50 protein-coding genes and 2 tRNA genes (2 of these 52 only partly in view) are annotated in these 56,745 nt (G+C 66.9%); 31 read left to right on the plus strand and 21 right to left on the minus strand.

What is annotated here, in order from left to right; all coding sequences use genetic code 11:
• Positions 1-686, plus strand: the 3' portion of a protein-coding gene (locus GGR03_RS15255; protein WP_183209548.1) for a TIGR00282 family metallophosphoesterase. Its footprint begins 136 nt before the window's first position; 686 of the gene's 822 nt are visible here — the last part of the coding sequence; the start codon falls outside the window, past its left edge; the stop codon is at positions 684-686.
• Between the two features lie 46 nt (positions 687-732).
• Here GGR03_RS15255 and GGR03_RS15260 read toward each other — a convergent pair whose 3' ends face one another.
• The 4 genes from GGR03_RS15260 to GGR03_RS15275 form a co-directional block, all read right to left on the minus strand.
• Positions 733-1,176: a PIN domain-containing protein gene (locus GGR03_RS15260; RefSeq protein WP_183209550.1), complete on the minus strand. Its 444-nt coding sequence runs from the start codon at positions 1,174-1,176 to the stop codon at positions 733-735.
• Positions 1,173-1,412: a type II toxin-antitoxin system Phd/YefM family antitoxin gene (locus tag GGR03_RS15265; RefSeq protein ID WP_183209551.1), complete on the minus strand. Its 240-nt coding sequence runs from the start codon at positions 1,410-1,412 to the stop codon at positions 1,173-1,175. The genes GGR03_RS15260 and GGR03_RS15265 overlap by 4 nt, the downstream gene beginning before the upstream one ends.
• Before the next feature lie 295 nt (positions 1,413-1,707).
• Complete coding sequence (locus GGR03_RS15270) at positions 1,708-2,508, minus strand: MBL fold metallo-hydrolase (protein WP_183209553.1); 801 nt, start codon at positions 2,506-2,508, stop codon at positions 1,708-1,710.
• A 142-nt stretch (positions 2,509-2,650) separates the two neighbouring features.
• The gene (locus GGR03_RS15275; RefSeq protein ID WP_183209555.1) at positions 2,651-3,169 is read right to left on the minus strand and encodes a GFA family protein; all 519 of its coding nucleotides are present in this window, start codon (positions 3,167-3,169) and stop codon (positions 2,651-2,653) included.
• Between the two features lie 90 nt (positions 3,170-3,259).
• Here GGR03_RS15275 and GGR03_RS15280 point away from each other — a divergent pair, with 90 nt between their 5' ends.
• On the plus strand, positions 3,260-4,009 hold the full coding sequence (locus tag GGR03_RS15280) for a YebC/PmpR family DNA-binding transcriptional regulator (protein ID WP_183209557.1): 750 nt from the start codon (positions 3,260-3,262) through the stop codon (positions 4,007-4,009).
• Between the two features lie 10 nt (positions 4,010-4,019).
• Here the strand turns inward: GGR03_RS15280 and GGR03_RS15285 are convergent, their stop codons facing one another.
• The gene (locus GGR03_RS15285; RefSeq protein ID WP_183209559.1) at positions 4,020-5,054 is read right to left on the minus strand and encodes a serine hydrolase domain-containing protein; all 1,035 of its coding nucleotides are present in this window, start codon (positions 5,052-5,054) and stop codon (positions 4,020-4,022) included.
• A gap of 183 nt (positions 5,055-5,237) precedes the next feature.
• On the opposite strand from GGR03_RS15285, the gene ruvC reads away from it, so the two are divergent.
• The 3 genes from ruvC to ruvB all read left to right on the plus strand — a co-directional run bounded on the left by ruvC (position 5,238) and on the right by ruvB (position 7,608).
• Positions 5,238-5,765 carry a crossover junction endodeoxyribonuclease RuvC gene (gene ruvC / locus GGR03_RS15290; protein WP_183209561.1) on the plus strand — a complete coding sequence of 176 codons (528 nt, stop codon included), beginning with the start codon at positions 5,238-5,240 and terminating at the stop codon, positions 5,763-5,765.
• A gap of 129 nt (positions 5,766-5,894) precedes the next feature.
• Positions 5,895-6,515, plus strand: coding sequence for a Holliday junction branch migration protein RuvA (ruvA, locus tag GGR03_RS15295; protein ID WP_183209563.1), 621 nt, complete (start codon positions 5,895-5,897; stop codon positions 6,513-6,515).
• Between the two features lie 46 nt (positions 6,516-6,561).
• The gene (gene ruvB, locus GGR03_RS15300; RefSeq protein WP_183209565.1) at positions 6,562-7,608 is read left to right on the plus strand and encodes a Holliday junction branch migration DNA helicase RuvB; all 1,047 of its coding nucleotides are present in this window, start codon (positions 6,562-6,564) and stop codon (positions 7,606-7,608) included.
• Between the two features lie 16 nt (positions 7,609-7,624).
• Here the strand turns inward: ruvB and GGR03_RS15305 are convergent, their stop codons facing one another.
• Positions 7,625-9,058, minus strand: a complete 1,434-nt coding sequence (locus GGR03_RS15305) for a DUF2254 domain-containing protein (protein WP_183209567.1) — start codon at positions 9,056-9,058, stop codon at positions 7,625-7,627.
• Between the two features lie 330 nt (positions 9,059-9,388).
• Between GGR03_RS15305 and GGR03_RS15310 the strand changes: the two genes are divergently transcribed.
• Positions 9,389-11,044 (plus strand): hypothetical protein, encoded by a 1,656-nt coding sequence (locus GGR03_RS15310; protein ID WP_183209569.1) that lies wholly within the window; start codon positions 9,389-9,391, stop codon positions 11,042-11,044.
• Positions 11,045-11,129: 85 nt separating this feature from the next.
• Here the strand turns inward: GGR03_RS15310 and GGR03_RS15315 are convergent, their stop codons facing one another.
• Positions 11,130-13,289 carry an esterase-like activity of phytase family protein gene (locus GGR03_RS15315; protein WP_183210054.1) on the minus strand — a complete coding sequence of 720 codons (2,160 nt, stop codon included), beginning with the start codon at positions 13,287-13,289 and terminating at the stop codon, positions 11,130-11,132.
• Positions 13,290-13,451: 162 nt separating this feature from the next.
• Between GGR03_RS15315 and GGR03_RS15320 the strand changes: the two genes are divergently transcribed.
• The 14 genes from GGR03_RS15320 (at position 13,452) to serA (ending at position 30,136) form a co-directional block, all read left to right on the plus strand.
• The gene (locus tag GGR03_RS15320; RefSeq protein WP_183209571.1) at positions 13,452-13,922 is read left to right on the plus strand and encodes a YbgC/FadM family acyl-CoA thioesterase; all 471 of its coding nucleotides are present in this window, start codon (positions 13,452-13,454) and stop codon (positions 13,920-13,922) included.
• A gap of 204 nt (positions 13,923-14,126) precedes the next feature.
• A complete protein-coding gene (gene tolQ, locus GGR03_RS15325) occupies positions 14,127-14,840 on the plus strand; it encodes a protein TolQ (protein ID WP_183209573.1) in 714 nt (237 codons plus the stop codon).
• Between the two features lie 38 nt (positions 14,841-14,878).
• Entirely contained in the window at positions 14,879-15,331 is a 453-nt protein-coding gene (gene tolR / locus GGR03_RS15330; protein WP_183209575.1) for a protein TolR, read from the plus strand.
• Between the two features lie 10 nt (positions 15,332-15,341).
• Positions 15,342-16,409 carry a hypothetical protein gene (locus tag GGR03_RS15335; protein WP_183209577.1) on the plus strand — a complete coding sequence of 356 codons (1,068 nt, stop codon included), beginning with the start codon at positions 15,342-15,344 and terminating at the stop codon, positions 16,407-16,409.
• Between the two features lie 250 nt (positions 16,410-16,659).
• Positions 16,660-17,970 carry a Tol-Pal system beta propeller repeat protein TolB gene (gene tolB, locus GGR03_RS15340; protein WP_183209579.1) on the plus strand — a complete coding sequence of 437 codons (1,311 nt, stop codon included), beginning with the start codon at positions 16,660-16,662 and terminating at the stop codon, positions 17,968-17,970.
• Between the two features lie 234 nt (positions 17,971-18,204).
• Positions 18,205-18,744, plus strand: a complete 540-nt coding sequence (pal, locus tag GGR03_RS15345) for a peptidoglycan-associated lipoprotein Pal (protein WP_183209581.1) — start codon at positions 18,205-18,207, stop codon at positions 18,742-18,744.
• A gap of 196 nt (positions 18,745-18,940) precedes the next feature.
• Entirely contained in the window at positions 18,941-19,867 is a 927-nt protein-coding gene (ybgF, locus tag GGR03_RS15350) for a tol-pal system protein YbgF (RefSeq protein ID WP_183209583.1), read from the plus strand.
• Positions 19,867-21,318: a tRNA lysidine(34) synthetase TilS gene (gene tilS / locus GGR03_RS15355; protein ID WP_246368064.1), complete on the plus strand. Its 1,452-nt coding sequence runs from the start codon at positions 19,867-19,869 to the stop codon at positions 21,316-21,318. The genes ybgF and tilS overlap by 1 nt, the downstream gene beginning before the upstream one ends.
• Before the next feature lie 31 nt (positions 21,319-21,349).
• A complete protein-coding gene (gene ftsH / locus GGR03_RS15360) occupies positions 21,350-23,287 on the plus strand; it encodes an ATP-dependent zinc metalloprotease FtsH (RefSeq protein ID WP_183209587.1) in 1,938 nt (645 codons plus the stop codon).
• Between the two features lie 171 nt (positions 23,288-23,458).
• Complete coding sequence (glmM, locus tag GGR03_RS15365) at positions 23,459-24,805, plus strand: phosphoglucosamine mutase (protein ID WP_183209589.1); 1,347 nt, start codon at positions 23,459-23,461, stop codon at positions 24,803-24,805.
• A 205-nt stretch (positions 24,806-25,010) separates the two neighbouring features.
• Positions 25,011-25,922, plus strand: a complete 912-nt coding sequence (locus tag GGR03_RS15370) for an outer membrane protein (protein ID WP_246368066.1) — start codon at positions 25,011-25,013, stop codon at positions 25,920-25,922.
• Positions 25,923-26,139: 217 nt separating this feature from the next.
• Positions 26,140-26,880 (plus strand): outer membrane protein, encoded by a 741-nt coding sequence (locus GGR03_RS15375; RefSeq protein WP_246368068.1) that lies wholly within the window; start codon positions 26,140-26,142, stop codon positions 26,878-26,880.
• A 189-nt stretch (positions 26,881-27,069) separates the two neighbouring features.
• Positions 27,070-28,245, plus strand: a complete 1,176-nt coding sequence (locus tag GGR03_RS15380) for a phosphoserine transaminase (protein WP_183209593.1) — start codon at positions 27,070-27,072, stop codon at positions 28,243-28,245.
• Positions 28,246-28,531: 286 nt separating this feature from the next.
• Positions 28,532-30,136 (plus strand): phosphoglycerate dehydrogenase, encoded by a 1,605-nt coding sequence (serA, locus tag GGR03_RS15385; protein ID WP_183209595.1) that lies wholly within the window; start codon positions 28,532-28,534, stop codon positions 30,134-30,136.
• A 30-nt stretch (positions 30,137-30,166) separates the two neighbouring features.
• Here the strand turns inward: serA and GGR03_RS15390 are convergent, their stop codons facing one another.
• Positions 30,167-31,093 carry a DMT family transporter gene (locus GGR03_RS15390; protein ID WP_183209597.1) on the minus strand — a complete coding sequence of 309 codons (927 nt, stop codon included), beginning with the start codon at positions 31,091-31,093 and terminating at the stop codon, positions 30,167-30,169.
• Between the two features lie 258 nt (positions 31,094-31,351).
• Here GGR03_RS15390 and GGR03_RS15395 point away from each other — a divergent pair, with 258 nt between their 5' ends.
• Positions 31,352-32,647, plus strand: coding sequence for an adenylosuccinate synthase (locus GGR03_RS15395; RefSeq protein ID WP_183209599.1), 1,296 nt, complete (start codon positions 31,352-31,354; stop codon positions 32,645-32,647).
• 50 nt (positions 32,648-32,697) lie between these two features.
• Positions 32,698-34,533, plus strand: coding sequence for a hypothetical protein (locus tag GGR03_RS15400; protein WP_183209601.1), 1,836 nt, complete (start codon positions 32,698-32,700; stop codon positions 34,531-34,533).
• A gap of 132 nt (positions 34,534-34,665) precedes the next feature.
• On the opposite strand, the gene rpoH is transcribed toward GGR03_RS15400, so the two are convergent.
• Both rpoH and GGR03_RS15410 read right to left on the minus strand, forming a co-directional pair.
• On the minus strand, positions 34,666-35,574 hold the full coding sequence (rpoH, locus tag GGR03_RS15405) for an RNA polymerase sigma factor RpoH (RefSeq protein ID WP_183209604.1): 909 nt from the start codon (positions 35,572-35,574) through the stop codon (positions 34,666-34,668).
• A 187-nt stretch (positions 35,575-35,761) separates the two neighbouring features.
• Complete coding sequence (locus GGR03_RS15410; protein ID WP_183209606.1) at positions 35,762-36,766, minus strand: RluA family pseudouridine synthase; 1,005 nt, start codon at positions 36,764-36,766, stop codon at positions 35,762-35,764.
• Positions 36,767-36,819: 53 nt separating this feature from the next.
• Here GGR03_RS15410 and GGR03_RS15415 point away from each other — a divergent pair, with 53 nt between their 5' ends.
• The 3 genes from GGR03_RS15415 (at position 36,820) to GGR03_RS15425 (ending at position 38,258) form a co-directional block, all read left to right on the plus strand.
• Entirely contained in the window at positions 36,820-37,170 is a 351-nt protein-coding gene (locus tag GGR03_RS15415; protein WP_183209608.1) for a fimbrial protein, read from the plus strand.
• A 183-nt stretch (positions 37,171-37,353) separates the two neighbouring features.
• A tRNA-Glu gene (locus GGR03_RS15420) sits at positions 37,354-37,428 on the plus strand.
• A gap of 23 nt (positions 37,429-37,451) precedes the next feature.
• On the plus strand, positions 37,452-38,258 hold the full coding sequence (locus tag GGR03_RS15425) for a TrmH family RNA methyltransferase (protein ID WP_183209609.1): 807 nt from the start codon (positions 37,452-37,454) through the stop codon (positions 38,256-38,258).
• On the opposite strand, the gene GGR03_RS15430 is transcribed toward GGR03_RS15425, so the two are convergent.
• Entirely contained in the window at positions 38,243-39,394 is a 1,152-nt protein-coding gene (locus GGR03_RS15430; RefSeq protein WP_183209611.1) for a coiled-coil domain-containing protein, read from the minus strand. The two genes, GGR03_RS15425 and GGR03_RS15430, sit on opposite strands and share 16 nt — an antisense overlap.
• 125 nt (positions 39,395-39,519) lie before the next feature.
• Positions 39,520-40,098, minus strand: coding sequence for a DUF1134 domain-containing protein (locus GGR03_RS15435; protein WP_183209613.1), 579 nt, complete (start codon positions 40,096-40,098; stop codon positions 39,520-39,522).
• Positions 40,099-40,359: 261 nt separating this feature from the next.
• On the opposite strand from GGR03_RS15435, the gene chpT reads away from it, so the two are divergent.
• A complete protein-coding gene (chpT, locus tag GGR03_RS15440) occupies positions 40,360-40,986 on the plus strand; it encodes a histidine phosphotransferase ChpT (protein WP_183209615.1) in 627 nt (208 codons plus the stop codon).
• 121 nt (positions 40,987-41,107) lie between these two features.
• Positions 41,108-41,533, plus strand: coding sequence for a response regulator (locus GGR03_RS15445; protein WP_183209617.1), 426 nt, complete (start codon positions 41,108-41,110; stop codon positions 41,531-41,533).
• Positions 41,534-41,626: 93 nt separating this feature from the next.
• Here the strand turns inward: GGR03_RS15445 and ctrA are convergent, their stop codons facing one another.
• On the minus strand, positions 41,627-42,319 hold the full coding sequence (ctrA, locus tag GGR03_RS15450; protein WP_183209619.1) for a response regulator transcription factor CtrA: 693 nt from the start codon (positions 42,317-42,319) through the stop codon (positions 41,627-41,629).
• 358 nt (positions 42,320-42,677) lie between these two features.
• On the opposite strand from ctrA, the gene GGR03_RS15455 reads away from it, so the two are divergent.
• Positions 42,678-43,046, plus strand: a complete 369-nt coding sequence (locus GGR03_RS15455) for a flagellar export protein FliJ (protein WP_183209621.1) — start codon at positions 42,678-42,680, stop codon at positions 43,044-43,046.
• A 189-nt stretch (positions 43,047-43,235) separates the two neighbouring features.
• Here the strand turns inward: GGR03_RS15455 and sciP are convergent, their stop codons facing one another.
• Positions 43,236-43,526 (minus strand): CtrA inhibitor SciP, encoded by a 291-nt coding sequence (gene sciP, locus GGR03_RS15460; protein WP_183209623.1) that lies wholly within the window; start codon positions 43,524-43,526, stop codon positions 43,236-43,238.
• A 238-nt stretch (positions 43,527-43,764) separates the two neighbouring features.
• Here sciP and mnmA point away from each other — a divergent pair, with 238 nt between their 5' ends.
• The 3 genes from mnmA to GGR03_RS15475 all read left to right on the plus strand — a co-directional run bounded on the left by mnmA (position 43,765) and on the right by GGR03_RS15475 (position 47,959).
• Positions 43,765-44,937: a tRNA 2-thiouridine(34) synthase MnmA gene (gene mnmA, locus GGR03_RS15465; protein ID WP_183210056.1), complete on the plus strand. Its 1,173-nt coding sequence runs from the start codon at positions 43,765-43,767 to the stop codon at positions 44,935-44,937.
• Positions 44,938-45,188: 251 nt separating this feature from the next.
• Positions 45,189-45,265, plus strand: a tRNA-Met gene (locus tag GGR03_RS15470).
• 411 nt (positions 45,266-45,676) lie between these two features.
• A complete protein-coding gene (locus tag GGR03_RS15475) occupies positions 45,677-47,959 on the plus strand; it encodes a putative bifunctional diguanylate cyclase/phosphodiesterase (RefSeq protein ID WP_183209625.1) in 2,283 nt (760 codons plus the stop codon).
• 25 nt (positions 47,960-47,984) lie between these two features.
• On the opposite strand, the gene GGR03_RS15480 is transcribed toward GGR03_RS15475, so the two are convergent.
• The 7 genes from GGR03_RS15480 to GGR03_RS15510 form a co-directional block, all read right to left on the minus strand.
• Positions 47,985-49,826, minus strand: a complete 1,842-nt coding sequence (locus tag GGR03_RS15480; protein ID WP_183209627.1) for an acyl-CoA thioesterase — start codon at positions 49,824-49,826, stop codon at positions 47,985-47,987.
• A gap of 347 nt (positions 49,827-50,173) precedes the next feature.
• Positions 50,174-50,734 (minus strand): DMT family transporter, encoded by a 561-nt coding sequence (locus tag GGR03_RS15485; protein WP_183210098.1) that lies wholly within the window; start codon positions 50,732-50,734, stop codon positions 50,174-50,176.
• Between the two features lie 348 nt (positions 50,735-51,082).
• Positions 51,083-51,847 (minus strand): ABC transporter ATP-binding protein, encoded by a 765-nt coding sequence (locus GGR03_RS15490; RefSeq protein ID WP_183209630.1) that lies wholly within the window; start codon positions 51,845-51,847, stop codon positions 51,083-51,085.
• Positions 51,844-52,839, minus strand: coding sequence for a FecCD family ABC transporter permease (locus GGR03_RS15495; protein WP_210292177.1), 996 nt, complete (start codon positions 52,837-52,839; stop codon positions 51,844-51,846). Before GGR03_RS15495 ends, GGR03_RS15490 begins: the two co-directional genes overlap by 4 nt.
• Positions 52,840-52,880: 41 nt before the next feature.
• Positions 52,881-53,891, minus strand: a complete 1,011-nt coding sequence (locus tag GGR03_RS15500) for an ABC transporter substrate-binding protein (protein ID WP_246368070.1) — start codon at positions 53,889-53,891, stop codon at positions 52,881-52,883.
• 407 nt (positions 53,892-54,298) lie between these two features.
• On the minus strand, positions 54,299-55,345 hold the full coding sequence (locus GGR03_RS15505) for an SMP-30/gluconolactonase/LRE family protein (RefSeq protein WP_183209636.1): 1,047 nt from the start codon (positions 55,343-55,345) through the stop codon (positions 54,299-54,301).
• Between the two features lie 315 nt (positions 55,346-55,660).
• A protein-coding gene (locus GGR03_RS15510; protein WP_183209639.1) for an MHYT domain-containing protein crosses the window boundary here: on the minus strand, positions 55,661-56,745 show its 3' portion. The gene runs 460 nt beyond the window's last position; 1,085 of the gene's 1,545 nt are visible here — the last part of the coding sequence; its start codon lies beyond the right edge, outside the window; it ends in the stop codon at positions 55,661-55,663.

A 56,745-nucleotide genomic window follows, 5' to 3' on the forward strand; every position in this document is an offset into this window, starting at 1 on the left:
GCATCACCGAGGACATCTTCAACGCCACGCTCGCCGCGGGCGCCGACGTCGTCACCACCGGCAACCATGTCTGGGACCAGCGCGAGGCGCTGAGCTTCGCGCCGCGCGAGCCGCGTTTCCTGCGCCCGGTGAACTATCCCAGGGGTGCGCCCGGCAGCGGCTCCGGCCTGTTCGAGGCGAAGAACGGGGCGCGGGTCCTCGTCGCCAACATCATGGGCCGGGTGTTCATGTCGCCCGATCTCGACGATCCCTTCGCCGCCGCCGAACATCTCGTCTCGACCTGTCCGCTGGGCGAGCAGGCGGATGCGATCGTCTTCGATTTCCACGCCGAGGCGACCAGCGAGAAGCAGTGCTTCGCGCATTTCCTCGATGGCAGGGTCTCCGTCGTCGTCGGCACCCACACCCACGTGCCGACGGCCGATCACCAGATCCTCGTCGGCGGCACCGCCTACCAGTCGGATGCCGGCATGTGCGGCGACTACGATTCTTCGCTCGGCATGGAGAAGGAGGAGCCGATCAACCGCTTCGTCACCAAGCTGCCGCGCGGCCGGTACGAGGCGGCGCAGGGGCCGGCGACGCTCTGCGGCCTGGCCGTCGAGATCTCCGACCGGACCGGGCTGGCGGAGAAGGTGTCGCCGGTCCGCGTCGGACCGCGGCTCGCGGGTGTCGTGCCGGATTTCTGGTAGAGTTGCCAATCCGGCTTATTCTGTAATCGAAGGCACCCTTCGTCGTTCAGGGCATCCCGGCGAGGTTGTAGACCGGCACCCCGAGGGGTTCGAAGTGCCGCACATTCTCGGTCAGGATGGCTAGATCGAAGGCCCGCGCCGTGCCTGCGATGGCCACGTCGGGGAAACCGGGGTGCCGGCCCATCGCGGTTGCGGCGTCGGAAATCTCTCCCGCGGCTTCGGCAGCCTCCACCCCGAACGGGAGCACTCGATCTCCGTAAGCGGTTCGGAAACCGAGCATCCATTCTTCGATCGCATCGGCTTTCGCCGTCGCGTGGTTGCGGCGCAACTTGCAGATGCCCTGTCGGATCTCGGCGAGCGCGATCGTCGAGAGATAAAGCTCGGATGCGTGGGCGCGGAGTTTGTCGGCCGCGCCTTCGGGCAGGTCTGGTCTTCGCCCCGGAGAGAGAAGCGAGAGCGTCGAGGTGTCGATCAGAAAGCCGCTGGTCACAGATCGATTGACCGCATGGGCGTCTGATCACGATCGAACTCGTCTCCCCCGGGGAAGGCCATCAGGAACTCCGCAAAGTCGGTTTTATCGGGGTAAATGCGCCGCGCGACATCGACCGGGACCATGACCGCGGCGGGTCGGCCGTGCTTGGTGATTGTCGTAGGCTCGCCTCTTTCAGCGGCCTCGACCAACGCCGAGAATTTCGCTTTCGCGTCTCTCACCTGGACGGTCTGCATCCCGTGTCCGCGGAGGGTAGGGGGCATGGGCGTGCCCTTGCGTCCGGTCACCTCCATTCCAACCTTGCCGCCCCGGGGGGCAACCATATCGTATGGGCCGCCGCCTGACTTTGGACCTTTCCCCGCTCGCACCGGTGCGCCCTGTCCCGGCCGCAAGGGGGATGCCTTTTTTGCCAAGGGTGAAACTCCTTATGACCACATGTAGTCATAATATATGGGGCTCTGTATTACCTGCAAGAAAAAGCGGCGGCCACCAGGGCCGCTCCTCTGTCACTTGCTATCTGGGGCCGGCTGACTACACGCCTCTCAACACGATCACCGTCGGCGTCCGCGGCAGCGTCCGCACCGACACGGTGAAGCCCGGCTCGTCTCGCATGTCCACCGCGAAGTCCGGCAGCTTGGCGAGGAAGCGCTCGATCGGGCCGCTGAAGCGGTGCATCGGCAGGACGATCGACGAGCGCAGCCGCTCGGTGATCTCGCCGATGCCTTCCTGGCTCATCGTCAGGCCGCCGTCGACCGGCACCATGACGATGTCGAGCCGCCCGATCTGGGCGAAGTCGGAATCGGTCAGCCGGTGGTGCAGGTGCCCGAGATGGCCGATGCAGAGGCCCGCGACCTCGAAGATGAAGATGGAATTGCCGTCGGGCTCCATGCCGTCGTAGCTGCGGATGTCCGTCGGCACGTTGCGCACATACATGTCGTCGACCGTGAGGGCGTGGCGCGCCGGACCACCTTCCGGGTTCCAGCCGCGCAGCACATGCGCGATGGCCGGGTCCGGGAAAGGCGTGTTGTGCGAGGAATGCGCCTTGTTCATCGTCACGATGTCCGGCGTCGGGCTGCCGCCCATGCCGGCGAAATCCGTCGCCGCGACCACCCCGCCGGGGCTCTCGATCCGGTAAGTGGCATGGGCGACGTAGGTGATCGTCACGTCCTCGCCGACCTGGGCAAGCCGCGTGGGTTTCGCCATCGACACGAAGGTGGCGCTCGGCACCGCCTCAGCGACGGCGTGGCAGGTGCTCGGCACCATCTGGGCCACCGCCGCGACGGGCAGCAGCGGCAAAGACCCCAGTATCGTGATCGCGAGGACTTTCAGCATGAGGGCGCTCCTTCTGTGCCGACGCCTGACAGGAGCCGCGCGGGAGAGATCCGCCGGCTTCTGCTGCGACGCAACGGAAGGCTACAGGCTGCTCCGGCAGACGAAAATCATAAACCCGTCATCGCTCGTCGCCGTGGCCGGTTCAGCGCGGCTGCCTGCCCGCCGTCACCATCGCCTGCCAGCGAGCGATAAGCGCGGCGAAGCGGTCTTCCGGAGCATGCGGATAGGCGAGCTCGTCCGCGCCGATCCGCATGAAGGCCTGCTTCGACGTCGTCCAGATGTGCCCGGCCGGGATCAGCCACGACGCGTCGTCCAGCGTGCCCGCCTTGATGTTCACCCGGCTGGGGTCGCCCTCGGAGCGGTGCTGGATGCGCACCCCGCATTCAGGACAGAAATCCCCGAGCCGGATCGTGCCGCTGTCCGACAGGCGCCGTGTGGTCGCCATCCTGCCGGTGATCGTCACCGCGGCGGGATCGACGCGCAGCGACTCGCCGAAGGCGCTGGAGGTCTGCGTCTGGCACTCGGTGCAGTGGCAGAGATAGAAGACGGAAGGCGCGGCATCGATCGTGTAGCGCAGGCCGCCGCACTGGCAGCCGCCGGTCAGTGGCAGCGCCGGCATCGTCACCGGTTCGATCGGGGCGTTCACTATTGGGTCGCTCATATCTGGTCGCTCATGCATCGGGCCGTTCTGGACGTTTCGCCTGTCCTTTACTATGACGGGCACCATCACGCTTAGACAGACGGGTTCGCCATGGCCGGCCATTCACAGTTCAAGAACATCATGCATCGCAAGGGCCGCCAGGACGCGGTCCGCTCGAAGCTGTTCTCCAAGCTCGCGCGCGAGATCACCGTGGCGGCGAAGTCCGGCCTGCCCGACCCCGACATGAACCCGCGTCTGCGGCTGGCGATCAACAACGCCAAGGCGCAGTCGATGCCCAAGGACAACATCGAGCGGGCGGTCAAGAAGGCCGCCGGCGGCGACGCCGAGACCTACGAGGAGATCCGCTACGAGGGCTACGGGCCGGGCGGCGTCGCAGTGATCGTCGAGGCGCTGACCGACAACCGCAACCGCACCGCTTCCAATGTCCGCTCCTATTTCACCAAGTCGGGCGGCGCGATGGGCGAGACCGGCTCGGTCGCCTTCATGTTCGACAAGGTGGGCGAGATCGTCTACCCGGCCTCCGCCGGCAGCGTCGACAAGGTGATGGAAGCCGCCATCGAGGCGGGGGCGGACGACGTCGTGTCCGACGAGAACGGCCACACGATCATCACCGCGTTCGAGGACCTGAACGACGTGTCCGGCGCGCTCGAGAAGCTGCTGGGCGAGGCCGAGAGCGTGCGCACCATCTGGCGGCCGCAGACCGGCACGCCGGTCGACGAGGACAAGGCGATCAGCGTGATGAAGCTTATCGCCAATCTCGACGACGACGACGACGTCCAGAACGTCTACGCCAATTTCGAGGTCGACGACGCGGTGATGGCCAAGCTCTCGGCCGCCTGAGTCGGAGAGCTTATCCCTCCGACCGTCGGGCTGCCGCGGCCGGCACGACCGTCTCGGTCACGAGACGGTGCAGCGCCTCGCGGTGGCCGCTCCGCCCCGACGGGTTGGTCTCGTCGGAGGTGATGACGACGGTCAGGTCGAGTTCCGGCAGGACGTAGACCATCTGGCCGCCATAGCCCCAGCCGTAGCGCACGTCGTAGCCGCCGAATTCCTCGATGAACCAGCCATAGCCGTAGCGCCCGGCATGGAAGCGCGACTGCGTCCGCGGCTCCCAGGATGCGGCGATCCAGCCCTGCGGGATCACGGCGCGCCCGTCCGGAGCCTTGCCGCCATTGCGGTAGAGTTCGCCGAAGGCCAGCAGCGAGCGCGGCGTCATCGCCATCTGGTTGCCGCCGAGATAGATGCCCTGCGGGTCGCGCTCCCAGGCGGTGATTGAAACGCCGGTATCGCCCAGCCAGTCGCGCGCCAGTTCCAGCGTCGAGCGGCCGGTCTCGCGGGTCAGGATCGCCGACAACAGATGCGTCGAGCCGGTGGAGTAGAGCATCGACCCGCCGGGATCGGTCTCGAAGGGCATTGCCAGCGCAGAGCGCACCCAGTCGCGGCTCGCGACCCAGCTGCCGTAATTCGCGCCGGAGGTGCGTCCGAGACCTGCCTGCATCGACAGGAGGTGGCCGATCGTCACGTCTTCCATGCGCGGATCAGGATTGGCCGGCAGCTTGTCGCGCAGGAGCGGCGCAATGGGCTGGTCGACGCCGTCGAGCACGCCCTTGTCGATGGCGATGCCGACCAGCGCCGAGATGATCGATTTCGACGCCGACTTGATGTTGGTGGATTGCGTCGTCGCGTGGCCGCGAAAACCCTCGTCGACCAGGATCTCGCCGCCCTGCGCGACCAGCAGCGTCTCGACGGGCTCGAGGCTGCGGGCGCGCTCGATCGCCGGCTGGAAGGAAGGGCGGACCGCTGCATCCTGCGCGGAAGCGCCGGCGGGGACGATAATCAGCGAGGCGAGGGCGGTGGCCAGAAGGCCGCGTCGGGAAATGATCATCGGCGCCACATGGGGCGGTTTCTGCCGCGCTGCACCCTCTTCACCGAAAGCTGATCCGGTCGCGCTGCGGGCGCTACGCCCGGGTTTTGCGACAGATCAAACCAGAACGCGCTTCGTTTTTGTTTTGTTCATGCTTCGTCTTCTCAATGCGCGGAGATTCGGGTAGGCGTAAAGGTTAAGACAATGTTGCAGGAGCGGGTCATTCGCATCATCGGCATCGATCCGGGACTAAGGAATACCGGCTGGGGGGTGGTCGAGATCATCGGCAACTCGCTGCGCTTCATCGCCAGCGGCACGGTGAGGTCGGACGCCAAGACCGATCTCGCCATCCGGCTGAAGACGCTGCATGACGGGCTGACGGCGGTGATCGTGGCGCATGCGCCGCACGAGGCGGCAGTGGAACAGACCTTCGTCAACAAGGACGCGGTGGCGACGCTGAAGCTCGGCCAGGCCCGCGGCATTGCCATGCTGGTGCCGGCGCTGGCCGGGCTGCCGGTGGCCGAATACGCGCCGAACGCCGTCAAGAAGACGGTGATCGGCGTCGGCCATGGCGACAAGAAGCAGATCCACATGATGGTGAAGGTGCTGATGCCCAAGGCGACGTTCGACTCGGACGACGCGGCGGACGCCATCGCCATCGCCATCTGCCACGGCCATCACCGACAGTCGGCCGCTGCCCGGGCGGCATTCGACGGCGCCGGGCGGTCCTGACTTGGCCCGGCAGGCGCGGAGTGCTAGCCGGAATGCGGCGCTGACGCGCAAGGCGCTGCCTTGCCTCGGTCCCGCGTGCTGCCGCGCCGGTCGTCGGCGCGGTGCCCGCAACAGCTTGGAGACGCATCCTTGATCGGCAAGCTGAAGGGCACGCTCGACGAAATCGCCGAGGACCACGTGGTCGTCGACGTACACGGTGTCGGCTACGTCGCGTATTGCGGCGCCCGCACGCTCGCTTCGCTCGGCGGCGTCGGCGAGGCCGTGGTGCTGTTCATCGAGACCTATGTGCGAGAGGACATGCTCCGGCTCTACGGCTTTGCCAGCGAGAACGAACGCGGCTGGTTCCGCCTGCTGCAGAACGTGCAAGGGGTCGGCGCCAAGGTTGCGCTCGCCGTGCTCGGCACGCTCTCGACCGGCGATCTCGCCAATGCCGTGGCCTTGCAGGACAAGGCGATGGTGGCGCGGGCGCCGGGCGTCGGGCCGAAGGTCGCCGCCCGCATCGTCGCCGAGTTGCGCGACAAGGCACCGGCGATGTCGGGCGCAGCCGATGCCGAATCCTTCGCCCTGAAGCGCGGCCTCGGCGACGGCGTCGCGCCCGGCCCGATCGCCGATGCCGTCTCGGCGCTGGTCAATCTCGGCTATCCGCGCGACCAGGCCGCCTCCACCGTGGCGATCGCGGTGAAGGAAGCCGGCGACGACGCCGCCTCGGCGACGCTGATCCGCCTCGCGCTGAAGGCGCTCAGTCGGTGACCGGCGCGATTGACTTCGCCGTCGCCCGGCGCGAAGCGCTTCGTCAATGAGCGAAACCCGCATCATCACGCCGGAAAAGCGCGGCGAGGACCTCGACACGACGCTGCGCCCGCAGCGCCTCGACGAGTTCGTCGGCCAGGCCGCGGCGCGCGCCAACCTCAAGGTGTTCATCGAGGCGGCGCGCAATCGCGCCGAGGCGCTGGATCATGTGCTGTTCGTCGGCCCGCCCGGCCTCGGCAAGACGACGCTCGCGCAGATCATGGCGAAGGAACTCGGCGTCAATTTCCGCGCCACCTCCGGCCCGGTCATCGCCAAGGCCGGCGACCTGGCGGCGTTGCTCACCAATCTCGAAGAGCGCGACGTCCTGTTCATCGACGAGATCCACCGGCTCAGCCCGGCGGTCGAGGAGATCCTCTATCCGGCGATGGAGGATTTCCAGCTCGACCTCATCATCGGCGAGGGACCGGCGGCGCGCTCGGTGAAGATCGACCTGTCGAAATTCACCCTCGTCGCCGCGACCACCCGGCTCGGCCTGTTGACGACGCCGCTGCGCGACCGCTTCGGCATCCCGGTGCGACTGAATTTCTACACGGTCGAGGAGCTCGAGCACATCGTCAAGCGCGGCGCCCGGCTGATGGGCCTCGCCATGGCGGAGGAGGGGGCGCGCGAGATCGCCCGCCGCGCCCGCGGCACGCCCCGCATCGCCGGCCGGCTGCTGCGCCGGGTGCGCGACTTCGCCGACGTCGCGGGCGTGCCGATCGTCGACCGGCGCATTGCCGACGAGGCGCTGTCGCGGCTCGAGGTCGACAGTCTCGGCCTCGACCAGCTCGACCGGCGCTATCTCGACCTCATCGCGCTGAATTTCGGCGGCGGCCCGGTCGGCATCGAGACCATCGCCGCCGCCCTGTCGGAGCCGCGCGACGCGATCGAGGACATCGTCGAGCCCTATCTGCTGCAGCAGGGCTTCCTGCAGCGCACGCCGCGCGGCCGGCTTCTGACCCAGCGCGCCTTCCAGCATATCGGCCTCGCCGTGCCGGCTACCTGGCAGGGCACGCAGGCCAGCCTCTTCGAGGATCCAGGCGACGCCAGCTGACCGCCGGTGCGCGGCCTCAGCCTTCGGCAGGCGCGTCCGCGACTGACGGAAAGGCCGGGCCGGGCGGCGGCAACCGGCCGCGCGGATGCCGTAGGCTGGCATCCAGCCATTCCCCGGCGCGGTCGATCGTTGCCAGTGCCGCGCCGCTATGCGCCGGCCTGGCGAGCGCCAGGAAGGCCTGCCGCTGGAAGGCGATGGCTGATCGCTGGGCCGCACTGCGGCAGCTGGGCACGAGTTCGGCCAGGCAGAGCAGGAACCGCTCCCCGGCGATCATGTCGCTGGCCGCATATTGCCGGACATGGCCGAAGGACATCTCGAGATAGTCGCCGAAGCTGTCACGGCGGTCGATAACCCGCAGCCTGCCGTCGCCATCGTCATGCAGCGGGTCGGGCCCGTCGCGGCCGGCGAGCGTCGCCATGGCCGCCATCAGCCAGTCGAGGCAGGTGATGGCGGTGAACGGATCGTTGACGCCCGGCGACAGCGCCCTTGCGGCGATCTCTACCAGCTCGTCGAACAGGAACATCAGATCGTCGCTCGGCGTGCGCTCGTTGCCGGTGGCGATCGAGGCCAGCAGCGCCTTGCGGGTCTCCTCTGACACGCGCTCGCTTGGCCAGGCATGGAACAGGATGCGGCCAGAGTGGACGAACTCGCCGGTCCGGCAATTCAGCCGGACGACGATGTCGGCGTCGCGGGCCGCGCCGATCAGCGTTTGCCTGTCGACGACCTGCAGATAGCCGGCGCGGTCGCACGCCACCTCGGCATAGGGAACGGTCGCGGCCATCTCGTCGACGCCGTCACGAAAGCAGGTCGGGATCTGCCAGAGCCGATCGCCCGTCTCCTCGGTTTCCCCGGGTCCGTCCACCGGCTCGCGGAAAGTTGCTTCGATCTGCTTCGTCAGCTTGCCGCCGATCCCCGCGATGACGTTGGAGATGTGGATGTTCGAGGGGACGTGGTGAATGAAGAAGATCAGGACGCCGATCGAGGCGATGGCGAGGATGATCGCCGCGAACACGGCGATGTTCGGCACGAACATGTCGCCGTAGGCATCCCTGTCCGCGCCGTCCTGGACGCTGCGCAGCACCAGCATGCAGTAGACGAAGGTGGCGACGAAGACGCCGAGCGTCACCTGGTTGCCGCGGTCGTTCATGAAGTTGGTGAGGAGCCGCGGGCCGAAGCTGCCCGATGCGAACACCACGGCGGCCATCGTGACCGAGAAAACCGTGCCGGCCACCCCGATCATCGACCCGCCGATGGCCGAGAGGATGGCGCGGGCCCCGTCGGGCTGGGTGGCGAAGAGGAAGGCGCCGTCGCCGAAGGTCTCGATCGGAACGCGGGCATCGATCTCGACGAGAACGACGGCCAGCACCGCCGCCGCGGTCGCCATCAGGGCCGGAATGAACCAGTAGCTCGCGATGATGCGCTGGTAGTATTGCTGCACGAACGCACGCATTGCGGCTCCTTGTGATCAGTCCGCAGCAGATACGGCCGGAGCGGCCGGTGCAAGCGCCCTTCGCGCGATCGGCTGGCCGGCTGCGGTTTGCGATGGCCGCCCTCGAGGTGCCACGGCTAGACGTCGCCCGGTCGCCGCGCAGGATGGCCAACACCGCGCCGTGCTGCTAGCCTTACGCAACGTAAAACTGCTTGTCGGCTACCCGCCGTCGAGGGGTCTCCGGCGCACTTCGTCTTCGGATTCCCACGACCGCACTCTTTCGGTGCCCGCCTTTTTCCGTCAGCCGGGCAGGCAAGCATTTGCGACAGCCAGAATTCGAGGGGAGGAACCATGTCCGACAGAACCATCGTCCGGTCGCTGCTCACCGCTGCTGCCATCCTGGCGGCGGGGCAGGCCGCGCAGGCGCAGGTCTCCGCTCCGAACCAGATCCAGAAGGCGATGTATTTCCTCGCCGACCGTCGCGACGGACCGGATTGCCGCCCCGGTTTTACCGACGGATCGCCGACCTGGCCAGAGGGCATCGGCAACCCCGCCATGTCCTGCCCGGACGCCTTCGGCTGGACCTCGTTCCTGTCGGCGATCGACCAGCAGTTCTGGACCTGGGGCACCGACCAGACGATCTGGGTGGCCGATCCGAAGCCGCTGTGCGGCCGCGAGGGCTCGCCCGAGGATTGCTGCGACCCCGCGGTGCTCGCCGAGACGCCGCCGCTCGGCGAGGCGCCGATGGCTGGTTGCCCGTATTACCCGCCCGACTGGTCCAACCCGCCGCCGGTGACATCGGCGCGGCCGGCATCGAGCCACTCGCACGATTTCCTTGACCGGCTCGATCCGGCGCGAGTGCTGCGGCAGGAGGAAGCGGAGATCGTCTACCGCAACAGGCCCTTCATCCGGTACAGCTTCGAGCAGAATCTCTACAACAAGGAAGGCCTCGGCGCCCGCTTCACCGCGATGCAGGACTGGATCTCGGCCAATGCGCCGTACCGGAACGATGCGCTGGCGGTCGACTATCCGCCCGACGCCGTCATGTTCAAGGTCGATTATCTCAGCCAGTCGGAGATGCTCCAGAAGGGTCTGATCCAGCGGACCGACGGCAGCGGCCAGACGCTCGATCCGCCCAACGATCCGACGGCGCCCTACGTCACGCTGCTGATCGAGGAGACGTTGGCGCCCGGCGACGAGGAACCCGAGCTGTATTACCTCGTCGGGATCACGGCCGCCTCGAAGGCGATCCCCAACTGGCACTGGTACGCCATCGAGCATGTCGGCAATCTCGGCCGCTGCGATTTCATCGGCTGCAACGACTCCTTCGGCTTCAGCGCCGCCGGCGTGACGGTGGACGGGCGCAGCTACGGCCAGAATTTCATCCCGCCGAAGACGGAGAATTCCGAAGATTCCACCGCCGACATCGTCTTCGATCCCGGCACCGCCTACACGGTCGAGCAGACGGGCGAAGTCATCACGCCCGAGCTCGATGCGCTGATGCAGGCAATGGGAATCGCGACGGGCAGCGGGCCGGCCGATCCGAACGTGCCCTCGGCTGCCGATCCGGCGTGGCGGAGCTACCGCCTGAAGGCCTCGCAGACCGAGTTCGTCACCGCCTCGGGCATGCCCACCCATAACGGCCAGTCGATCACCGAAGGCGGCTTCGTCGATTCCGCGTCGTGCATGACCTGCCATGCCCAGGCCGGGCCCGATGCGTTGGGCAATCCGGGGATACCCGGGATCGGAGCGCGCAGCGACCTGAACATCTTCGGCCTGAACCAGACGGTAAACGGCGCGCCGGAGCCAGAATGGTTCTTCGCCGGGGGCACCAACACGATGCGCTCGCTGCAGATGGACTTCGTCTGGGGAATGCTCAACGCTACCTGCATCGCCCCGGAGGGCATGACCGGCAACTGCCGGTCCTATGCCGGACCGCTCTTCGCGCCGCCGATGTCGCCGGTGCCCACTGCGGGCGGCGCGGCCGGCGCAGCGCCGGCGCAATGACACCTTCGACACGCGCCGCGCCAACGAGCGCTGAAACGAAAAAGGGCCGCCCTCGTGGCGGCCCTTCCTGGCTTGCGGCAGTCGGTTACATCTTGCCGATCGGGAAGAACAGCGTCTCGCCGGAAGAGTCGTCGACGCCGTCATTGTCGGTGACGGCGTAGCCGGTGCCGTCGGCGGCGACTGTGAAGCCCTCGATCTTGTCGACCACGTAGCCGCCGTTTGCCTGGAGATCCGGGATGAAGTCGTGGACTTCCTCCTTGGTCACCGTCGGCAGATCGCCGCCGATCGCTGCCGGGGCGAGATCGGCCTTGGCGACACGGTAAAGCTTCTTTAGCTTCGCCGCCGCCCCGATCTGGTTGTCACGCTCCAGCACGTAAAGATGATCGCCATGGGCGGTGATCTCCGACAGCCCGACCCAGCCGGTCTCGGCGCTCTCCAGCGGATAGCGCACCGCACTCCATTCCTTCGACGCGGTGTCATAGGCGAGCAGCTTCACCGACCCCTTCGGATCGTCCTTCCACTCGCGCTGGATCGCCACCCACAGCCTGTCGCCGTCCATCGTCACGCCTTCCGCGCCGAAGCGCGTGGCACCCTCGACAAGCGCCTCGGGGAAGGGGACTTCCTCGACGATTGCACCGTCCGCATCGACGCGCAGCAGCTGGTGCGGGATTTCCTTCTCCGCATCGCCCTCGTTGGCGAGCCAGAATCCGCCGTCCGCCGCGGGAGCGATGCCCTCGAGGTCGAGCTTCTCGGCCGGCTGGCCGTCACGGGTGATGACGGTCTTCGCCGTGATGCGGGCGGGCTTTGCCGACGCGTCGATCGTGAACATCGCCGGCTGGTTCTCGTAGAAGGAGTCGCTGACGGCGTAGAGCCGGCTCGCGTCCTCGGGATCGGCCGCAAGGCCCGACAGCGCGCCCCAGCCGACCGGGACGCCGTCCTGGTCCTCGGACACGATCGTCGGATAGGCCTGCTCGCCCTCGGCCCGCTCGAAGATCATGACGTGCGAGCGCGCCCCGCCGTCCTCGATCAGGTCCGCCTCGTTGGAGGTGACGAGGAGGTTGCGTGCGGGGATCGCGATGGCACCCTCCGGCGCGATGCCGGACGGCAGCAGCTGCAGGAACTCGGGGTCGCCCTCGCCGAGGCGGTAGACGCCGACCGCCGAGCCGCGCTCGGACAGGACGAAGGCGTAGCTGACATCGCCGAATGTCGCGACTTCAAGACCCTCGGGCTCGCCGCCCTTGGCGTCCGAGCGCTTGTCCGGATAGTGGCCGGCGCGGATCAGCTCGTATTCGAGCGCGGTACCGGACTCGTAGGCGACCGTGCCGTCCTTGTTCCAGACGGTGAAGGAGCGCGAGCCACCTTCGTAGTCGCCCTCGTTGGCGGAGATGAAGCGGTCGTCGTCGATCCACTGCACGGTGTCGGGCTCGCGCTTCGCGCCTTCCTGGCTGCCGGTGAAGTCGAGCTTGCCGTCGTCCTCGACGTCGATCCCCTCGAGGTCCACCGCCCCGGCCGAGAAGTCCGCCGTCACCTTCCCGGTGGCGGCGTCGATGATGACGAAATGGTTGTTCTCCTGCAGCGACACGACGATCTCGCCGGCATCGTTGAAGTCGACATATTCCGGCTCGGGATCGGTGGGGGCGATCTCGGCGAGGCCGGTGAGGTCGACCGTGACCATCGATGCGCAATCCGGCACGCCGTCGGTCAGCTTGAATATCACCACGTTGCCGGCGGGCATCTGCGGGATCTCGCCGTCATTGAGGTCCTCGTCGCGCTCGTTCTCGATGGCCACGGCGGCGTAAGCGCCGTCCTTGGCGACCGCGACCGAGTCCGGCTGGCCGCCGAGATTGCAGGACGCCGTCTCCGCCTTGGTGGCGAGATCGACCACCGCAAGGCGGCCGGATGGCGCGGTGAAGCTCTCCGACGTGTTGACGCCGACGAGGACGTCGGGACCGGCGACGGCGACCGAGGTCGGCTCGCCTTCCATCGCCACGAAGCCGGCGGGCTTGGGCGCGCGCGGGTCGGTGATGTCGATCATGCCGATGCCGCCGGCCGGGCTGTCGGAATAGATCAGCATGTTGCCGTCCTGACTCGCCGTGATGATCTCCGACGAGGTCTGGGTCTCGGCCGGCATGTCGGCCGGCAGGTTCGACGCGACCGGGAAGGAGGCGATACGGTTGAACACCGGATCGGCCAGCGCCGCGCCGGAACCGGCGAGGACGCTGGAGGCGAGAAGCGCGATGGCCATGGGCGAGGTAGCGAGGCGGGACACGGCGGAAACCTTTCCTTGAAGTCGGAAAGCTCCTATGGCCAACACCCTGTGACAGCCGCATGACAACATAGCCGCGACCCGGCCTGAAACACCGGTGACGCGGTTGCGCGTTCAGCTGGCGAAACGGGAAACCTGATGATGAGCGAAGAACTTGCGGGCCGACTGACCGATTTCGGCCACGCCCTCAGGGTCCGCGTCTATTTCGAGGACACCGACTTCTCCGGCGTCGTCTACCACGCCCGCTACCTGCATTTCCTCGAGCGCGGCCGCTCCGACTTCCTGCGCCTCAAGGGGATCGGACATCGCGAACTGCACGCCGGCGCCCTCGGCGAGAAGATGGCGTTTGCCTTGCGGCACATGGACATCGATTTCATCCGGCCGGGTCGGATCGACGACATCCTCACCGTCGAGACCAGGACCGTAAGACTCGGCGGTGCCCGCATCGTGCAGTCGCAGCGGATCGTCCGGGGAAGCGATCTTCTCGTCGCCGCCAAGGTCGAGATCGCCGTCATCTCGGCGGAGGGCAAGCCGATGCGCATGCCGCCAAGCGTGCTGACCGCACTCGCCCCAGCGGAAACCGTCACGGGCGCGTCGCTAACCTCGTCTTAACCTTACCGTCGGATGAATGTCCCCGGGGCAGTTCGAACGAACTGCGCCTTTCTTTCACCGGATTCGCTTGTGAAAGGCATCAAGGGGTTAGCGTTCGGACGAATGGGCAGGCGCGCTTGCGACGGTCCGGCATAGCGGCGGTCCGCCGGACGTCGCCGCGCATCAGGCGCGCGCCATCGGTTCTGAATTTCGAGGATATCTGGGATGGACGGAGAAGTCGTTCAGGGAACTTTGGCGGCCGCTGGTACGGTGTCGCTCTGGGATCTGTTCTTGCACGCGGGCTTCATCGTCAAGCTGGTGATGATCGGGCTTCTGGTCGCATCGGTCTGGACCTGGGCGATCATCATCGACAAGTCGATGCGCTACGCCGCCTTCCGTCGCCAGCTCAACAAGTTCGAGAGCAATTTCTGGTCGGGCCAGTCGCTCGAGGACCTCTATCACAGCCTGTCGGAGCGCAAGACCTCGGGCATGGGCGCGCTGTTCGTCGCGGCGATGCGCGAGTGGAAGAAGTCCTTCGAGAAGGGCGCCCGCTCGCCGATCGGCCTGCAGGCCCGCATCGAGAAGGCGATGGACGTGACCCTGGCGCGCGAGATGGACGACCTGGAATCGCGCCTCGGCTTCCTCGCCACGATCGGCTCGGCGGCGCCCTTCATCGGGCTGTTCGGCACGGTCATCGGCATCATGACGTCCTTCCAGGCGATCGCGGGCTCCCAGCAGACCAGTCTTGCCGTCGTGGCGCCGGGTATCGCCGAGGCGCTGCTGGCCACCGCGATCGGCCTCGTCGCCGCCATTCCCGCCGTCATCGCCTACAACAAGCTGACGGCCGATGCCGGCAAGCTCGGCATGCGGCTGGAGGCTTTCGCGGACGAATTCTCGTCGATCCTGTCGCGTCAGATCGACGAAAAGCTCGCGCGCTGACTGGGCGCGGTCTTCGACGACCGGGAAAGGGCTGAGCTATGGGAATGTCTACGGGATCAGGTGGCGGAAAGACTTCGCGGCGCGGCCGTCGCCGGCGCGCGCCGGTGAGCGAGATCAACGTCACGCCGATGGTCGACGTGATGCTGGTGCTCTTGATCATCTTCATGGTCGCAGCGCCGATGCTGACCGTCGGCGTACCGCTGGAGCTGCCGGAGGCGCAGGCCAACGCGCTCAATGCCGAGACGCAGCCGATCACCGTCTCGGTGCGCTCCAACGGCACCGTCTTCCTCAACGAGACCGAGGTCCCGATCGAGGACGTCGTTGCCCAGCTGCAGGCGATCGCCACCACCGGCTACGACGAGCGGATCTTCGTGCGGGGCGACCGGGCGGTGGACTATGGCGCCGTCATGCAGGTCATGGCGCGCATCTCGGCCGCCGGCTTCCGCAATATCGGGCTCGTCACCGACCCCGAATCCAGCACGCCGGCGTGACCAGCCAGCCATGAAATCCGGTCTCGTCCTCTCCACCGTGCTGCATACTGCAGTTCTGACCTGGGGGCTCTGGTCGCTCTCGGCGCCGGAGCCGCTGGAGGTTGCATCCGTGGAGTCGATGCCGGTCGATCTCGTGTCGATCGAGGAGTTCTCGGAGTCGGTTGCCGGTGCCCGCGACGCGCCGGTTGCCGAAACGCCTGCGCCGACCCCGACGGAGACACCCGAGACGTTGCCGATGCCCGCCGAGAGCGTCGGCGAGAACGAGGTCGACCTGGCGACGCCGCCGACCCCGGTGCAGCGCCCCCGTCCGGTGGAGCAGGCGGCCGCCGCGCAGCCGGCCCCGGCGCCGCCGGAGCCGACACCCGAACCTGAGCCGGCCCCCGAACCCGAAGTCGTCGAGACCCCGCCGCCGGTGGAGACGCCGCCGGCCGAGGTGCCCGCCGAAGCGCCGCCGCCGGAGCCGGTGGAGGCCGACCCGGTCGAGCAGGCGATCGCCGAGGCCGACGCGCCGCCGGAGGTCCCGCCCGCACCGCAAAATGTGCCCGTTCCCGCGGCCAAGCCCACCCCGCCACGCCCGGCCGTCGCCGAGACGCGCGAGCCGGAGCGGCCGCAGCCCGCCGAAACGACCGAGCGAGCCGAGATCGAGACGCCGGAAGAGAGCGATTTCGACGCCGACCAGATCGCTGCGCTCCTCAATCGGGAGCAGGCAGCCGGCGGCGGCGCGCGGCGTTCCGAGGAACAGGCCGCGCTCGGCACCCAGCGCACCACTGGCGCGACGCTGTCGCAGAGCGAACTCGACGCGCTGCGCGGTCAGATCCAGCGCTGCTGGTCGCCGCCGGCCGGCGTGTCGGAAGCCGGCTCGCTGCGGATCTCGATCCAGCTCCGCCTCGATCCGAGCGGCGCCCTCGAGACGGTGCCGCAGATCGTCGGCGGCGGTGGCTCATCGATGGTCGAGCGCATCGCCGGCGAGGCCGCCCTGCGGGCCGTCCGCCGCTGCGCGCCCTACAATCTGCCGGCCGAGAAATACGAGACCTGGGCCGACGTCATCGTCAATTTCGATCCCAGTCAGATGTTCTGATGCGGATGTTTCACCTTCGTTCGCCGGCGCCATCGGGCGCCAGGCTGCCGGCCGCGGCACCAGCCGCGGTACGGTGCGCCATAGAATTATCCGATTGCCCCCTTTCACCCCGGCTCGGGGAGAGGGAAGCAGATGCGGCGCTGCCGCGGGCCGGCGCCCCGGCGCGATGGCCGGCGACGGCGAAGACCCACCTCAGGCGCCTGGCTGCCTCCCGGCAGTGCGCCGGCCGTGATCAATGGAAGGACCGGACATGAACACGATCTTCAGGAGCGTCCTGGCCGCGGCCTTCGCGCTGGCGGGCGCGCTGCTCACGGTGGCGCCGGCCTCGGCCGTCGTCGAGATCGACATCACCCAGGGCAATGTCGAGCCGCTGCCCATCGCGATCACCGATTTCCAGTCGCAGGACGGGCTGGGCGCCCAGATCGCCGGTGTCGTCGCGGCCGACCTGAAGCGCTCCGGATTGTTCGCGCCGATCGACAAGACGGCCTTCATCCAGAGGGGCCTGACACCGGACGTCAGCCCCACCTTCACCGACTGGACGGTAATCAACGCCCAGGCGCTGGTGGTCGGCCGCGTCACGCCCGAGGCCGACGGCCGGCTGCGAGTCGAGTTCCGGCTTTGGGACACCTTCGCCGGCCAGCAGCTCGACGGCCAGCAATTCTACACCAACCCCGAAAACTGGCGCCGCGTCGCCCACATCATCGCCGACGCGATCTATGAACGTCTGACCGGCGAAAAGGGCTATTTCGACACCCGCATCGTCTTCGTCTCCGAGAGCGGCGCCAAGAACCAGCGGGTGAAACGCCTGGCGATCATGGATCAGGACGGCGCCAATGTCCGCTTCCTGACCGACGGCAGCGATCTGGTGCTGACCCCGCGCTTCTCGCCCAACCGCCAGGAGGTCACCTACATGTCCTTCGGCGAGGGCGAGCCGCGCGTCTATCTGCTGCAGCTCGAGACAGGGCAGCGCGAGATCGTCGGCAACTTCCCCGGCATGACCTTCTCGCCGCGCTTCTCGCCCGACGGCCAGAAGGTGATCATGAGCCTCCAGCAGGAGGGCAACGCCAATATCTACGCGATGGACCTGCGCTCGCGCGCCACGACGCGGCTGACCAGCACCACGGCCATCGACACCTCGCCGTCCTTTTCCCCGGACGGCGCGCGGGTGGTCTTCGAGTCCGATAGGGGCGGGCGTCAGCAACTCTACGTGATGAACGGCGACGGCTCGAACCAGCAGCGCATCTCCTTCGGCGATGGCTCCTACTCGACCCCGGTGTGGTCGCCGCGCGGCGATCTCATCGCCTTTACCAAGCAGTCGGGCGGCCAGTTCCAGATCGGCGTGATGCGGCCGGACGGCTCGGGCGAACGAATCCTGACCTCCGGCTTCCACAACGAGGGTCCGACCTGGGCGCCGAACGGCCGTGTGCTGATGTTCTTCCGTGACGCCAAGGGCGGCGGCGGCCCGCAGCTCTATTCGATCGATCTCACCGGTTACAACGAGCAGCGCGTGCCGACTCCCGGCTTCGCGTCCGACCCCGCCTGGTCGCCTTCGCTCGAGTAGGGCGCGGGCGCCAGCCAGCCTGGCGCAAGCCTTTCTTCCCATGATGCAGCCACTGTTGCGGCGAGGCCGCATCGGGCGGGTTTCTGACCGCTGATCGGACCTATTTGCGTTGCAACAGGATGCCAGATCGGCGACGCAGGAATCGCCACTGATCCTGTCGCTTTTACAGACTGTTAAGGCTGCTCAGCGTAAACGTCGCGTAACAGGTTTCGATCGTTTTTGAAGGAGCTGGCCATGCGCCGGACAGTATTCGGGGTTAACAGCCGTGTCGTGATGGCGCTCGCCGCCGCCTTGCTGGTGGCAGGCTGCGCCAAGAAGGATGGGTTGCCGGACAATGCTGCCGGCCTCGGCCTGGGCGGCCCTGGCGGCATGGGCGGTGCCGGTGGCGCCGGTGCGGGAAGCCCGGGCTCGACCCAGGACTTCACCGTCAATGTCGGCGACCGCATCTTCTTCGACACCGACTCCTCGTCGATCCGCGCCGATGCCCAGCAGACGCTGCAGCGCCAGGCGCAGTGGCTCAACCAGTATCCGCAATACGCCATCGTCGTCGAAGGCCATGCCGACGAGCGCGGCACCCGCGAGTACAATCTCGCGCTCGGTGCACGCCGTGCCGCGGCGACGCGCGACTATCTCTCCCGCCTCGGCGTCTCGGCCAACCGCATGCGCACCCTGTCCTACGGTAAGGAGCGCCCGGTCGCCGTCTGCGACGACATCTCCTGCTGGTCGCAGAACCGCCGTGCGGTCACCGCACTGAGCGGCGCCGGCGCCAGCTGATCCCCGGCATCGACATCGGACAGGCGACGGCCCTCGCGGCCGTTGCCCGGATGCGACAGGCGGGCTTCGTCCCGCCCGGCGGGGTTGCTCGCCCAACTTTGGCCGAACTCCCCCGTTCCATGCTAGGAAGTCCGGGCTGCGGAAGGCGATAAGCGCCTCCGGCCCGGGTCCATTCCGTCCGAGGGGTTTGCCGTTCATGTACCGTCGATCGACGATTTTCGCCGCGTCCTGCCTGGCGCTGATGCTCGGGACGACGGCCGGCGCGTCGGCTCTCGACCTGCCGTTCGGCTTTGGCGGCGGGAGAAGCGAGGCTGCGCCTTCGGAGCAGCCGGTGCGGATGGCACAGGCCGCCGACCCGGTGCTGCGCATCAACCAGCTCGAAGAAGAGATGCGCCGTCTCAACGGCCGGGTCGAGGAGCTGAGCTTCCAGCTGCTGCAGGCCCAGGAAGACATGCGCAAGTACCGCGAGGATACCGAGTTCCGCTTCCAGGAACTGGAAGGTGGCTCCGGCGACGCGACCCCGGCCAGCGAACGCCGCACCGAAGCCCCGGCACCGTCGACCGATCAGCGCCAGGCCGCCGCAGCGCCGGCGAGCCCCGCCGACACCGGCTCCGGCGACGACGACATCGGCCGCATCCTCGACCAGGGCCTCGACACCAGCTCGGTCGGCGCGGTCGGCAACACCCCGCCACCCGCGACGACGCCCGCGCCGAGCTCCACCGTCGCCGCCGTGACGCCGGAAGGGGCGGGCGGGATGTACGATCTCGCCTACAACTATCTGCTCGCCGGCGACTACGGCCTCGCCGAGCAGGCCTTCCGGCAGTATTCCCAGACCTATCCGAACGCCGCGGACGCGCCGGACGCCGAGTACTGGCTGGGCGAGAGCCTGTTCCAGCAGCAGAAATACACCGACGCCGCCGAAGTTTTCCTGACGGCGCAGAAGGAGCATCCGGACAGCAGCAAGGCACCGGAGATGATGCTGAAGCTCGGCATGTCGCTGGCCGAACTGGAGAACCGCGAGACCGCATGCATCACCTACAAGGAGGTGGCGCGACGCTATCCGCAGATGAGCGCCAACGTGAAGCGCAAGCTCGAGAGCGAGCAGAAGTCCGCCAACTGCTGATGGCCGGCGGGCCGAGGCCCGGAACGGAGCTGCCGCAAGCGGACGCTTGTCCCGTAACGCTCGCCCAATTGCAGGCGGCGCTCGCCGCCGCCATCGAACAGGCGGCCTGCCGCGTCGGTCGCCCCGCCTGCATCGTCCTTGCCGTCTCCGGCGGGCCGGACTCGCTGGCACTGCTTCTCGCCGCTGCGAGATCGCCAGGCTACACCCGAACCGACCGCCCGGAATTCCTCGTCGTCACCGTCGATCACGGCCTGCGCCCCGAAGCGGCAGCCGAAGCGCAGTTCGTCGCCGCCATCGCCGCGGCCCACGGCTTGCGGCACCGGACCATGCGGATGGTTTCTTCTCCGACGGCCGGAAACGTCCCCGCCGCCGCCCGGCGCGGCCGCTATGATCTCCTGATCGAAGCCGCCCGCGACGCCGGCGCCAACGCGATCGTGACGGCGCATCACGAGGACGACCAGTTCGAGACCCATCTGCATGCGCTGGGCCGGAAGGCCGGCCCGGTAGGGCTCGCCGCGATGCGGCCGGTGCGCGATCTGGCGCCCCGGATGGTGCTGCTGCGCCCCTTCCTGGGCATGCCGGGGCAGCGGCTCAAGGCGCTGGTCGCTGCGAGCGGCATCGCGGCGGTGGACGACCCGACGAACCATGATCTCCGCTACGAGCGCACGCGCCTGCGGATCAAGCTCGCCGACCTCGACCGCGCGGCGCTGCGACACGACATCGCCCGATATCGGCGCGAGCGTGATGCGCTGGAGGCCGCGCAGGCGACCGTCATCCGGGAGTCGGAAGCGTCCGGCGCGCTTCGTCTCGGCGACGACGGCGTGCTGCGCCTGGGTCGCGGAGCTTTTCGGCAGCTCCAAGGAGCCGTCGCCTTCGCTTTCCTTTCGCGCGTTCTCCGGGCGGTCTCCGGCGGCGACTACGCGCCCGGCGCCGATTCGGTCTTGCGGCTGCAGGAGGCGCTCATTTCGCCTTCCGCACGCGTCGCCATGACACTGGGCGGCGCGATGATCGACGCCGATCCGGACACGATCACGTTCCTTCGGGAATATGGCCGGTCGGGAATCGCCGCGGTGCCGGTCGGCATTGTGGACGCCATCATTTTCGACGGGCGCTTCCGGGTGCAGGTCCCCACGGGACCCGGCCTCTCGGAGGCCCGGCTGCAAGCCTTCGGCGCGACGGGACGCGGCAGCCGGGTGGAGCGGACATTGCCGGTCCTGGCTGGTGGCGCCGGGCTTCTGGCGGTGCCGGCGGCGCTCGCCGCCAAGGCGCCCGCGGCGCTCGGCCAACTGCACGTGTCGTCGCTGCTGCGCTGGCGGTTGCTGCGCGATCTGCCGCTGGCGCCGACGCCCGCGCTCCCGCTGCGGGACCACGCCGCATCCGGATTCGCGGCAAAAGCGCCGGAACATGTTGGCAAGGCTGGAGACACCACCTATCTTCCCTCCAGCGTCTGAGCGGACTCGGGCGGTTACCCCAGGAAGACTGATGAACCAGAATTTCCGGAATTTCGCCCTCTGGGCGATCATTGCCTTGCTGTTGATCGCCCTGTTCCAGCTGTTTTCCAACGGGTCGCAGACCGCAGGGGCGCGCGATGTTCCGTATTCGCAGTTCCTCTCTGAGGTCGAGACCGGGCGGGTCCAGTCCGTGACGATCCAGGGTCAGCGCATCACCGGCCAGTACAATGACGGCTCTACGCCGTTCCAGACCTACGCTCCGGAAGATCCGCAGCTGGTCAGCCGGCTCGAGGCACGCGACATCCAGATCACCGCGAGCCCGCCGGGCGACAATTCCAATCCGATCTGGTCGATGCTGCTGTCCTTCGGCCCGATCCTCCTGATCCTCGCCGTCTGGATATTCCTGATGCGCCAGATGCAGGGCGGCGCCGGTGGCAAGGCGATGGGCTTCGGCAAGTCCAAGGCCAAGCTTCTCACCGAGGCGCATGGCCGCGTCACCTTCGGCGACGTCGCCGGTGTAGACGAAGCCAAGCAGGACCTGGAAGAGATCGTCGAATTCCTGCGCGAGCCGCAGAAGTTCCAGCGCCTCGGCGGCAAGATCCCGCGCGGCGTGCTGCTCGTCGGCCCTCCCGGCACCGGCAAGACGCTGCTCGCCCGCTCCGTCGCGGGTGAGGCGAACGTGCCGTTCTTCACCATCTCGGGTTCGGACTTCGTCGAGATGTTCGTCGGCGTTGGCGCGAGCCGTGTCCGCGACATGTTCGAGCAGGCTAAGAAGAACGCGCCTTGCATCATCTTCATCGACGAGATCGACGCGGTCGGCCGCCATCGCGGTGCCGGCCTGGGCGGCGGCAATGACGAGCGCGAGCAGACGCTGAACCAGCTCCTGGTCGAGATGGACGGGTTCGAGGCCAACGAGGGCATCATCCTGATCGCCGCGACCAACCGTCCCGACGTGCTCGATCCGGCGCTGCTGCGGCCGGGCCGTTTCGACCGTCAGGTGATGGTGCCGAACCCGGACGTCGGCGGCCGCGAGAAAATCCTCAAGGTGCACGTGCGCAACGTGCCGTTGGCGCCGAATGTCGACCTGCGGACGATCGCCCGCGGCACGCCCGGCTTCTCCGGCGCGGATCTTGCCAATCTCGTCAACGAGGCGGCCCTGATGGCGGCACGGCGCAACAAGCGTCTCGTCACCATGCTGGAGTTCGAGGACGCCAAGGACAAGGTCATGATGGGCGCCGAGCGCCGGTCGATGGCGATGACCGAGGACGAGAAGAAGCTCACGGCCTATCACGAGGCCGGCCACGCTCTCGTCGGTATCCACGAACCGTTCAACGATCCGCTGCACAAGGTGACAATCATCCCGCGCGGTCGTGCGCTGGGCGTCACCATGAACCTGCCGGAGCGCGACCGCTACGGCATGCGCAAGAACGAGATGGAAGCGCGGCTGGTGATGATCTTCGGCGGGCGTGCCGCCGAGGAGATCATCTACGGCCTCGACAACGTCACCACGGGTGCCTCCAACGACATCCAGCAGGCCACCAACATGGCCCGCGCCATGGTCATGGAATACGGCATGAGCGACAAGCTCGGCCGGCTGCGCTACCGGCAGAACCAGGAGGAGGTCTTCCTCGGCCATTCGGTGTCGCAGCAGCAGAACATGTCCGAGGACACGGCGCGGCTGATCGACTCCGAGGTTCGCAAGATCATCGAGGTGGCCGAGAACAAGGCCCGCAAGATCCTCAACGAGCACATCGACGAACTGCATATGCTCGCCAAGGGCCTCCTCGAATACGAGACGCTGTCGGGCGACGAGGTCCGCGATCTCCTGGCCGGCAAGACGCTCGCCCGCGACATGGGCGACGACACGCCCCCATCGCGGGGATCGGCCGTGCCCAAGGCGGGTCCCGCGCGTCCGGTTCCGCCGCGCGACGAACCGGATGACGGGCTGGAGCCCCAGCCGACGACCTGATCGCCCCCCTTTACGCCGACCATCGAGAGCGCCCCTTGCGGGCGCTCTCTTCGTTTGGCGTAACTCCACGGGACGAACGAGTTCGCGACGGTTTTCCCTTAAGCTTTCTCGTGCCGCCTCGTTGCGATAGGAACGGCCCTCAGGACAGCGCCGGCAGGAACAGGCACAAAGATGGGCAGAACATATTTCGGCACGGACGGCATCCGTGGCACCGCCAACCGCCACCCGATGACCGCCGAGCTCGCCATGAAGGTCGGCATGGCGGCGGGGATCGCGTTCCAGCGCGGCAGCTATCGCCACCGCGTGGTCATCGGCAAGGACACGCGTCGCTCGAGCTACATGATCGAGAATGCCATGGTCGCGGGGTTCACCGCCGCCGGCATGGACGTTTTCCTGCTCGGGCCGATGCCGACACCCGCCGTCGCGATGCTGACGCGGTCGCTGCGCGCCGATATCGGCGTGATGATCTCGGCTTCCCACAACCCCTTCGAGGACAACGGCATCAAGCTGTTCGGCCCGGACGGCTACAAGCTGTCGGACGAGATCGAGCTGAAGATCGAACGGCTGCTCGATGACGACCTGACGTCGCGGCTGCCGACCGGGGATCGCCTCGGGCGCGCCAAGCGGGTCGACGGCGTCCACGACCGCTACATCGAATTCGCCAAGCGCACACTGCCGCGCGAGATGTCCTTCGAGGGTCTCCGGGTCGCGATCGACTGCGCCAATGGTGCTGCGTACCGGGTCGCGCCGGAAGTGCTGTGGGAGCTCGGCGCCGAGATCGTCAAGCTCGGCGTCTCGCCCGACGGCATCAACATCAACAAGGGCTGCGGATCCACCGACCCGGCCGCGCTGATCGACAAGGTGAGGGAAGTGCGCGCCGATATCGGCATCGCCCTCGACGGCGACGCCGACCGCGTCCTCATCGTCGACGAGACGGGCGCGGTCGTCGACGGCGACCAGCTGATGGCCGTCATCGCCGAGAGCTGGGCGGAGGACGGAAGGCTGGCGGCGGGCGGCATCGTCGCCACCATCATGTCCAATCTCGGCCTGGAGCGATTTCTCCAGGACCGGCAGCTGCAGCTCGCCCGCACCAAGGTCGGCGACCGCTACGTCGTCGAGCACATGCGCGAGCATGGCTACAATGTCGGCGGCGAGCAGTCCGGCCATATCGTCCTGTCGGATTACGGCACGACCGGCGACGGCCTCGTGTCGGCGCTGCAGATCCTGGCGGTCGTCAAGCGCAAGGGCGGCACCGTCTCGCAGGTCTGCCGGCGCTTCGAACCGGTGCCGCAGATCCTGAAGAATGTCCGCTTCGCGGGAGGCGAGCCGCTCGAACGCGAATGGGTGCAGGATGCGATCGCCACAGGCCGCGAGCGCCTCGGCAATGCGGGCCGCCTGGTGATCCGGCCGTCCGGCACGGAGCCGCTGATCCGCGTCATGGCGGAAGGCGATGATCGCGGACTCGTCAATTCGGTGGTCGACGATATCGTGGGAGCACTGCGGCAGGCTGCAGCGTAAGCCGCCCTGCAACCTGCCTGATTGCCGCAGCGACAGGTGTCGGTCGAGGCAGTATCGCGCGGCGGCTTCTGTGTCCAAAACAGCACAACTCGGTGAGCACCTGGCCCCCGCTTTATACTAACGATTAACCATTGCGATTTACCTTGTTTCGTGAAGAGCGCGGTTGGAACGCCGTTCTCCAGACGTGCAATCGGAGATGATCGCAATGAAATCGATGCTTCTGACGACGGTCGCCGCGATTGGCGTCCTGTCGTACCTCGGTGCTGCCGCGCAGGCGGCGGACATTATCGAGGAGCCTATCTATGTCGAGCCTCCGGTGCCCGTCTACGAGGAACCCGTCAAGGAGAACTACTCGGGCTGGTATATCCGCGGCGACGCCGGCTATCTCTTCAGCAGCACGGGCAGCGGCGACTACCGCGTCTTCGGCGAAGAGGGCTCACGCTATCACTACGACGAGCTCAAGCTGAAGGGCTCCTATACGGTCGGTGCCGGCGTCGGTTACCGCGTCGCCGAGCATTTCCGCGCCGACCTGTCCCTCGACTATTACGACCTCGACATCGACGGCCGCAGCGACTGCCCGAGCTATGTCGGGTTCGGTTGCTACTACAACGACAGCTCGTCGGCCGACGTCTGGACGGCGATGGCCAACGCCTATGTCGACCTGCCATATTTCGGACCGATCGCCCCCTATTTCGGCGCCGGCCTCGGCTTTGCCCATGTCAGCTACGGCAAGATGACGAACGAGATCTGCAACCCGACCTGCGGTGTTGAAGGCAACTTCATCGGCTACCACGATGGCGAGGACAGCTGGCGGTTCGCGTCCTCCCTGATGGCCGGCGCCAGCGTCGACCTGACCAAGCAGCTCAAGCTCGACGTCGGTTACCGCTACACCCGCGTCTTCGAGGGCGACGCCTTCGGCTACGACCAGGTCGACTCCGCCTTCGGCGCCCGCGGCGTCCAGGGCCGCGACGACGGCTTCAACCTGCACGCGGTCCGCGCCGGTCTGCGCTACGAGTTCGGCAGCGGCGGCTTCGGCAAGGGCAAGGAGCCGGTCTATGCGGCGGCGCCTGCCTACGAGGAGCCGGCGCCGTTCTACGAAGAGCCGGTCTACAAGTAAGCAGCCTGTCTGCTTCGCAGCCTGACAAGGCCGTCGTCCTCCGGGGCGGCGGCTTTGTCGTTTTCCGGGCTCACGCGGGCTCGGACGAGCTTCGGCACACGGTTAACAAACAGGGTTAATCAGCAGTTAAGCATTTCTTGCCAAAGTCCTTGTCAACGAGGCCGCCGCCGGGGCGGGGGGCCCGGGCGCGAAACGGGATGACGGGGAAACGAGGGCCATGAAGTCCACAACGCTAACGATGATCGGTGCCGTCATGCTGGGCAGCACCCAGCTCGCCAACGCGGCCGACCTGCTGCCGCCGATCTACGACGCGCCGATGTACGAGATCGTGCCGGAGATCGTGCCCGTCGAGATCGGCAATGGCTGGTATCTGCGCGGCGACGTCTCCTACGATTTCGACAGCGACCTGGACCTCGACGGCGACGGCTCGGCCGAAATCGGTCTCGACGACGGCTTCGGCTTCGGCGCCGGCTTTGGCTATCGCTTCACCGACTTCTTCCGCGGCGACCTGACGGCACGTTACGCCAAGGCCGATCTCGACTTCGACGATGCCTTCTCCCCGTTCTCCGTCGGTGGCGACTCCAAGAGCTGGGAGCTGATGGCCAATGCCTATGTCGACCTCGGCACCTTCGTCGGAGTGACCCCCTATGTCGGCGGCGGCCTCGGCGCCGTCCGCACCGATTTCAACGTCAATTGCAGCCTCGCCGGTTTCGACTGCGCCGATTTCCTCGACGCCTCCGAATCCGACACCGCCGAATGGCGCTTCGCCTACGCCCTGATGGCGGGTGTCGCCTACAATCTGTCCGAGAACCTCGCCCTCGACGTCGGCTATCGCTTCCTCGATGTCGACGGCGGCGAGTTCTACGGCCTGAGCGGTGACGGCTTCGACTTCACGCTCGAAGACGACGGCTACCAGCGCCACACGATCCAGGCCGGTCTTCGCTATTCGCTCTGGTAGAACCGGGCGGTCATCCCATTGAAATCACGGCGGGGCTTCGGCTCCGCCGTTTTTCGTTGCGTTCGCCGCGGGCGATGGCCGGACGCCTTGTCGCGCAATTGTCGCTTGACCACCGGGGTATCGAAGCGTAGCGACGCCGGCGGGACACCTCTCCCCAACGAGAGGCACCTATCTGAAAGGATAGCTCAGATGGCCAATACCGCTAAGCCGGACCTGCGTCCGGCCAATCCCCGATTCTCTTCCGGTCCTTGTGCGAAGCGTCCAGGCTGGACGCTCGAGGCGCTCGGCGATGCCGCCCTCGGCCGCTCGCACCGCGCCAAGGTCGGCAAGTCCAAGCTCCAGCAGGCGATCGACGATACCCGCAGCGTGCTCGGCGTGCCGGCGGACTATCGCATCGGCATCGTGCCGGCGTCCGACACCGGCGCCGTCGAGATGGCCATGTGGTCGCTGCTCGGCGCCCGCGGCACCGACGTCGTCGCCTGGGAATCCTTCGGCGCCGGCTGGGTCACCGATGCCGTCAAGCAGCTGAAGCTCGACGACGTACGCGTCCTCGAAGCGCCCTACGGCGAGATCGTCGATTTCGCCGAAGTGGATTTCGACCGCGACGTGGTCTTTACCTGGAACGGCACGACGTCCGGCGTGCGCATGCCCAACGGCGACGCCATCCCGGCCGATCGCCAGGGCCTGACGATCTGCGACGCGACCTCGGCCGCCTTCGCTCAGGACCTGCCCTTCGACAAGCTCGATGTCGTGACCTTCTCCTGGCAGAAGGTGCTCGGCGGCGAGGCCGCCCATGGCATGCTGATCCTCAGCCCCCGTGCGGTCGAGCGGCTGGAAAGCTACAAGCCGGCCTGGCCGCTGCCGAAGATCTTCCGCCTGACCTCCGGCGGCAAGCTGATCGAGGGCATCTTCAAGGGCGAGACGATCAACACCCCGTCGATGCTCTGCGTCGAGGACTATCTCGATGCGCTGGCATGGGCGAAGTCGATCGGCGGGCTGGAGGGCCTGAAGGCGAGAGCCGACGCCAATCTCGCCGTCATAGAGCGCTTCGTCGAGGCCAATGACTGGCTCGGCTTCTTGGCCAAGACGCCGGAGACCCGCTCCAACACCTCGGTCTGCCTGCAGTTCACCGATCCGTCGATCGTGGCGCTGTCGGACGAGGCACAGGCCGCCTTCGCCAAGGGCGTCGTGGCGACGCTGGAGAAGGAGGGCGTCGCCCTCGACATCGGCGCCTATCGCGACGCGCCTCCCGGCCTGCGAATCTGGGCCGGCGCCACCGTCGAGGCGTCCGATCTCGAGGCGCTGATTCCGTGGCTTGCCTATGCCTACGAGGCGCAGCGCTCGACCTTGGCGCAAGCCGCCTAAGCGCTCACGAGGCGCCGCTGTCGCCGGACAAGACGCCATTCCTCTCCCGTTGACGGGAGAGGGTGGACGGCGCGCAGCGCCGGACGGGTGAGAGCCTGAAGGGCGCCTCGCTCGCTCGTATTCGCCGGAAGCAGCGCCCAGGAAGCCCTCATCCGGCCCTTCCGGCCATCGTTCCCCGCACGCGGGAGACGAACAATTCGCGGCCTTCGCCGCCGTTCTCACTCAATTCAAAGGCGCCCCCGGACGCTGTCGTCCCGTCGCCGCAAGCCACAAGGACACCATACCCATGGCACCCCGCGTTCTCGTATCCGACAAGCTTTCCCCCACCGCCGTCCAGATCTTCAAGGACCGCGGCGTCGAGGTCGACTATCTGCCGGACCTCGGCAAGGACAAGGAGCAGCTGCTGGCGGTCATCGACAAGTATGACGGCCTCGCCATCCGCTCCGCCACCAAGGTCACCGAGAAGCTCATCGAAGCCGCCACGAAGCTGAAGGTCATCGGTCGGGCCGGCATCGGCGTCGACAATGTCGACATCCCGGCCGCCAGCCGGAAGGGCATCATCGTGATGAACACCCCCTTCGGCAATTCCATCACCACCGCCGAACATGCTGTCGCGCTGATGTTCGCGGTCGCCCGCCAGCTGCCCGCCGCCGACGCCTCGACCCAGGCCGGCAAGTGGGAGAAGAATCGCTTCATGGGCGTCGAGATCACCGGCAAGACGCTCGGCGTGATCGGCTGCGGCAATATCGGCTCGATCGTCGCCTCCAGAGGCGTCGGCCTGAAGATGCGGGTCATCGCCTTCGATCCGTTCCTGTCGACCGAGCGCGCCAGCCAGCTGGGGATCGAGAAGGTCGAGCTCGAGGAGCTGTTCAAGCGCTCGGACTTCATCACGCTGCACACGCCGATGACCGAGAAGACCAAGGGCATCATCGACAGGAACGCCATCGCGCAGATGAAGGACGGCGTCCGGATCATCAACTGCGCCCGCGGCGGGCTGGTCGTCGAGGCAGACCTCGCGGAGGGCATCAAGTCCGGCAAGGTGGCCGGCGCCGGCGTCGACGTGTTCGAGGTCGAGCCGGCGACGGATTCGCCGCTCTTCGGTCTGGAGAACGTCGTCTGCACACCGCATCTCGGCGCCTCGACCACCGAGGCGCAGGAGAATGTCGCGCTGCAGGTGGCCGAGCAGATGGCCGATTACCTGGTGCGCGGCGCCGTGACCAACGCCATCAACATGCCGTCGATCACCGCCGAGGAAGCCCCGACGCTGACGCCCTTCGTCAAGCTCGCCGAGGTGCTGGGCGATTTCGTCGGGCAGGTCACCGAGGAGCCGATCAAGTCGGTTGAGATCGTCTATGACGGCGCGACCGCCGCGATGAACACGCGGGCGCTGACCAGCGCGGCGCTGGCCGGGCTGATCAAGTCGCAGGTCTCCGACGTCAACATGGTCTCGGCGCCGATCATGGTGAAGGAACGCGGCATCCAGCTGACCGAATCGCGCCGCGACAAGTCCGGCGTGTTCGACGGCTACATCAAGCTGACGATCGCCACGGAGAAGCAGACCCGCTCGGTCGCCGGTACGGTGTTCTCCGACGGCAAGCCACGCTTCATCCAGATCAAGGGCATCAATCTCGACGCCGAGGTCGGTCGCCACATGGTCTACACCACCAACAACGACGCGCCCGGCATCATCGGCCTTCTCGGCACGACCTTCGGCGAGGCCGGCGTCAACATCGCCAACTTCCAGCTCGGCCGGAACCGGCCGGGCGGCGACGCGATCGCGCTGCTCTACGTCGACTCGCCGGTGCCGGACGCCGTGCTGGACGCGGTGCGTGGCCACAAGGAGATCGCCAGCGCCAAGCGCCTGCAGTTCGACGTCGCCAGCGTCGACTGAAGGCCAGGTCGGATCAGGACCGGCGCCGCCTCAGCGCGGTGCCGGTTCGCGATCGGCGGGGCGGCCGTCTCGCGGAGCGCCCAGCTCCGCCAGGCTGATGCCGGCGAGCACGAAGGCCAGCGCTGCCAGGTGATAGGAGTGCAGCTCCTCGCCGACGATGCCCACCGCCAGCATGGCGCCGAAGATCGGCACCAGGTTGATGAACAGGTTCGCCCGGTTGGGGCCGATCATCGTGACGCCGCGAATGTAGAGGATCTGGGCGACCAGGCCCGGGAAGATCGCGGTGTAGAGCGCCGCCGACAGCCCCTGCACATCCGGCGCCTGCGCATGGCCCATCGCCCATTCGGCGAGGGCGAGGGGGATGGAGGTGACCAGTGCGGCGAGTGACAGGACGTAGATCGTCGAGCGCCAGTTGATGTCCGGCTTGAATCGCAGCGCCACCGTGTAGCCGCCATAGATCAGCACCGCGACGATGATCATCGCGTCGCCGCGGTTGAGATCGAGCGTCAGGAGCGTGGCCAAATCGCCATGCGCGGCGGTGACCAGGACGCCGATCAGGGTCAGGCTGAAGCCGAGCAGCTGGAAGATCGTCACCCCGGTGCGGAACAGCAGATAATTCGCCGCGAACACCACCAGCGGCATCGCCGACTGCTCGATCGTGGCGTTGATCGCCGAGGTATACGTCACCGCCAGATAGAAGATCGCGTTGAAGAGGGTGAAGCCGACGGCGCCGAGCAGGAACAGGAACGGCAGGTGGCGCCTGATCGTCGGCCATTCCCGGTGGACGTCCCGGAACGCCAGCGGAGTCATGATCAGGCACGCGAAGGCCCAGCGCAGCAGTGTCAGCAGCATCGGCGAGACGTGGCCGACGGCGAGCTTGCCGGCGATCGCGTTGCCGCCCCAGAACAGGGCGACGACGGCGAGAATCGCATAGGGATGGGTGACGAAGCGGGTCATAAGGCGGCTTTAGTTGTTCCCTTGGCTTTCGGCAAATGACATCGGCTTGCCATTGCCGCCGAGCCCCGGCCCGGATAGGAGCAGCGCGGTGCCGCACGCCGAGATTGTCGCCAGCGCACTGAAGAACCGCGCCAGTCCTTGAGCGCGCCACCACCGCCGGCCAGCACAGGCCGGCCTCGCATCACCGGGACGGCTTCTCTATAGTCCGGCCGCTTTCCAGGCAGCATCAGCGGGCACGCGCCCCGCGAAGGAGTTTGAATGGGCAACGTCGTCGTCGTCGGGTCGCAGTGGGGAGACGAGGGAAAGGGCAAGATCGTCGACTGGCTCTCCGAGCGGGCCGACGTGGTCGTGCGCTTCCAGGGCGGTCATAACGCCGGCCACACGCTGGTCATCGACGGCGTCTCCTACAAGCTCTCGCTGCTGCCCTCGGGCGTCGTGCGGCCCGGCAAGCTGTCGGTGATCGGCAACGGCGTCGTCTTCGACCCGCACGCCTTCGTCGCCGAGCGCAAGCGCCTCGAGGCGCAGGGGGTCAGCATCGGCCCCGATTCGCTGCGCATCGCCGACAATGCCGCGCTGATTCTCTCGCTGCACCGCGAACTCGACGCGACGCGCGAGAACAGTGCCAGCACCGGCACCAAGATCGGCACGACCGGGCGCGGCATCGGCCCCGCCTACGAGGACAAGGTCGGACGCCGGGCGATCCGCGTCATGGATCTCGCCCACCCCGAAAGCCTGCCGGAGCGAATCGAGCGGTTGCTCGCCCACCACAACCCGCTTCGCCGCGGCCTCGGCCAGCCGGAAATCGACGCCGGCACGATTCTCGAGGAGCTGACCTCGGTCGCGGACGAAATCACGCCGTTCATCGACCGCGTGTGGCGCCTCCTCGACCAGCGCCGCAAGGCCGGCGACCGGATCCTCTTCGAGGGCGCCCAGGGCACGCTTCTTGATATCGACCACGGGACCTACCCCTTCGTCACCTCGTCGAACACGGTCGCGGGGCAGGCGGCGGCCGGTTCCGGGCTCGGACCCAGCAGTCTCGGCTTCGTGCTCGGCATCACCAAGGCCTATACGACCCGCGTCGGAGAGGGCCCGTTCCCCAGTGAGCAGGACAACGAGGTCGGCCGCTTCCTCGGTGAAAAGGGCCGCGAATTCGGCACCGTCACCGGCCGCAAGCGCCGTTGCGGCTGGTTCGACGCGGTGCTGGTGCGTCAGGCCGTGGCGATCAACGGCATCCACGGTCTGGCATTGACCAAGCTTGACGTGCTGGATGGTCTTGACGAGATCAAGATAGTAGTCGGCTATAGGCTTGATGGAGCCGAGATCGACTATCTGCCGGCAAGTCTTGCTGAGCAACGGCGGATCGAACCCATCTACGAGACCTTGGAAGGCTGGAAGGACACGACGGCCGGTGCGCGCCGCTGGAACGACCTTCCGGCCCAGGCCGTCAAATATGTCAGGCACATAGAGGAGCTGGTGGAAGCGCCCGTCACGCTTCTGTCAACGTCGCCGGAGCGCGACGACACAATACTTGTTCGCGATCCGTTTCAGGATTAGAGTCGGGACAGCGATTACCGAAGATCAAGACTGATGAGTGACTGCAATCCATGGCGGATTTGAGCGGCGTATTACGCAAGACCATTGACGGCCTGCCGCGCGCCACGCCGCAGTTGCGGGCAAAAGTGTACGAGAAGGCCCGCGCCGCGATCCAGCGGCAGATCCAGGCTGCCAATCCGCCGCTTGCGGAGGATGTGGTAGCGGCGCGGCTTGCCGCGCTCGAGGACGCGATCGACCGTACCGAGGCCCACTATGTCGGGCTGGAGGGGGGCGATGACGCCGCGCCGGCCGCCGACGTCGCTGCGCCGTCGGTTGCGGCTCCCGTGCCGGCGCCGGTGCCACCGAAGCCAGCGGTCCCGACGCCTGCCGCGCCGACGCCTGCCGCGCCTCGCCCTGCCTTCATGCCGCGCGCCGAGGCGGCACCTGCGGTGCCGGGCGTCGATGCATCGCGCGACAGGGATGCCGCGCAGCCCGCGGACGGTCGCGGCTCCGGCTCGCCCTTCCCGGGCTTTCGCAAATCCTCCGAGCCGGCCCGCAAGGAGCCGCCGCCGTTCTTTCCGATCGCCCCGGAGGAACCGGAGGAGACCGCTCGGCCTGCTTCCGTCGGTGCGCCCTTCATCGTTTCCCCGGGGAACGGCACCGCTGGCCGCCACGACGACGATGATGACGACGACGTCATTCCCGCCGACATCCGTCATGACGGCACGGATATCCCGGCAGCCGACGTGTCGGCGCCGCGCTACGGCTCGCGCCAACGCAGCTCGGGCAGCAGCAAGCGCCCGTTGGCAGCCGTGGCCGTGGTGCTGCTGCTGGCCGGGGCAGGGGCCGCGGGCTGGATCTATCGCGACGAGCTGGAAGCGCTGCTGATCGACACCGGACCCGGAATCGAGACGATCGCCACCGGCGCCGATGAAGCGGCACCGGGCGAAGACGAGAGCGCGGTCGACACGGCCGCCACGCCCGCCGAACCCGCGGAAGGGGAGACCGCGCCCGAGGCCGGGACCGACGTGGCGGCAGTGACGCCGCCGGCGTCTGCGAACGGCCAGTCGAACCGGCAGTTCACCCAGCGCCTGCTGCCCGACGGTACCGAGGTGGACGAAGGTCCGGCGCCCGGCGCGGCCAATGCCTTCGACGAGGGCACCGACATCGCCGCCGCCTCGCCCGTCGCCGAGCCCGGCGAGATACCCTCGGCGACGCCGACGGTGACCAGCGAGATCGGCCAGGATCCGGCGACGGTGGGCGAAGAGGCGCCGGCGGCGGGAGCCCCCGCCGAAGCGACGCCGCCCCCGGCGATCGGCGAGGAGGTCGCGGCGACGGACCCTGCCGAGGGTGGGCTTCCTGTGGCGCAGAAGGCGGTGTTCTACCAGGAGCGCACGGAGAACACGCCAGGCACGCAGGAAAGCGGCAATGTGGTCTGGTCGGTGGTCAACGAGCCGCCGTCCGAAGGCCAGCCCGCCGAGCCGGCGATCCGCGCCGTCGCCGACGTGCCGGATGAGAACCTCAAGCTGACCATGACCATCCGCCGCAACGCCGACCCGACGCTGCCGGCGAGCCACGTCGTCGAGCTGATGTTCGACACGCCGGCCAACTTCGCCGGCGGCGGCGTCGCCAACGTCCAGCGGCTGGCGCTGAAGGCGACCGAGGAAGCCCGCGGCGAGCCGCTGATCGGCGTCGCCGGCAAGATTTCCGACGGGTTCTTCATCATCGCGCTGAACAATCTCGACCAGGCGGTGCAGAACAATCTGTCGCTGCTGGAAAGCCAGCAGTGGATCGACATCCCGCTCGCTTACGCCACCGGCCGGCGCGCGCTGATGTCGATCGAGAAGGGCCTGCCGGGCGACCGGGTGTTCAAGGAAGCGATGGACGCTTGGGCCGCCAAGACCTGACGCAGGCTCGGCGTCGGAAGCGGCACGTCACCTGATCTGAGCACATAAAAAAAGGCCGGCCCCGCGAGGGGTCGGCCTTTTCGTTTCTCGACGCTTTGCGTCAGGCTTCGTCCTGCCGCCGGGCGGCGGGCCTCAGGCCGGTTCCTGCACCGGCCGCAGCGCCCGGTTGGTGGCGTCGGCCGTGTCGCGCACGGCCTTCTGCACCTTCTCGAACGCCCGGACCTCGATCTGCCGCACGCGCTCGCGGCTGATGTCGAACTCGCCGGACAGGGCTTCCAGCGTCAGCGGCTCCTCGGCCAGGCGCCGCGCCTCGAAGATCCGCCGCTCGCGGTCGTTGAGCACGCCCATCGCGCTGCGCAGCATGCCGCGCCGCTGGTCGAGCTCGTCCTCGCGGGCGAGCAGGTCTTCCTGGGTCTCGCTGTCGTCGACCAGCCAGTCCTGCCACTCGCCGGACTCGCCCTCGGTTGCCCGGATCGGCGCGTTCAGCGAGGCGTCGCCGGACAGGCGCCGGTTCATCGAGATGACTTCCTCGGTCGAGACGCCGAGCGACGTCGCGATCTGCTGCACCTGCTCCGGCCGCAGGTCGCCCTCGTCGAGCGCCTGGATCCGGCTCTTCATCTTGCGCAGGTTGAAGAACAGCCGCTTCTGGTTGGCGGTGGTGCCCATCTTAACCAGGCTCCACGAGCGCAGGATGTACTCCTGGATCGACGCCTTGATCCACCACATCGCGTAGGTCGCGAGGCGGAAGCCGCGCTCCGGATCGAAGCGCTTGACCGCCTGCATCAGGCCGACATTGCCTTCCGACACGACTTCGCCGATCGGCAGGCCGTAGCCGCGATAGCCCATGGCGATCTTCGCCACGAGGCGCAGATGACTCGTCACCAGCCGATGCGCGGCATCGCGATCGTCATGCTCGGCGTAGCGCTTCGCCAGCATGTACTCTTCCTGCGGCTCCAGCATCGGGAACCGACGGATCTCTTCGAGATAGCGGCTGAGGCCGCCTTCGCCCGAGGCGATGCTCGGAAGATTTGCTTGGGCCATGTTTGCCCCTCCATCACTGTGCCGGACCGCTCGTCATCGAGCCGGACCGAGCGGAGGCCGCATCACGCCAACCCCCGCAACATGAATAATATGGGAATGGAAGCAGGCCGATTTCAGGCCGCTGACATACCGGGCCGATGAACGCTGCGTTCGCGATTGCTCTGCGCCAACGCCGCCAGATGCCCATCTACTCGGGAGGAAAAACGTCGAGTGCGGCGCAAAGTTCCCGCATGTCTGCCGGAAGCGGCGAGCGGAAGTCCAGGTCGTCACCGGTGACGGGGTGGACGAAGCCGAGGCGGTGGGCATGCAGCGCCTGTCGCTCGAAAGCCTTCACCACCGCGGCTGCCGGCGGCTCGAGCCGCTCGGCCTTGGTGCGGAAGCCGGCGCCGTAGACATTGTCGCCGACCAGCGGGTGTCCGACATGCGCCATATGCACGCGGATCTGGTGCGTGCGCCCGGTCTCCAGCGAGCATTCCACCAAGGCGGCCAGCCCGTCATCCAGCGTCGAGATGGACAGGACACGATAATTTGTCACCGCGTGGCGGGCGTCGCCGCGGCCCTCGGGTACCACCGCCCGCTTGACGCGGTCGGTGGTGGAGCGGCCGAGCGAGGTGGCGATCGTGCCGACCTTGCGGACGGGCGTGCCCCAGACCAGCGCCAGATAGGCGCGCACCAGCCGCCCGTCCTTGCCGTGTGCCGCGAACTGCTCGGCGAGGCCGCGATGGGCGATGTCGGATTTCGCCACGACGAGAAGCCCGCTCGTCTCCTTGTCGAGGCGGTGGACGATGCCCGGCCGCTTGACGCCGCCGACGCCGGAGAGGCTGTCGCCGCAATGGTGGAGGAGGGCGTTGACGAGCGTGCCCGTCCAGTTGCCGGCGCCCGGGTGCACCACGAGGCCAGCCGGCTTGTCGACGACGACGAGATCGGCGTCCTCGTAGACGATGACCAGCGGAATGTCCTCGGGCAGCGGGTCGGCGTCCAGCGGCGGCGGCTCGACAAAAGCGACGCTCTCGCCCACGACGAGTCGCCGTTTTGCGGCGGTGACGACGGTGCCGTCGACGCTGACGACGCCGTCGGCGATCAGCCCCTGCGCCCGGCTGCGCGACAGGCTGTCGCCGCTCTGGCGGGCGATGAACATGTCGAGACGCTGGCCGTCGCTTTCGGCATCGACGAGGAACCGCCTTGTATCCATCGGTTCAACCCCTGTAGGACCCGGGCAGCATGCCAACGCGAGCCGGACCGATCATGACCATCAGAGACGAAGACGAGGCGGAAGCCCCGCTTGATCCGGCCGTGGAGCGGCTGCGGCGCAAGATGGTGCGGCTCCTGGCTGTCTCGATCGGCGTCATGATGATCGGGGTTATGGCCGTGCTGGCGGCCGTTGTCTACAAAGCCATGAGCCCCGGCTACCGCCAGGCGCTGGACGGCGCCGAGATCGCGCTCGCCCTGCCGGCGGGCGCCGACATCAGGAGCGTCTCGCTCGACGGCGATCGCGCATTGGTTCACGCGGCGACGGCAGAGGGCGATCGTCTGTACCTGATCTCGCTGGACGACGGCGCGATTCTCGCGACCTACACGCTGGCCGAGGGCGGCTAGCCGCCGCGCAGCCGGGCGCGTACACGACCGAAGTCGGCTGCCGGCGCCCGGTTCGCACGGCGTCGAGCCCCGATCACTTCCTCGTTCGGCCCTATCGATGCGTCCCAGGGCGGGGTTCCACAATCGACCCGAAACCCCCTTGCACCCGGCGAAAGTGCCGGTTATATCCTCGGCCACTGGCACGCGCCCATCGTCTAGCGGTTAGGACGGCGCCCTCTCACGGCGCAAACAGGGGTTCGATTCCCCTTGGGCGTACCAGTCACCTCCCAGTTCCGAGTTTCATGCCCGAGCCCATCCTGATCGTCGACGCGGAGGATCCGCGCATCGAGCCGTTTCGCGATGTGCGTGAGCGCGATCTCGTCGGCCGCTCCGGCTTCATCGCCGAGGGCACCGTGGTCCTCGACCAGCTGCTTCAGGCGGAGCGCTTTCGGCCGACCGCATTCCTGATCCTCAGGAATCGCCTCGAAGGCATCCGCAGCCGTCTCGCAGGACTGCCGGCCGACATCCCCGTCTATGTCGCCGAGCGGGCAGTGTTCGATCGCATCGCCGGCTTCCCGGTCAATCGCGGCGTCCTCGCGCATGGCACGGCGGCGGGTACGCCCTGGTCCGTCGCGGCGATCCTGGCGCGCGCGGCTGCCACCGGCCGGCCCGTGGTCGTCGGCATCGAGATCGCCAATCACGACAATCTCGGCGCGATCTTCCGCAATGCCGCCGCCTTCGGCGCCGCGGGCATCCTGTTGGACGAGACCTCGTGCCATCCGCTCTATCGCAAGGCCTTGCGCGTGTCCGTCGGCACGGCCCTCACCTTGCCGTGGTATCGCGGCGGAACGGGAGAGGCGATCGTCGCGGCGTGCGAGGCGGCGGGCTGCCGCGTGCTCGCTTTGTCTCCCTCCGGCGACACGCCGCTGACCAGGCTCGACCGCACGGCGCCGGCAGCGCTGCTGCTGGGAGCCGAGGGCAGGGGCCTTCCGGCATCGCTGATGGCCCTCTGTGAAACCGTGCGGATCGAGATGCAGCCGGAGGTCGACAGCCTCAACGTCGCGACCGCGGCCGCGATCGTCCTGCACGCGCTCTATTCGGCGGCCTGATCGGCGTCGTCCTTGCGCAGGCGGCGGGCGCGCTGGGCGAGCGTCGGATCCGCCTGGCCTTCGCCGGCGTCATCCTGCGTATCGGCGTCGAGGATCCTGTCGATCGGCGAGCCGCGTCCTTCCACCGACGCCGTAAGGTGGATCACCCTTGCGGCAATGTCGCTGATGCGCTGGCGCAGCCGTGCCTCGTCGAGATCCGGATCGTCCAGAGGATGCGCCGGCAAATCGAGCGCGTCGCGAACCCGCTCGCCGACCGAGCCCGTCGGCGCCGCGGCGGACACATGCTCCGGTTCAGGCTGGTCGATCGGCGTATCGGCCTCGGCGTTCGCTTCGGAAGCGGTTAAGGCGGTCGGTGCCTTGACCTCCGCCAGCAGCGCCGGCTCGTCGAGACCGGCCTCGACGACCGCCGCGAGCCGCCCGATCTTCTCGTCCCGATCGGCGAGTTCCGCCGCCAGGCGAGAAACCCTGTCGTCGAGCTTGCGCGCGGCCGCCTTCTCCTTCTGGAGCCGGGCTTCCAGCGTGCCGGCTTCGCCCCGCAGCCGTTCGTTTACTCCCTCGCGCTCGCGAGCCTGCCGGTCCGCCTGGCGGAGCTCGTCGGCAAGGCGCTCGGCCTTGTTCTCCAGCGCGACGATGGCGACCTTCCGCTCGTCCGCGATCTGCGTCAGCTCGCGGAACCTTGCGGCCAGCGCGTCCATCTCCTCGATGCGCAGATCCAGATCGTGGCCGGTCTCGCGCAGTTCCGCCTCCAGGCGCCCGTAGTCGGCCTGGTGTGCTTCGAACGTTTCGGAAAGCTCCTTGAGTTCGGCTTCCCGGGTGGCGATGACCTCCTCGAGCTCCCGGTTGCGCCGTTTGAGGTCAGCATTCTCCCGGGCCACCCGCCCGGCTTCCGCCCGCTCGAGCGCCGCCTTCTCGCGCATCGCCAGCGCGTCCATCTCGCGGCGGCGGGACGTGAGGGCCGCCTCCGCCCGCACATGGTCGAAGCTCGCGCGGATCTCGTTGGCGCTGACCGGGATGGAGGCCTCGAACTCGCGCCGCGCAAGACGCCGGGCGCGCCCCATCGCCAGCGGCGTGAGCAGCAGGGCGACGAGGATCGCCGACAGGAAGCCGAAGAGAAAAGTCAGGCCGGTCGCGATCATTGGGACCTTCGGAGGATTTCAGCGCGCGTATATAACGCGGAACGGGCGGTATCCACCGCCCGTTCCGTGCATCAATTTATGATTCGCCTGGCGCTATGCTTTGACGGCAACGCCGACAGGAGCGATCAGAACGGGTTCCATGTCGGCATCGGCGTCACCTTCAGGTAGCCGAGATTGAGCCCGAGGCGCGCGCCGACGCCGGTCTTGACCGGCACGAGGACGATATCGTCCCGCACCAGGACGGTCATGCCGAGCCCGCCGACCAGGTAGGCACTGCCGGTGACGCCGGCAAAGCGGCCGTAGATTCCATCGACCGAGGGCAGGTTGTAGACCAGCATCATGGTCCGGGCGCCGTCCCCGCCGACATCGAACCCGAGCGACGGGCCCTGCCAGAACATGCGGTGCTGGCCGGCATTCTTGGTGAACAGCGTGCCTTCGCCGAAGCGCAGGCCCCCGAAGAACGCGCCGGCGGCTTCCTCGCCGAGAATGTAGCCATTCGGCAAGCCGTAGCGCTCGAAGGCGTTCTCGACCAGCTGCGCCAGGCCGCCGGCGGTGCTGCCGAAGAACTGGTGACCGGTGGTGACGATCTCGTCGACCGTATAGCCCGATTGCTGCTGGGCGACGGCGGGTGCCGACAGGACGAGGCCCAGCGCGACCGCCGCGAAGGCAGCGAAGTGGCGGACCGTTTTCAGCATGCGGTTCATGATCGGATCCTTTCAAGAACCCGGGCCGTCGGCCGGAAAGGCGGCGCCCGCGAAGCGCCCGGTGGGCGCGATCCCTTCGATTTGAGCAAAACATGGTTGTCATTTGCCTAACGGCCTTCAGACGCCCCGACAGCTTGGCCGCAGGGGCGGGGCGCGCGCCTCCGTCGGTTGACGCCTCCGGCGCCAAAACCCATGCTCGCCACCGAAACGGCCCGGCTGATTCGCCGCGCACGACCGACGGACTCAACGGAACGGACCCGAATGACCACGCTTCCCGAGCTTTCCGCCGCCGATCTGGCGGCGCTGCTGTCGAGCCGGCTTTGCCACGACATCATCTCGCCGGTCTTCGGGATCCAGAGCGGGCTCGAACTGCTCGACGACATGCCGAATGATCCGGAATCGATGGATCTCGTGCGCAAGTCGCTGAAGGCGGCGGTGGCCAAGCTGCAATTCGCGCGGATCGCCTTCGGCGCGGCCGGCTCGCAGACGGCGACGATCGACCTCAACGAGGCGAAGACGGTGGCAACCGGCTACATGGACCACGAGAAGGCCTCGCTGGTCTGGGAGGGCGCACCCGGCTACGTCGGCAAGAACTTCGTCAAGGTAATCCTCAACCTCGTGGTCCTCGCCAGCGCGTCGATCAGCCGGGGCGGCGAGGTGCGGGTCGAGATCGAGAGCCTCGAGCCGCCGCGAGCCACCGTCCGCGCCAGCGGCGACAGGGTGCGGATGCAGCCCCGCCTGATCGCTCTTCTCGAAGGCCAGGCCGCGACGGATGCCATGGATGCGCAGGCGATCCAGCCCTACTACACGCTGTTCCTCGCCCGGGAATCCGGTCTTGGTGTCTCCCACGAGCTCGGCGAGGGCACCGTGGTATTTCGCGTCGCTTGACGGCTAATCGCATCTTTACCTATTCTTACCGCTGTTTCTGAACGCTACGGCAAGCCTGCTCAGGTATGGCTCAGGCCGTTGCAGCCATGCCGTCGGCGGCTGTGTTGCGGAGGAGCCGGTCATGCAGACCTGTCTGGTGGTGGACGAAGCGCCGGTCGTCCGGAAAGTCGTGTCGCGGATGCTGCCACAGCTGGGTCTGGTGGTGGAGTGTGTCGCCGGCCCGGGCGAGGCGACGGACTGGGTGGAGCACAACGGACTGCCGGATCTCCTCCTCGTCGCAGCCACGGTTCTCGGCAACGACGCGCCCGACCTCGTGCGCCAGATCAAGGCGATGCCCGGCGGCGCGCAGGTGATCGTTCTTGCCCTCATCGTCGATGGCAATCTCGGCCTGATGACGCGCCTCAAGCGCGCCGGCGTCGCGGGGTTCGTCTACAAGCCCTTCGATCGCATCTCTCTGCGGGCGGCCATCACGCCATATCTCGCCGAGGCAGCGCCCTGGAAGAGCGGCAGCGAGCGGCGCCCGGACCAGTTCCGCGTCGCGACCTGACCGGCCGGCCGATCCTCACGGCCACGCACGGCAGAACGAAAAAACCCGCCGCGGCGGACCGGGCGGGTTTTTTTATTTCGTGACGAAGGCTGATCAGGCGGCGCGGGCTTCCTCGGGCTCGCGCAGCACGTAGCCGCGGCCCCAGACCGTCTCGATGTAGTTCTTGCCCTCGGTCGCCGTGGCCAGCTTCTTGCGCAGCTTGCAGATGAAGACGTCGATGATCTTAAGTTCCGGCTCGTCCATGCCGCCATAGAGATGGTTGAGGAACATCTCCTTGGTGAGCGTCGTGCCCTTGCGGAGCGAGAGCAGCTCCAGCATGGCGTATTCCTTGCCGGTCAGGTGCACCCGCTGGCCGTTTACCTCGACGGTCTTGGCGTCGAGATTGACCGTGAGGTCGCCGGTGTTGATGACCGACTGGGCATGGCCCTTGGAGCGGCGGACGATGGCGTGGATGCGGGCGACGAGCTCGTCCTTGTGGAACGGCTTGGTCATGTAGTCGTCGGCACCGAAGCCGAGGCCGCGCACCTTGTCCTCGATCCCGGCCATGCCGGACAGGATGAGAATCGGCGTCTTCACCTTCGACAGGCGCAGGGTCCGAAGCACCTCGTAGCCGGACATGTCGGGCAGGTTCAGATCGAGAAGGATCAGGTCGTAGTCGTAGAGCTTGCCGAGATCGACGCCCTCTTCGCCCAGATCGGTCGTATAGACGTTGAAGCTCTCCGACTTCAGCATGAGCTCGATGCTCTGCGCGACGGCGCTGTCGTCTTCGATCAAAAGAACGCGCATCAGAAGTTCCCCTCAGCCATCCGCGCCGAATTCCGACTTTCGGCAGGCTCTCGATTGTCTAAACTCCGGCCGAAAAATGGCAGGAAATGGTTAACAAACTATCGCGGTCCATCATGGACGTCGGGCCATTTGGCCTCGCGGGCATTTCAAGACACGGTGCCCGGCGGCCCCCAGGCGCTTGTTCGATGCGCCAAACTCGGGGAACTCGGTTTACCCAGCCTTAAATCCTCGTCCCTATGATTAACGGTGCGCGTAAACAGACGGTTAAGAGGCTTAGCTCCTGAGGCTTGCCCGAAACCCGTTTGTCGCGGTGTTCAAGCCGGTTCCGTCAACGGGGCTGTCAGCTGGGGAATCGAGTATGAAGCGGGACAATTTGGTGCGACTGACGCGTTTCAAGGTCATGGAGAAACGCCGCCAGTTCGAGCAGCTCGAGATGATGATGAGCGAATTCGCCCGCATGGCAGGGGAACTGGACCATCAGATCAACACCGAGGAGAAGAAGGCCGGCATCAGCGACGTCGCGCATTTCGCCTATCCGACCTTCGCCAAGGCGGCGCGGATCCGGCGCGACAATCTGAACAATTCGGTCAAGGACCTGAAGGTGCAGATCGCCGCGGCCCGCCTCGCCCTCGAGGAAGCCGAGGCTGAGTTGGTCAATGCCGAGAAGCTGGAACAGCGTGACGTCGCGCGCGACGAACTGGAGCAGCGCCGCGAAGCCTTGGGCTGAGGCCGCTTCGCCTCGAGAAGACAGCCGGCCCCGCGGACCTGACGCGGCGGCCGGCACCGGCAGGCCGGGCAGGCGGGTCTCGCGAGCCGCGCGATCGGCCAGGCCGCCCATCGGACCAGCCATCCCGCAGCGGCACGAACAAAAAAAGCCGGCGATGCGCCGGCCTTTTTTGTTACCCGTTTCCTGAACTCAGTGCAGTTCTATGCGCTTGCGATACTCCTGCAGCTGAGTCGTTCGCAGCCCGGCAAGGCCGTGCTGGTCGATGGAAACCTGCCAGGAGAGGAACTCCTCCACCGTCAGCGTATAGCGTGAACACGCCTCGTCGAGGCTGAGCAGGCCGCCGCGTACAGCGGCAACCACCTCGGCCTTGCGGCGGATCACCCAGCGACGCGTATTCGACGGCGGCAGGTCGGCCATCGTCAGCGGACTCCCGTCGGGGCCGATGACGTATTTGACACGCGGTCTGATCTGATCGGTCATTGTACTCTCTACTACACTCAAAGACCTAATCTCAGCGTCACGTTAGCCCGACGCTTTTAAAATTCCGTCAAGCCTGTCGTAAGCTTTCGATAAGAACTTGAACGGGTTTGCATCAGGCACTGGAGTCATTGACAACCGGTTGCCACGGCAGCCTGACGGAGCGTCCACTTTTGCAATTCAGCGCTTCTGCGCCTACATCCAGCCGATGACCGCAGCAGCGCCGCAGAGCCCGCCCATGCTGAACAGCCTCGACCTGCCGAAGCCCGCCGCCGAGACCCGGGTCGTCGTCGCCATGTCGGGCGGCGTCGATTCCTCCGTCGTCGCGGCGATCCTCAAGGACGAGGGCTACGACGTCGTCGGCATCACCCTGCAGCTCTACGATGCGGGCGAGGGCGCCCGCCGCGCCGGTTCATGCTGCGCCGGACAGGACATCGCCGATGCCCGCCGGGTCGCGGAGACGCTCGGCATCCACCATTACGTGCTGGATTACGAGGAGCGCTTCCGCAAGGCGGTGATCGATCCGTTCGCGGCCAGCTATCTCGCCGGCGAGACGCCGATTCCCTGCGTCGCCTGCAACCAGACGGTCAAGTTCCGCGACCTTCTGGCGACCGCTCGCGACCTCGGCGCCGACGCGCTGGCGACCGGCCACTACATCGACAGCCGCCTGAACGGCGCCCACCGCAGCCTCTATCGGCCGCGCGACCTCGACCGTGACCAGAGCTACTTTCTCTACGGCACCACGCAGGAGCAGCTGGATTTCCTGCGCTTTCCGCTCGGTCGCCTGACCAAGCCGGAGACGAGGGCGCTGGCCGAGCGGCATGGCCTTGCCATCGCCGCCAAGCCGGACAGCCAGGACATCTGCTTCGTCGCCAAGGGCCGCTACAGCGACGTGATCCGCCGGCTGCACCCCGATGCCGGTCGGGCCGGCGAGATCGTGCATGTCGACGGAAGGCATCTTGGCCGCCACGACGGCATTCTCGGCTACACGATCGGCCAGCGCCGCGGGCTTGGCGTCGCCGCCAGCGAGCCGCTCTATGTCGTGGCGATCGAGGCGGGCGAGGCGCGAATCGTCGTCGGCCCGCGCGAGGCACTGGCAACGCGGCGGCTGCGGCTGCGCGACGTCAACTGGCTGGGGCGCGAGGCCCCCGAGGCGTTTGCCGCCGGCGGTCACGAGTTGTTCGTCAAGGTCCGCTCCACCCGGCCGCCGGCCCCCGCCCGGATCGTTGCGACCCCCGCCGGCTGGGAGGTCGAGATCCTCGGCGGCGAGGAGGGTGTCGCGCCCGGCCAGGCCTGCGTCTTCTATACCGGCGACGGCGCGGGCGCCGAGGTGCTCGGCGGCGGCGTCATCGCCGCAACGGCGCGCGCGGCCGAGACCAGTCTCGCCCAACGCGTCGCCGTCGCGCAGGCATAGCCGATCCCATGCCAGGTGGCAGCGCCGTCCCGCGGGCGGCACGGCGCTGCCGATCTGTCGAAGGAGAAGCGCAGGGCCGAATCTGCCGCCTCCAATGCCGCCGACGGCGGCGAAACGACGCGCAACGAAGCGGGTCCTTGTCTCGCTCGCGCCGCCGACCATCCGGTTTCGGACCGGCCGGGCATTGACAGAAAACGCCCCCCGCTCCTATATCGCGCCGACCCGACCGGCCACGCCGGGCCGGGACAGGCGGCGGGGTAGCTCAGCTGGTTAGAGCAGCGGAATCATAATCCGCGTGTCGGGGGTTCAAGTCCCTCTCCCGCTACCAACCATCCCATTGATTTTATTGGCCATCAGGGGCTCTCGGAAACCCGGGATCCTTGGTTTTCGGCGATCTGGACCTTCGTGCCGGTCGGTGCCACCAGCCGTCTGCGGTGCGCCACGAATCCCGGTGAGATGCGATCCTGCCGGCCTCTTCCTGCATCACCGTGTCTGCTGAACGTCACATCCGCGAAGACGCCATCGGCGGCCTCGGCAGCACAGGCGTGCCGGGCTCGCAGGCCCCAAGGCAGACGAAATCGGGTAAACTTTACGTAAAATCCGATACCCCCGTTTTCGAACTCCTTAAGGTACCGGAGTTAGGATCGGTACGGCGTCGGAAACTTGCGGATGCGGAACTTTGAAGGCAACCAGGTTGCAGCATGAGGCCGCGACACAAGCGCCGTTGAGCCGAGATACGTTGGACAAGGTCTGGCTCGATCAGATCGACCTTGCGCTTCGCCTTGCTCCCTACACGATTGTCACGGGCCTGACGGTCTCGATCATCGTCTGCTACTTTTTCTGGCAAGAATCGACCGTGGCGTACGTCGTCGGCCTGCAGGTGGTCATCCTTGGGCTGGCCTGCGTCGGATTCTACGCGTGCGCATCCTGGCAGCGCGGACGGCTGAACTCGCTCGCTGTCCCGATCAGGCTCATCCGAGAGCGCATAGTCGTGGTGGCGGCCCTTGCCGGTGTGGCACTCGCTTCGATCCCGGTGGTGCTGTTCAACAGCGCGGATGCTGACGGGCAACTGCTCATCGCCGCGACATGTGCCGGCCTGATCGCGACGGGAATCTGCATAGGCTTCATTCCGGCGGCCGGAATCGTCTATTCCGGCTGCATCATCGCCGGCTCCTTCATCGCGCTGGCGATGACGGGCAAGCCCTTCTTCATCATCATCGCGATCCTGCTGGCGATCTATTCGTTTTTCATCGTCGCGACGATCGTCCAGATCAGCAGGCTGGTCAGCCTCCGGGCCATCGTTCAGGTCGATCTCGACCGGCAGAGGGAAGTCAGCGGCCTCCTTCTCAATGACTTCGAACAGAACTCCAGCGACTGGCTTTGGGAAACCGACGCCCTTGGACGAATCCGGTCGCCATCAGCCAGGTTTGCGGAGGTCGCCCAGTCCGATCCGGGGGATCTTGCGTCATCTCTTTTCGAGAGCCTCGTGACGCCGAAGTCCGATCAGCGATCCGTGGCCGCGACGTATCTCCTGTCGGCGTTTCGGGAGCGACGCCCCTTCCATCGCATCAGCATTCCCGTGCATATCGGACGGGAGACCCGCTGGTGGGCTCTGACCGGCAAACCAATTCACGACAGGCAGCAACGGTTTCTCGGCTTTCGGGGCATCGGTTCGGATGTCACGCTCCAGCACGAGTACCTGGCCAAGCTCGATCATCTCGCCAACCACGACCTCCTGACGGGTCTGCCGAACCGTCGACACTTCGAGAAGATCGTCGCGGACGCGCGGAGCGCGCTGCTCGACCGGCCGGGCGGACCAGGCTTCGCGGTCTTGTGCCTCGACCTGGACCGCTTCAAGCAGGTCAACGATACCTTCGGGCATGCGGTGGGCGACCATCTGCTGCGAAAGATCGGCGAGCGGCTTGAAGCCTTCGTCGGCCCCGATCTGGTGGTTTCGAGATTCGCCGGCGACGAGTTTGCGATCATCCATTTCGCATCGGATCCGGCGCTTAACGCGGGCCTTGCCGAAAGGATCGTCCAAAGTCTGCAGACGCCCTTCGAATTCGACAACCTCTATCTCGACGTCGGCGTCAGCATCGGCATCGCGATCGCGAATGATGCGATGACGTCGGAGGAGGTGCTGCGCAAGGCGGACGCCGCACTGTACCGGATGAAGGATGACGGTGGTGGAAGCTACGGGCTGTACACGCCGTCGATGGACCAGCACAAGGAAGAGCGCGCGGTCCTCATGGGAGAACTGCGCGGCGCTCTCGATCGCGGCGAATTCGCCCTGCATTACCAGCCGCTCGTGTCAGCCGATACCGGCGAGCCGAACGGCTTCGAAGCCCTGATGCGCTGGCAGCATCCCCTGCACGGCGACGTGCCGCCGTCCGAGTTCATCGTGCTGGCAGAGGAGACCGGGAGCATCCTGGCGCTCGGCGAATGGAGCTTGCGGAATGCATGCCACTTCGCAGCGACCTGGCAGGACCGCACCCTGTCGGTCGCCGTCAACATCTCGACAGTGCAGATCCGTCATTCCAACCTCGTCGAGATCGTCGCTCGGGCGCTCTCGGATTCCGGGCTGGAGCCATCGCGGCTCGAGCTGGAAATCACCGAAACAGCGTTCCTGGCGACGACCAACGAAGCCATGAGCGTCATCGAGAGCCTTCGACGGCTGGGCGTGAGACTCGCACTGGATGATTTCGGCACCGGCTACTCCAGCCTGAGCTACCTGAAGAAACTGCCGGTCGACAAGATCAAGATTGACCAGAGCTTCATTGTCGACCTGCCCGACGTCTCGAGCGACGTGAGCATCGTCAAGGCGATCGTCGAGCTTGCGCGGACGCTGGGGATGACGACAACCGCCGAAGGCGTGGAGACGGTCGCGCAGCGCGACTGCCTGCGGCAGATCGGGTGCCCGGAGTTCCAAGGCTATCTGTACGGAAAGCCGGCCGACGAGGAAGCGACCATGCAGATGATCGCGAGGCAATCGAGACGGTTCGAGCCTCGGGTGGTGGCCTGACCTCGCGACAGCGGCGGCGAAGGGATCAGCCGGCCATTCGCGATCCGTCCTGAACCGAAGGGACCGTGCTCTCCGGGCGGTTGGATGGCCAGAACGGCAGGAAGCCCCGGATGATGTCCCCGGGAATGTCGAGCGGCTTGAAGCTCTCTCTGTCCACGAACATCAGCGCCTGCTCCCCGCGACCCAGCAGACCATGGCGATCGCTCAGGATCTCATGTCCGAGCGTGACGAACTTGCGATTGTGACGCGCGATCCGGACCCTGATCGTGACAGGCTCGAACTCGGCGATCTCCCTGCGGAAATCGTGCTCGAACGACTTCGTCAGTACGAGATATCGCGTGGTCCCGAGATCGAAATTCGGCATGCAGGCGTTGAAGAACAGCTCGCGGGCCTTGCCCACCCATCGGACGTAATTGGCGAAGTAGACGTTTCCGACGGAATTGGTGTCGTCATAGGTGGGGGTGACCTGCATGACGAACCACTGGCCGTCGAAGCCGTAGGCGGGCGTGGTGTTGCTGTTCGCGGTCGCCATGGCTCCCGGCGAGACGGCATGGGCTGGCCCATCGGCGGATGTTTCACCGCCGGTGTCGCCCCGATCGATTGCCTTTGCGGCCATCTCCGCCGCCCGCGCCGGCAGAAGCGCCGACCGTTCGCCCAGCATCGAGCGTATAGGCATCACCGCGCCGACCAGCGCGATCACGGTCGACAGCGGCACCAGGAACGGGATCCCTTCGCGATATCCGATGAAGAACACCAGCCCGGCGGCCACCCCGAAGAGATAGCAGGCGACAGAATCGAAACGGACGGGCCGAAGGATGCACTCGGCCAGCAGACAGGCGGTCGCCCCGACCAGAAGCGTGGCGTAGGGCATGATGTAGGCGGTCTGGGACAGTCCCATACCGCTCATCGTGACGGCTGCGGCGATCGCGACACCCAGCAGCCACAGCGGTGACGTCGCAGCCGCCAGCGGAACGAAGGCCAGAGCCGGATGCATGCTCTTGGCGAGGAGCGACGAAAGATACCAGCGCGCCGCGCAGTAGAAGCTGTCGATCGTGGAGATGGCGGCGATCGCTGCCCACACCGCGAGAGCAATGAGGCCTACTCCAACGCCTTCTGCCGCGAACCGCGCTGCGACCGAACTCTGCGCACCGATCGCACCGTCCGTGCCGACGAGAATGTGCAGGCCGGCCGAACGCGACAGAACCGCGTTTGCGACCAGCAGTCCGAGGAAAATCAAGGCGCCGCCGACATAGGCCACCACCGCAGAGGAGCCGCTGCGGCGGATCTCGATGGCTCGCTGCCACTGTTGCAGATCGCCCCACGGGCCCAGCGCAAAGCCGACGAGAGTTGGGAGCAGGAAGGTCCAGACGGAGAGTGTCGCCGGCGTATCAACGGCGACCGCCGATACGGGCGTCGGCGGCATGGTCGCCCATGCGATCGCGATCGCGGCCGCGGCAATGAAGAGGTAGCCGATATGGAGGAAGCTCAGCCGTCGAAGCGTGTTCGCGTGCCCGATGATGCAGGCAAGCGCCACGACGAGCCCGGTCAGGGCCAGCCTGGTGCTCGCATCGGCACCCGGAAACAGCAGCGGCCAGAAATACGTGCCGAGCGAGAACAGGGTGATGGCGACCGCTCCGGCCTGACAAAGCAGGAACAGCGAAACGAAACGGGGGCCGATCCTGCCGAACAAGGTCTCCGGATCGCGCCGACGCGAGCCGAGAACGACCCCGAACAGGCCCAGGCCGCATGCATTCGCCAGGGCAAAGACCCAGAAGCCCGTCCATCCCTGAATCCACACGATGTGCATCGAGTAGAAGAAGCCCAGCCCCCACATCCAGGACAGGGAGACGGTTGGGGCCCAGCTCAACGAGCGGAGGAAACGAGATCGCGCCAATTTAACCCACCTCGCGACCTTTTCCGGAACACTAAGCTAAATATATAAAATTTTAACTGTTGCACCAGAAATCATTTGGGCCGGATCATCGAATGATGTGGACATCCGTGAGATTGCGTTCGGTCGGAGTGGCGAACCCGTAAATCGCTCACGGGCCGAAACCCTCCTTGCGAACCCGCGGCGGGCGCGACGCCGTATTCGGTTTGCCGACCGATTCGAGCTTCTCCGACTGCCGGCAGCGGTTTCTCCAAGGCGGTTCAGGCCGAATAAGTCATCGCGGTGAGTTCCGAGGACCTGCCGTCTGACGGCCTTTGGCGCCGTCAGGCCGGCGGCGCCCGTCGCTTCGGCAGGGCCACCAGCGAGCCGGCAAGGATCAACGGTGCGGCGATCAGGAACGCCCAGTCCGGAACCTCGGCGAAGAAGAGGGCACCGGCGGCGGCGGCCCACAGGATCGAGAGATATTCGAACGGCGCGAGGGCCGCGGCCTCCGCATGGCGGAAGGACAGCGTCATCAGGATATGCGCGATCCCGCCGGCAAGGCCGGCGCCGAACAGCAGCAGCGCCTGTTGCACATCGGGCATGACCCAGCCGAACGGCAGGGTTGCCAGACCCGCCAAGGCCGAAACGACGGCAAACCAGAAGGCGATCGCGCCTGCCTTTTCACCGGCCAGGGTCAGGCGGCGGACCTGGATCAGCGCGCCGGCGGTAAGGAACGCCGTCGCCAACCCCAGCAGAAGGCCGAGAAGCGCACCATCGGCCAGGTTGCCAGAAAGAGCCGGCAGGCAGAAGGCGGCACCGCCGCAAAGGCCGAGAAGGATGCCGCCGATGCGTCGCGGGCCGAGACTTTCCCCCAGGAGCGCCCATCCGAGAAGCGCCAGCATCACCGGGGCCAGATAGGACAGAAAGCGTCGCTTCCGCGAGCGGGAGAAGGCTGATCGTGGCGAAAGCGGTGAACATGGCGCAGGCTCCCATGAGGGAGCGCGCGACATGGCCGAGCGGTCGGCGCGTGGCAAGCCCTTGCGGGAAGTCGCCGCTCCACCACAAGAACAGCGCCAAGGGCAGCAGGGCCACCGCGGAGCGGAAGAACACCATCTGCCCGAGCGGCACCGAACCGCTTAGGGCCTTGATGCAGACGCCCATCCCCGCGAAGGCCAATGTGGAGCCGATGCGCAGCCAGATGCCGAGGGTCTCATCGGCGATTTGAGGGCGAGACTCGTCGCGTGCGGCGCTCAATCGCTGCAAAACCGGATGTGCGGGCGGCCGGAGCCCGCAAGCTCGATCACCTCCGCCTCGATACGGAAGACGTTCTTGAGCAGAGCCTGGCTCAGAACGTCCGCCGGCGCGCCGCATTCGACCAGCGCGCCTTCCTGCATCACCGCGATCCGGTCGCAGAACATGGCGGCGAGGTTCAGATCGTGCAGGGCCACGATGCTGGTCAGGTCGAGCTCGCGCACCATGCGCAGGATCTCGATCTGATGGTGGATGTCGAGATGGTTGGTCGGCTCGTCGAGGAACATGACCGTGGGCGCTTGCGCCAGTGCCCGTGCGATATGGACCCGCTGGCGTTCGCCGCCGGAAAGCGTCTGCCAGGCCTGCGCGCGTCGCTGGTGCATGTCGACTCGCGACAGGGCAGCCGAAACGGCCGCCTCGTCGGCGGACGACCAGCCACCGAGGGCCGAGCGGTGCGGGGTGCGCCCCAGCCTGACCACGTCGCGGACGGACACGTTGGTATCGGTCGCGGCGTTCTGCTGCACGAAGGCGACCTGCCGCGCCAGGGTGCGGCGCGAGACCCCCGCAATGTCCCGGCCATTGATCTCCACCCGGCCCGAGCTCGGGCGCTTCAACCCGGCGAGAAGGCGCAGCAGCGAGGATTTGCCCGATCCGTTCGGACCGATCAGCCCGAGCGTCTCGCCCCGGCGCACGGACAGGGAGACGTCGCGCACGATGGTCTTGCGGCCGACGCCCCAGACGAGATTGCCCGCGACGATCGTCATGCCTGGGGCCGCGAGCGATAAAGGATGAGGGCGAAGAACGGCACGCCGACAAGCGCCGTGACGACGCCGATGGGCACCGTCTGCTGGGTGACGACGACGCGCGACGCGATGTCCGCCAGAACCATGAACACCGCCCCGACCGCCGCACAGGCCGGCAGCAGACGCAGATGCGTCGGTCCCACGACGTAACGGGCGGCATGCGGGACGACGAGGCCGACAAAGCCGATCGCGCCGACCATGCTGACGATCGTCGCCGTGATCATGGCGGTGACGGCGAACAACACCAGCCGGATGCGCGCCACCGGCACGCCGAGCGCCGCCGCATCCTCGTCGCCGAAGGTGAAGGCGTCGAGCGTGCGGGCCATCCACAGGCAGATGCCCAGACCCAGAACCACCACCACGATGAGAAGCTGGAAGTCGGGCCAGCGCACGCCGCCGAAGCTGCCGAGCAGCCAGAACATCACGTCGCGTGCCTGCTGGGCGTTGCCGGAAGTGGTGACGATGTAGGAGGTCAGCGCGTTGAAAAGCTGCGCGGCGGCGACGCCGGCGAGGATCGTATGGTTGGGTCCGCTCGTCGCACCGTTGGAAAGCACTGCGACGACGGCGAACGCAGCAAATGCGCCGGCGAAGGCGCCCATCGAAAGCGACAGGCCGCCCGCTCCGATGCCCAGGACGATCACGCAGACCGCCCCGGTAGAGGCGCCGGCGGAAACGCCAAGGACGAAGGGTTCGGCCAGCGGGTTGCGCAACAGCGCCTGAAGGATGGCGCCGCAAAGCGCGAGCCCGGCGCCGGCAAGTGCGGCCACCAGCGCCCGACTGAGGCGCAGGTCCCAGATGACGCTTTCCTGGATCTGCGGAATGTCGGCGTTGGTCAGGCCGAGACCATTGGTGATGGCAAGCACCACCGTGCCGAGCCCGATACTGTAGTCGCCGATGGCGGTCGCCAGAGCGACTGCGAAGGCAAGGGCGACGAGAAACAGCGCCAGGAACAGGACGAGCCCTCCGGCTCCCCGTTCCGCTTCTTCGGGTGTCGTCACGGCAGATCGAGGATCCGCAGTTGCTCAGCGACCTGCTCGGCGCCGTAGATCGTGCGGATGCTCGGATTCATCGCGGCGCCGCTCATGACGACGATCCGTCCGGCCTTGACCGCGTCCATCTGGCTCACGGTCGGGTCGGACGTCAGATAGGCGATCTTCGCGTCGGCGTCGTCGAGTTCCCAGCGGTTGCGGTCCACCTGCGTGGCCACGAAGACGGTGGGATTGGCGGCCATGATGCCTTCCCAGCCGAGCGTCGGCCATTCGGCCTCGGTCTTCACCGCGTTCGACCCGCCCAGAATGTCGGCGATATAGCCCGACGGCCCGTTGCCGCCGCCCAGATAGGCGTCGTCGGCGGGTGAGGGGCTGGAGAACCAGAACAGGAAGGTCAGATCCTCCCGGTCCTCGAACTCGGCACGCAGGGCGGCCTCGCGCGCCTTGAAGTCCTCGATGAGAGCCGCTCCGCGGTCCGCCACGTCGAAGATCCGCGCCAGGTCCTCGATCTCCCTGTAGAGCAGGTCCATGGTCCACAATTCGCCGCGACTGCCATAGGCGTCATTGGCGTCCAGCGTCGTGGAGCAGGCGCTGGGCGACAGATAGGTCGGAATCTTGAGGCTTTCTAAATCTTCGCGCTTGGCGACCTTGCTGTCCGGCCCCATCAGCGTCGTCAGCATCGAAGCGACGAAGTCGGGCTGTCTCGACAGGACGGCCTCTAGCGTCGGGAACTCGACGGTCAGAACCTCGACCTTGTCGTTGGCGGCCTGAAGTTCGGGCAGCACCTTGTTCGGCCAGAAGGCGGTAGCGGCCATCCGGTCCTGCAGCCCCAGCAGCAGCATCACCTCGGCGCTGTTCTGCCCGAGCGCGACGGCCCGCTCGGGTGCCTGCTCGAACGTGACCTCCTGCCCGCAATTCTCGATCGTCAGCGGATAGGTCGTCGGCTCGGCCTGCGCCGACGTGCAAAGCACTGCCGCTGCAAGACCACCGAGCGCGACCAGACTCCTGTTCAGCATGTTCATGTCCATTGTCCGCGAAGGAAAGCCCGATCTCCGTATTGCGGCGTGGCCCGGAAAACAAGAGTCGTGGTGTCAAGATAACGGCGGTCGCGCGAGCGGCCTGCGCCACGGCGGCGTGAGGAGCCCGGGCATGGGGCGTGTGGCTGGCCGGACCGGAAGCGGCTTCGTGACGGGCGGGATGCAGACGATCGACGGTGCCTTCCTCGCCCGACGCGATAAGGCGCGCGGGCCGTCTTCCCGAGCTTCCTCGACCGCCACGGTCCGACGACGCGGTTCCGATCCCGATTGCTTAGGCGCCGCAGGACACGGCGGCTGAGGTCAAGGCAGTCCGTCAGCTTCCGGGTTGGCGGGCAGCGAAAGCCGCCCGCCCGCTGCCGACGGACTGCATCCCGGATAAGGCGGCTTCACGCGATATGCGCGCCCTGGGCAGCAGTATAGATCGTGTAGATCGACTGGCTGGCAGTCAGCAGAAGCCGATTGCGGTGTTCGCCGACGAAGGCCAGATTGGCGCAGCCTTCCGGCGTCTTGATCTGCCCGATCTTGGTACCGTCGGGCGCGTAGACATGGACGCCGTCCTGACCTTCCCCGGCAAATCCGGTCGCTGCCCAGACATTCCCGTCGACATCGGCCCGCAGCCCGTCGTGGAACCCGTTCTCCAGGGTCGCGAACTCGCGTCTGCCGGTCAGCCGTCGGCCGTTGTCCTCCACCGTCCAGGCGATGATGCGGGAGGGCTCGGGATGATGCGTCGCAGCCGAATCCGCGACGTACAGGGTTCGGTAGTCTGGCGAGAAGCAGAGACCGTTCGGCTTGAAGATCTCGTCGGTCAGCCGGGTCACCGCCCCGCCCGAGGCGTCGATGTGATAGATGCTCGTCGGCAGCTCCAGTTCGCGGACATTGCCCTCGTAGTACCAGTGGCTGCCGTAGCCGGGATCGGTGAAGATGATGCCGCCGTCATCGGGATGAACGACCGCGTCGTTGGGCGCGTTCAGCTGTTTGCCTTCGAAGGTCTCGGCCAGCACCTCGGCCGGTCCCTGACGGCCATAGCGGACGACCCGCGCCGTCGAGTGCTCGCAGCTGATCTGCCGTCCCTCGAAATCGAACGTGTTGCCGTTGGAGTAGTTCGAGGCGTGCCGGAGCGGCGTCACGGTCCCCGTCACCTCGTCCCATCGCATCTGACGGTTGTTGGGAATGTCGCTGAAGACGGCGTAGCGACCGACGCCGTTCCATGCCGGGCCTTCGGCCCAGAACGCTCCGCTCCATTGGCGCTGGAGGGGCGTGTTGCCGATCATGTACTTGGAGAAGCGCGGATCGAGAACTTCCCAGGCATCGTCCGGATAACGGGACGGCTGTGTCCCGGGCGGCTCGGGCTGGGCTTTGGCAATCTTTGGAAAGGCGAGCGCGGCGCCTAATACCGCACCGCCAGCGAGAAGTGCACGTCGATCGATGTCCATGTCTTCCTCCCGTAAACCGGCCTGCCGATCTTGCGGCCGACGTTCTTTCTCCCTTTGATCGGCACAGGAAGACTAGGTTTAATGGAATGGCTTGGCCAGCCGATCGCGCGCCGTGCAGGCACCGGGGGCCCATGTTTGCGTCAGTCCGCGTGACCTCGTCACGGCGGTTGCGCGCTGACTGGAACGACGCCGCTCCAGTGGCCGCTCACCGCGCCTGCGCCGGGCCCGGTCTACCCGCCCGGTAACAGCACGCCGGAATGGAATCGTGGCAGGCAGCCGTTCCTGCAGGGGAGGCGGTCTGCTGCCGAAGCTTCCTCAGAAGGCGAAATCCTTGGCCCCTGAGGCCTGGGTTTTCATGTCGGCCAGCGGGATGACCAGAGAGCACACGAAGCCATCTGGCTCGTATCGGAGCTCGGCCTGTCCGCCGAGTTCCTTCTCGATGCTCAGGTGAAGGAGCCGTGAACCGAACCCCTTTCTGCTCGGGGGTTCAACCACGGGGCCGCCGTGTTCCGACCATTCGATCGCCAGGGTGGCGGCATCGGCCTGCACCGCCCACGCCACGCGCAGACAACCGGCCGGTGTGGAAAGCGCTCCATATTTCGCGGCATTGGTGGCAAGCTCATGGATGACCATGCCGAGCGCCAAAGCCTGCCGTGGGCCCAGCGGAGTAGCCGGCCCCTCGAGACGAAATTGTTCTTCCGAGTAGGGTCCGAGTTCATGCTGGAAGAGTTCGCGCAGGCACGCCACTTCCCAGCCTCCGCGGGTCAGGGCATTGTGGGTCTCGGAAAGCGCGACGAGGCGTCCCTCGAAGCTTCTGCGAAAGTCCTCGGGCGTCGCCGCGCGTCTGGCTGTCTGCGCAGCGATCGACTGGATGGTTGCCAGCGTATTCTTCACCCGATGGTTCAGCTCGTTGACCATCAGACGCTGGCGCCGCTCGCTTTCGGTCACGGCAGCGAAGGCTTCATGCCTGTCCGTGACATCGAGCACCACGCCGATCATGCGCCGCGGCCGTCCCCGCCCATCCTTGAGGACACGGCCCCTGACATTTACCCACCTTGCCTCATCCGCCAGTCGGTATTCGTCGTCATAATCCGATCCGGTGAGCAGGACGCTCTCGAACCCCTGATCCCGTTTCGCGCGCTCCTCGGTCGCGACGGAAGGGAGAAACTGATCGTGGGTTATCTCGTCATCCCGCTTCAGCCCGAATATCTCCTTGCCCCGCGCCGACACGTGGAGAGATTTCGAGCGAAGATCCAATTCCCAGTAGCCGACACCGCCGGCCTCCAGGGCCGAGAGAACGTTGTCGCGTTGGTCGTAGAGCGAAGCCATCAGCGCGAGCAGCAGGATCAGGAGCGTTCCGCCGGCGACCGATACTGCCAGCATGTATGGGGGACCGCCGA

Source organism: Aurantimonas endophytica (assembly GCF_014196845.1).
In the GTDB taxonomy this organism is placed as follows: domain Bacteria; phylum Pseudomonadota; class Alphaproteobacteria; order Rhizobiales; family Rhizobiaceae; genus Aurantimonas; species Aurantimonas endophytica.

Bases quoted from the DNA above. Each gene is read 5' to 3' on its own strand.
- GGR03_RS15435 (WP_183209613.1), bottom strand. From the start codon at position 40,098: ATGAACCGCATGCTGAAAACGGTCCGCCACTTCGCTGCCTTCGCGGCG.
- sciP (WP_183209623.1), bottom strand. From the start codon at position 43,526: ATGACCGATCAGATCAGACCGCGTGTCAAATACGTCATCGGCCCCGAC.
- GGR03_RS15305 (WP_183209567.1), bottom strand. From the start codon at position 9,058: ATGCGTGCGTTCGTGCAGCAATACTACCAGCGCATCATCGCGAGCTAC.
- ftsH (WP_183209587.1), top strand. From the start codon at position 21,350: ATGAACCAGAATTTCCGGAATTTCGCCCTCTGGGCGATCATTGCCTTG.
- GGR03_RS15335 (WP_183209577.1), top strand. From the start codon at position 15,342: ATGAAATCCGGTCTCGTCCTCTCCACCGTGCTGCATACTGCAGTTCTG.
- tilS (WP_246368064.1), top strand. From the start codon at position 19,867: ATGGCCGGCGGGCCGAGGCCCGGAACGGAGCTGCCGCAAGCGGACGCT.
- GGR03_RS15395 (WP_183209599.1), top strand. From the start codon at position 31,352: ATGGGCAACGTCGTCGTCGTCGGGTCGCAGTGGGGAGACGAGGGAAAG.
- GGR03_RS15370 (WP_246368066.1), top strand. From the start codon at position 25,011: ATGAAATCGATGCTTCTGACGACGGTCGCCGCGATTGGCGTCCTGTCG.
- GGR03_RS15425 (WP_183209609.1), top strand. From the start codon at position 37,452: ATGCCCGAGCCCATCCTGATCGTCGACGCGGAGGATCCGCGCATCGAG.
- GGR03_RS15390 (WP_183209597.1), bottom strand. From the start codon at position 31,093: ATGACCCGCTTCGTCACCCATCCCTATGCGATTCTCGCCGTCGTCGCC.
- tolB (WP_183209579.1), top strand. From the start codon at position 16,660: ATGAACACGATCTTCAGGAGCGTCCTGGCCGCGGCCTTCGCGCTGGCG.
- GGR03_RS15380 (WP_183209593.1), top strand. From the start codon at position 27,070: ATGGCCAATACCGCTAAGCCGGACCTGCGTCCGGCCAATCCCCGATTC.
- GGR03_RS15265 (WP_183209551.1), bottom strand. From the start codon at position 1,412: ATGCAGACCGTCCAGGTGAGAGACGCGAAAGCGAAATTCTCGGCGTTG.
- GGR03_RS15490 (WP_183209630.1), bottom strand. From the start codon at position 51,847: ATGACGATCGTCGCGGGCAATCTCGTCTGGGGCGTCGGCCGCAAGACC.
- GGR03_RS15505 (WP_183209636.1), bottom strand. From the start codon at position 55,345: ATGGACATCGATCGACGTGCACTTCTCGCTGGCGGTGCGGTATTAGGC.
- ruvB (WP_183209565.1), top strand. From the start codon at position 6,562: ATGAGCGAAACCCGCATCATCACGCCGGAAAAGCGCGGCGAGGACCTC.
- glmM (WP_183209589.1), top strand. From the start codon at position 23,459: ATGGGCAGAACATATTTCGGCACGGACGGCATCCGTGGCACCGCCAAC.
- tolQ (WP_183209573.1), top strand. From the start codon at position 14,127: ATGGACGGAGAAGTCGTTCAGGGAACTTTGGCGGCCGCTGGTACGGTG.
- tolR (WP_183209575.1), top strand. From the start codon at position 14,879: ATGGGAATGTCTACGGGATCAGGTGGCGGAAAGACTTCGCGGCGCGGC.
- chpT (WP_183209615.1), top strand. From the start codon at position 40,360: ATGACCACGCTTCCCGAGCTTTCCGCCGCCGATCTGGCGGCGCTGCTG.
- GGR03_RS15275 (WP_183209555.1), bottom strand. From the start codon at position 3,169: ATGAGCGACCCAATAGTGAACGCCCCGATCGAACCGGTGACGATGCCG.
- ybgF (WP_183209583.1), top strand. From the start codon at position 18,941: ATGTACCGTCGATCGACGATTTTCGCCGCGTCCTGCCTGGCGCTGATG.
- ctrA (WP_183209619.1), bottom strand. From the start codon at position 42,319: ATGCGCGTTCTTTTGATCGAAGACGACAGCGCCGTCGCGCAGAGCATC.
- rpoH (WP_183209604.1), bottom strand. From the start codon at position 35,574: ATGGCCCAAGCAAATCTTCCGAGCATCGCCTCGGGCGAAGGCGGCCTC.
- GGR03_RS15375 (WP_246368068.1), top strand. From the start codon at position 26,140: ATGAAGTCCACAACGCTAACGATGATCGGTGCCGTCATGCTGGGCAGC.
- GGR03_RS15320 (WP_183209571.1), top strand. From the start codon at position 13,452: ATGAGCGAAGAACTTGCGGGCCGACTGACCGATTTCGGCCACGCCCTC.
- GGR03_RS15485 (WP_183210098.1), bottom strand. From the start codon at position 50,734: ATGCTGGCGCTTCTCGGATGGGCGCTCCTGGGGGAAAGTCTCGGCCCG.
- GGR03_RS15445 (WP_183209617.1), top strand. From the start codon at position 41,108: ATGCAGACCTGTCTGGTGGTGGACGAAGCGCCGGTCGTCCGGAAAGTC.
- GGR03_RS15415 (WP_183209608.1), top strand. From the start codon at position 36,820: ATGACCATCAGAGACGAAGACGAGGCGGAAGCCCCGCTTGATCCGGCC.
- GGR03_RS15280 (WP_183209557.1), top strand. From the start codon at position 3,260: ATGGCCGGCCATTCACAGTTCAAGAACATCATGCATCGCAAGGGCCGC.
- GGR03_RS15310 (WP_183209569.1), top strand. From the start codon at position 9,389: ATGTCCGACAGAACCATCGTCCGGTCGCTGCTCACCGCTGCTGCCATC.
- GGR03_RS15500 (WP_246368070.1), bottom strand. From the start codon at position 53,891: ATGCTGAACAGGAGTCTGGTCGCGCTCGGTGGTCTTGCAGCGGCAGTG.
- GGR03_RS15315 (WP_183210054.1), bottom strand. From the start codon at position 13,289: ATGGCCATCGCGCTTCTCGCCTCCAGCGTCCTCGCCGGTTCCGGCGCG.
- GGR03_RS15285 (WP_183209559.1), bottom strand. From the start codon at position 5,054: ATGATCATTTCCCGACGCGGCCTTCTGGCCACCGCCCTCGCCTCGCTG.
- serA (WP_183209595.1), top strand. From the start codon at position 28,532: ATGGCACCCCGCGTTCTCGTATCCGACAAGCTTTCCCCCACCGCCGTC.
- GGR03_RS15400 (WP_183209601.1), top strand. From the start codon at position 32,698: ATGGCGGATTTGAGCGGCGTATTACGCAAGACCATTGACGGCCTGCCG.
- GGR03_RS15455 (WP_183209621.1), top strand. From the start codon at position 42,678: ATGAAGCGGGACAATTTGGTGCGACTGACGCGTTTCAAGGTCATGGAG.
- GGR03_RS15410 (WP_183209606.1), bottom strand. From the start codon at position 36,766: ATGGATACAAGGCGGTTCCTCGTCGATGCCGAAAGCGACGGCCAGCGT.
- GGR03_RS15270 (WP_183209553.1), bottom strand. From the start codon at position 2,508: ATGCTGAAAGTCCTCGCGATCACGATACTGGGGTCTTTGCCGCTGCTG.
- pal (WP_183209581.1), top strand. From the start codon at position 18,205: ATGCGCCGGACAGTATTCGGGGTTAACAGCCGTGTCGTGATGGCGCTC.
- GGR03_RS15430 (WP_183209611.1), bottom strand. From the start codon at position 39,394: ATGATCGCGACCGGCCTGACTTTTCTCTTCGGCTTCCTGTCGGCGATC.
- ruvC (WP_183209561.1), top strand. From the start codon at position 5,238: ATGTTGCAGGAGCGGGTCATTCGCATCATCGGCATCGATCCGGGACTA.